Origin of the sequence: Vibrio sp. 1CM24A (genome assembly GCF_023161725.1) — a bacterium.
Lineage (GTDB): Bacteria > Pseudomonadota > Gammaproteobacteria > Enterobacterales > Vibrionaceae > Vibrio > Vibrio coralliirubri.
Genome location: NZ_JALNTS010000001.1, coordinates 749,730 through 807,400 on the forward strand (window position 1 = coordinate 749,730; position 57,671 = coordinate 807,400).

At 44.3% G+C, this 57,671-nt stretch carries 52 protein-coding genes and 1 riboswitch (1 of these 53 only partly in view); of the genes, 19 read left to right on the top strand and 33 right to left on the bottom strand.

The annotated features are described in order from the left end of the window. On the bottom strand, window positions 1-176 hold the beginning of the coding sequence (locus tag MSG38_RS03095; RefSeq protein WP_061038434.1) for a helix-turn-helix transcriptional regulator. The gene continues 637 nt to the left of window position 1, outside the view; only the first 176 of its 813 coding nucleotides appear in the window; it begins with the start codon at window positions 174-176; its stop codon lies beyond the left edge, outside the window. Window positions 177-349: 173 nt separating this feature from the next. Between MSG38_RS03095 and MSG38_RS03100 the strand changes: the two genes are divergently transcribed. Next, on the top strand, window positions 350-1,282 hold the full coding sequence (locus tag MSG38_RS03100; RefSeq protein WP_017071151.1) for a LysR family transcriptional regulator: 933 nt from the start codon (window positions 350-352) through the stop codon (window positions 1,280-1,282). Beyond that, window positions 1,282-1,665, top strand: coding sequence for a VOC family protein (locus MSG38_RS03105; protein WP_248400971.1), 384 nt, complete (start codon window positions 1,282-1,284; stop codon window positions 1,663-1,665). Before MSG38_RS03100 ends, MSG38_RS03105 begins: the two co-directional genes overlap by 1 nt. Window positions 1,666-1,794: 129 nt before the next feature. On the opposite strand, the gene MSG38_RS03110 is transcribed toward MSG38_RS03105, so the two are convergent. The 4 genes from MSG38_RS03110 to MSG38_RS03125 form a co-directional block, all read right to left on the bottom strand. Continuing rightward, window positions 1,795-3,330 carry a PepSY domain-containing protein gene (locus MSG38_RS03110; RefSeq protein WP_248400972.1) on the bottom strand — a complete coding sequence of 512 codons (1,536 nt, stop codon included), beginning with the start codon at window positions 3,328-3,330 and terminating at the stop codon, window positions 1,795-1,797. A gap of 111 nt (window positions 3,331-3,441) precedes the next feature. Beyond that, on the bottom strand, window positions 3,442-3,792 hold the full coding sequence (locus MSG38_RS03115; RefSeq protein WP_248400973.1) for a hypothetical protein: 351 nt from the start codon (window positions 3,790-3,792) through the stop codon (window positions 3,442-3,444). Window positions 3,793-4,091: 299 nt separating this feature from the next. Then, the gene (locus MSG38_RS03120) at window positions 4,092-4,487 is read right to left on the bottom strand and encodes a cytochrome b562 (protein WP_017059534.1); all 396 of its coding nucleotides are present in this window, start codon (window positions 4,485-4,487) and stop codon (window positions 4,092-4,094) included. 144 nt (window positions 4,488-4,631) lie between these two features. After that, window positions 4,632-5,378: a phosphatase gene (locus MSG38_RS03125; RefSeq protein ID WP_050653590.1), complete on the bottom strand. Its 747-nt coding sequence runs from the start codon at window positions 5,376-5,378 to the stop codon at window positions 4,632-4,634. Between the two features lie 319 nt (window positions 5,379-5,697). Here MSG38_RS03125 and MSG38_RS03130 point away from each other — a divergent pair, with 319 nt between their 5' ends. After that, a complete protein-coding gene (locus MSG38_RS03130) occupies window positions 5,698-8,709 on the top strand; it encodes an HD domain-containing phosphohydrolase (protein ID WP_086967731.1) in 3,012 nt (1,003 codons plus the stop codon). Between the two features lie 49 nt (window positions 8,710-8,758). Here the strand turns inward: MSG38_RS03130 and MSG38_RS03135 are convergent, their stop codons facing one another. Beyond that, complete coding sequence (locus tag MSG38_RS03135) at window positions 8,759-9,793, bottom strand: DMT family transporter (RefSeq protein WP_248400974.1); 1,035 nt, start codon at window positions 9,791-9,793, stop codon at window positions 8,759-8,761. A 91-nt stretch (window positions 9,794-9,884) separates the two neighbouring features. Between MSG38_RS03135 and MSG38_RS03140 the strand changes: the two genes are divergently transcribed. Beyond that, the gene (locus MSG38_RS03140) at window positions 9,885-10,832 is read left to right on the top strand and encodes a LysR substrate-binding domain-containing protein (protein WP_048612950.1); all 948 of its coding nucleotides are present in this window, start codon (window positions 9,885-9,887) and stop codon (window positions 10,830-10,832) included. A 36-nt stretch (window positions 10,833-10,868) separates the two neighbouring features. Beyond that, a complete protein-coding gene (locus MSG38_RS03145) occupies window positions 10,869-11,189 on the top strand; it encodes a heavy metal-binding domain-containing protein (protein ID WP_004730185.1) in 321 nt (106 codons plus the stop codon). Between the two features lie 106 nt (window positions 11,190-11,295). Here MSG38_RS03145 and MSG38_RS03150 read toward each other — a convergent pair whose 3' ends face one another. After that, window positions 11,296-12,552, bottom strand: a complete 1,257-nt coding sequence (locus tag MSG38_RS03150) for a peptidoglycan DD-metalloendopeptidase family protein (protein WP_050650760.1) — start codon at window positions 12,550-12,552, stop codon at window positions 11,296-11,298. A 161-nt stretch (window positions 12,553-12,713) separates the two neighbouring features. Next, on the bottom strand, window positions 12,714-13,553 hold the full coding sequence (locus tag MSG38_RS03155; RefSeq protein ID WP_050633120.1) for an alkyl sulfatase dimerization domain-containing protein: 840 nt from the start codon (window positions 13,551-13,553) through the stop codon (window positions 12,714-12,716). A gap of 276 nt (window positions 13,554-13,829) precedes the next feature. On the opposite strand from MSG38_RS03155, the gene MSG38_RS03160 reads away from it, so the two are divergent. Continuing rightward, complete coding sequence (locus tag MSG38_RS03160) at window positions 13,830-14,345, top strand: cytochrome b/b6 domain-containing protein (protein WP_082242629.1); 516 nt, start codon at window positions 13,830-13,832, stop codon at window positions 14,343-14,345. A gap of 77 nt (window positions 14,346-14,422) precedes the next feature. On the opposite strand, the gene MSG38_RS03165 is transcribed toward MSG38_RS03160, so the two are convergent. The 5 genes from MSG38_RS03165 to MSG38_RS03185 form a co-directional block, all read right to left on the bottom strand. Further along, complete coding sequence (locus MSG38_RS03165; RefSeq protein ID WP_050650758.1) at window positions 14,423-14,857, bottom strand: hypothetical protein; 435 nt, start codon at window positions 14,855-14,857, stop codon at window positions 14,423-14,425. A gap of 116 nt (window positions 14,858-14,973) precedes the next feature. Further along, entirely contained in the window at window positions 14,974-15,240 is a 267-nt protein-coding gene (locus MSG38_RS03170) for a hypothetical protein (RefSeq protein ID WP_017059525.1), read from the bottom strand. Window positions 15,241-15,475: 235 nt separating this feature from the next. Then, on the bottom strand, window positions 15,476-17,260 hold the full coding sequence (locus MSG38_RS03175) for an ABC transporter ATP-binding protein (RefSeq protein WP_248400975.1): 1,785 nt from the start codon (window positions 17,258-17,260) through the stop codon (window positions 15,476-15,478). After that, on the bottom strand, window positions 17,254-19,017 hold the full coding sequence (locus MSG38_RS03180) for an ABC transporter ATP-binding protein (protein WP_248400976.1): 1,764 nt from the start codon (window positions 19,015-19,017) through the stop codon (window positions 17,254-17,256). Before MSG38_RS03180 ends, MSG38_RS03175 begins: the two co-directional genes overlap by 7 nt. A 232-nt stretch (window positions 19,018-19,249) precedes the next feature. Then, window positions 19,250-19,768, bottom strand: a complete 519-nt coding sequence (locus MSG38_RS03185) for an NUDIX hydrolase (RefSeq protein WP_017059522.1) — start codon at window positions 19,766-19,768, stop codon at window positions 19,250-19,252. Between the two features lie 302 nt (window positions 19,769-20,070). On the opposite strand from MSG38_RS03185, the gene MSG38_RS03190 reads away from it, so the two are divergent. Continuing rightward, on the top strand, window positions 20,071-20,325 hold the full coding sequence (locus tag MSG38_RS03190) for a DUF333 domain-containing protein (protein ID WP_017079683.1): 255 nt from the start codon (window positions 20,071-20,073) through the stop codon (window positions 20,323-20,325). A 211-nt stretch (window positions 20,326-20,536) separates the two neighbouring features. Further along, entirely contained in the window at window positions 20,537-21,214 is a 678-nt protein-coding gene (locus MSG38_RS03195) for a hypothetical protein (RefSeq protein WP_248400977.1), read from the top strand. A gap of 4 nt (window positions 21,215-21,218) precedes the next feature. On the opposite strand, the gene MSG38_RS03200 is transcribed toward MSG38_RS03195, so the two are convergent. Continuing rightward, a complete protein-coding gene (locus MSG38_RS03200; RefSeq protein ID WP_248400978.1) occupies window positions 21,219-22,097 on the bottom strand; it encodes a YdcF family protein in 879 nt (292 codons plus the stop codon). 356 nt (window positions 22,098-22,453) lie between these two features. Here MSG38_RS03200 and MSG38_RS03205 point away from each other — a divergent pair, with 356 nt between their 5' ends. From MSG38_RS03205 to MSG38_RS03215, 3 genes are all read left to right on the top strand, one after another. Next, window positions 22,454-23,824, top strand: coding sequence for an L-serine ammonia-lyase (locus tag MSG38_RS03205; protein ID WP_048612939.1), 1,371 nt, complete (start codon window positions 22,454-22,456; stop codon window positions 23,822-23,824). Window positions 23,825-24,239: 415 nt separating this feature from the next. Then, on the top strand, window positions 24,240-25,718 hold the full coding sequence (locus tag MSG38_RS03210) for a peptide MFS transporter (RefSeq protein WP_048616933.1): 1,479 nt from the start codon (window positions 24,240-24,242) through the stop codon (window positions 25,716-25,718). Window positions 25,719-25,919: 201 nt separating this feature from the next. Then, entirely contained in the window at window positions 25,920-26,702 is a 783-nt protein-coding gene (locus tag MSG38_RS03215; protein ID WP_248400979.1) for a siderophore-interacting protein, read from the top strand. Between the two features lie 115 nt (window positions 26,703-26,817). Here MSG38_RS03215 and gntR read toward each other — a convergent pair whose 3' ends face one another. The 12 genes from gntR to MSG38_RS03275 form a co-directional block, all read right to left on the bottom strand. After that, window positions 26,818-27,819 (bottom strand): gluconate operon transcriptional repressor GntR, encoded by a 1,002-nt coding sequence (gene gntR / locus MSG38_RS03220; RefSeq protein WP_081322193.1) that lies wholly within the window; start codon window positions 27,817-27,819, stop codon window positions 26,818-26,820. 140 nt (window positions 27,820-27,959) lie between these two features. Continuing rightward, window positions 27,960-29,468, bottom strand: a complete 1,509-nt coding sequence (gene gndA, locus MSG38_RS03225) for an NADP-dependent phosphogluconate dehydrogenase (protein ID WP_248400980.1) — start codon at window positions 29,466-29,468, stop codon at window positions 27,960-27,962. A gap of 3 nt (window positions 29,469-29,471) precedes the next feature. After that, a complete protein-coding gene (locus MSG38_RS03230; RefSeq protein ID WP_050645656.1) occupies window positions 29,472-29,969 on the bottom strand; it encodes a gluconokinase in 498 nt (165 codons plus the stop codon). A 118-nt stretch (window positions 29,970-30,087) separates the two neighbouring features. Further along, the gene (locus tag MSG38_RS03235; protein WP_248400981.1) at window positions 30,088-31,410 is read right to left on the bottom strand and encodes a TRAP transporter large permease subunit; all 1,323 of its coding nucleotides are present in this window, start codon (window positions 31,408-31,410) and stop codon (window positions 30,088-30,090) included. Next, the gene (locus MSG38_RS03240; RefSeq protein WP_048612933.1) at window positions 31,403-31,960 is read right to left on the bottom strand and encodes a TRAP transporter small permease subunit; all 558 of its coding nucleotides are present in this window, start codon (window positions 31,958-31,960) and stop codon (window positions 31,403-31,405) included. Before MSG38_RS03240 ends, MSG38_RS03235 begins: the two co-directional genes overlap by 8 nt. A gap of 65 nt (window positions 31,961-32,025) precedes the next feature. Further along, on the bottom strand, window positions 32,026-33,042 hold the full coding sequence (locus MSG38_RS03245) for a TRAP transporter substrate-binding protein (protein WP_048608825.1): 1,017 nt from the start codon (window positions 33,040-33,042) through the stop codon (window positions 32,026-32,028). A 199-nt stretch (window positions 33,043-33,241) separates the two neighbouring features. Further along, window positions 33,242-34,144: a multidrug transporter gene (locus tag MSG38_RS03250; RefSeq protein WP_050644022.1), complete on the bottom strand. Its 903-nt coding sequence runs from the start codon at window positions 34,142-34,144 to the stop codon at window positions 33,242-33,244. Window positions 34,145-34,285: 141 nt separating this feature from the next. Further along, window positions 34,286-34,990 (bottom strand): phosphonate utilization transcriptional regulator PhnR, encoded by a 705-nt coding sequence (gene phnR, locus MSG38_RS03255; RefSeq protein ID WP_048609092.1) that lies wholly within the window; start codon window positions 34,988-34,990, stop codon window positions 34,286-34,288. A 67-nt stretch (window positions 34,991-35,057) separates the two neighbouring features. After that, window positions 35,058-36,782, bottom strand: coding sequence for a putative 2-aminoethylphosphonate ABC transporter permease subunit (locus MSG38_RS03260; RefSeq protein ID WP_248400982.1), 1,725 nt, complete (start codon window positions 36,780-36,782; stop codon window positions 35,058-35,060). 6 nt (window positions 36,783-36,788) lie between these two features. Beyond that, complete coding sequence (locus MSG38_RS03265) at window positions 36,789-37,898, bottom strand: putative 2-aminoethylphosphonate ABC transporter ATP-binding protein (RefSeq protein ID WP_048616948.1); 1,110 nt, start codon at window positions 37,896-37,898, stop codon at window positions 36,789-36,791. A 227-nt stretch (window positions 37,899-38,125) separates the two neighbouring features. Beyond that, window positions 38,126-39,547: an FAD-dependent oxidoreductase gene (locus MSG38_RS03270; RefSeq protein ID WP_248400983.1), complete on the bottom strand. Its 1,422-nt coding sequence runs from the start codon at window positions 39,545-39,547 to the stop codon at window positions 38,126-38,128. Between the two features lie 143 nt (window positions 39,548-39,690). Next, a complete protein-coding gene (locus tag MSG38_RS03275; protein WP_017079669.1) occupies window positions 39,691-40,701 on the bottom strand; it encodes a putative 2-aminoethylphosphonate ABC transporter substrate-binding protein in 1,011 nt (336 codons plus the stop codon). 400 nt (window positions 40,702-41,101) lie between these two features. Between MSG38_RS03275 and phnW the strand changes: the two genes are divergently transcribed. From phnW to MSG38_RS03295, 4 genes are all read left to right on the top strand, one after another. Further along, window positions 41,102-42,205 carry a 2-aminoethylphosphonate--pyruvate transaminase gene (gene phnW / locus MSG38_RS03280; protein ID WP_248400984.1) on the top strand — a complete coding sequence of 368 codons (1,104 nt, stop codon included), beginning with the start codon at window positions 41,102-41,104 and terminating at the stop codon, window positions 42,203-42,205. Next, window positions 42,205-43,626 carry an aspartate aminotransferase family protein gene (locus MSG38_RS03285; RefSeq protein ID WP_248400985.1) on the top strand — a complete coding sequence of 474 codons (1,422 nt, stop codon included), beginning with the start codon at window positions 42,205-42,207 and terminating at the stop codon, window positions 43,624-43,626. Before phnW ends, MSG38_RS03285 begins: the two co-directional genes overlap by 1 nt. 84 nt (window positions 43,627-43,710) lie before the next feature. Continuing rightward, the gene (gene phnX / locus MSG38_RS03290) at window positions 43,711-44,529 is read left to right on the top strand and encodes a phosphonoacetaldehyde hydrolase (protein ID WP_248400986.1); all 819 of its coding nucleotides are present in this window, start codon (window positions 43,711-43,713) and stop codon (window positions 44,527-44,529) included. Window positions 44,530-44,869: 340 nt separating this feature from the next. Continuing rightward, on the top strand, window positions 44,870-45,934 hold the full coding sequence (locus MSG38_RS03295; RefSeq protein ID WP_086967693.1) for an OmpA family protein: 1,065 nt from the start codon (window positions 44,870-44,872) through the stop codon (window positions 45,932-45,934). Window positions 45,935-46,087: 153 nt separating this feature from the next. Here MSG38_RS03295 and MSG38_RS03300 read toward each other — a convergent pair whose 3' ends face one another. Continuing rightward, a complete protein-coding gene (locus tag MSG38_RS03300; RefSeq protein ID WP_017068628.1) occupies window positions 46,088-46,486 on the bottom strand; it encodes an OsmC family protein in 399 nt (132 codons plus the stop codon). Between the two features lie 200 nt (window positions 46,487-46,686). On the opposite strand from MSG38_RS03300, the gene msrB reads away from it, so the two are divergent. Next, window positions 46,687-47,829, top strand: coding sequence for a peptide-methionine (R)-S-oxide reductase MsrB (gene msrB / locus MSG38_RS03305; protein ID WP_050649209.1), 1,143 nt, complete (start codon window positions 46,687-46,689; stop codon window positions 47,827-47,829). Window positions 47,830-47,927: 98 nt separating this feature from the next. Here the strand turns inward: msrB and MSG38_RS03310 are convergent, their stop codons facing one another. Both MSG38_RS03310 and MSG38_RS03315 read right to left on the bottom strand, forming a co-directional pair. Then, window positions 47,928-49,295 carry a TrkH family potassium uptake protein gene (locus MSG38_RS03310; protein ID WP_248400987.1) on the bottom strand — a complete coding sequence of 456 codons (1,368 nt, stop codon included), beginning with the start codon at window positions 49,293-49,295 and terminating at the stop codon, window positions 47,928-47,930. A 19-nt stretch (window positions 49,296-49,314) separates the two neighbouring features. After that, window positions 49,315-49,971 carry a TrkA family potassium uptake protein gene (locus MSG38_RS03315; protein WP_017065605.1) on the bottom strand — a complete coding sequence of 219 codons (657 nt, stop codon included), beginning with the start codon at window positions 49,969-49,971 and terminating at the stop codon, window positions 49,315-49,317. Between the two features lie 186 nt (window positions 49,972-50,157). Between MSG38_RS03315 and MSG38_RS03320 the strand changes: the two genes are divergently transcribed. The 3 genes from MSG38_RS03320 (at window position 50,158) to MSG38_RS03330 (ending at window position 54,391) form a co-directional block, all read left to right on the top strand. After that, complete coding sequence (locus tag MSG38_RS03320) at window positions 50,158-51,291, top strand: mechanosensitive ion channel family protein (protein ID WP_050644031.1); 1,134 nt, start codon at window positions 50,158-50,160, stop codon at window positions 51,289-51,291. A 124-nt stretch (window positions 51,292-51,415) separates the two neighbouring features. After that, window positions 51,416-52,951 carry a mannose-1-phosphate guanylyltransferase/mannose-6-phosphate isomerase gene (locus MSG38_RS03325; protein WP_248401085.1) on the top strand — a complete coding sequence of 512 codons (1,536 nt, stop codon included), beginning with the start codon at window positions 51,416-51,418 and terminating at the stop codon, window positions 52,949-52,951. Between the two features lie 15 nt (window positions 52,952-52,966). Next, window positions 52,967-54,391 (top strand): phosphomannomutase CpsG, encoded by a 1,425-nt coding sequence (locus MSG38_RS03330; RefSeq protein WP_248400988.1) that lies wholly within the window; start codon window positions 52,967-52,969, stop codon window positions 54,389-54,391. A 109-nt stretch (window positions 54,392-54,500) separates the two neighbouring features. Here MSG38_RS03330 and aroG read toward each other — a convergent pair whose 3' ends face one another. The 4 genes from aroG to MSG38_RS03350 all read right to left on the bottom strand — a co-directional run bounded on the left by aroG (window position 54,501) and on the right by MSG38_RS03350 (window position 57,219). Next, a complete protein-coding gene (gene aroG / locus MSG38_RS03335) occupies window positions 54,501-55,553 on the bottom strand; it encodes a 3-deoxy-7-phosphoheptulonate synthase AroG (protein WP_048608856.1) in 1,053 nt (350 codons plus the stop codon). A 312-nt stretch (window positions 55,554-55,865) separates the two neighbouring features. Next, entirely contained in the window at window positions 55,866-56,081 is a 216-nt protein-coding gene (locus tag MSG38_RS03340; RefSeq protein WP_004730103.1) for a DUF3820 family protein, read from the bottom strand. 12 nt (window positions 56,082-56,093) lie between these two features. Beyond that, the gene (locus tag MSG38_RS03345) at window positions 56,094-56,765 is read right to left on the bottom strand and encodes a DUF3313 domain-containing protein (protein ID WP_059018970.1); all 672 of its coding nucleotides are present in this window, start codon (window positions 56,763-56,765) and stop codon (window positions 56,094-56,096) included. Window positions 56,766-56,865: 100 nt separating this feature from the next. Next, on the bottom strand, window positions 56,866-57,219 hold the full coding sequence (locus tag MSG38_RS03350; protein ID WP_017061749.1) for a hypothetical protein: 354 nt from the start codon (window positions 57,217-57,219) through the stop codon (window positions 56,866-56,868). A 323-nt stretch (window positions 57,220-57,542) separates the two neighbouring features. Beyond that, window positions 57,543-57,632: riboswitch (cyclic di-GMP riboswitch) on the top strand. Window positions 57,633-57,671 lie beyond the last annotated feature (39 nt).

The following is a 57,671-nucleotide window of genomic DNA, read 5'->3' on the forward strand; positions in this document are numbered from 1 at the left end:
AGGCGACGAACAAAACTAGGCAATGTCTTTGCCCTTTCCCACTGGCTCACCATCACCTGATTAACACCGGAAAATGCTCGATGAGAATGGGAAAGTAACTCTGCAAATTCTTCTTGAGAAATTGAGGTTGCTTCGCGGAGCCTTTTTAACTCTTCTGAAAAATTCTCTTTATTCATCGGTCACTTACCTAGCTTTTTTATCAGTGTAGTTCACTTAAGCTCGTTAATAAATGAAGCCTTCAACATCGCCTTACCACGTCAGTTAATTAATGAAATTGATTCACAAATCAAAGTAAATCGCTCACAATTACCATTAAGTTCATCGTTGAAACTCGCTTAACTGGATACTTATGATTAACCCAAAACTCATCGCCCTGCTTCCGGATCTCGCCTCGTTCATTTTGGTGGTTAACGAAGGTAGTTTTACGGCTGCAGCAAAACAGTTAGGCGTGACACCGTCAGCCTTGAGTAAGCTCATCACTCGCTTGGAAAAAGCGCTATCGGTGAAACTGTTTGAGCGTACCACTCGTACCCTTATCATCACGCAAGCGGGTCAATTGGTTTACGACCAGAGCGTGGTGATGATCAACGCAGCTCAACAAGCAGTTGAACTGTCTACCTCCGACCATACCGAACCTGCAGGCTCGATAACGGTAGCGGCACCAGAAGCCTTCTTGAATTCGGTTTTGCAGCCCTTTATTGTGCCTTTCTTAAATCAGTATCCAGAAATCCAACTTAAATTGAGAGCGGCTGATGGCGACATCGATATTTTACGGCAAGGTATCGACATCGCATTCCGCCTGACAGATAAACCCGACGAAAGCTTAGTATTGAAAGAGTTAGGCAAAACAAATCTCGTGTTGTGTGCAAGCCCTGACTATTTAGATGCCAAAGGGATTCCTCACCACCCTACCGAACTGTCTGAACACGACTGTTTATACCTTGCAGAGACAGACAAAGACCACATTTGGGACTTCCTTAAAGATGATGAATTTCACACGGTACCTGTCAGTGGGCGTTACGCAGTTAACCACTCGCAGATGCGACTAAAAGGTGTAAAAGAAGGTCTCGGCGTCGGTATTTTCCATGACTTCGTGATTCAAGATGCGTTAGCTGAAGGGTCTGTAGTACAAGTGTTGGAAGATTGGACCATCAAGAGTAATTACCATGGTGCGATTGCGATGCAGTTTGCTCAAACCAAGTACATGCCCGCTCGACTGCGTGTGTTCATTGATTACGCCATGGAGCACTTAGGTGACAAGTTGGCAGGAGAAATAAACTGATGCTGAAAGGAATACACCACGCGGCCATAATCTGTTCAAACTACGACGCGTCGAAACACTTTTACACTGAGATTTTGAAACTCGAGATAATTGCCGAAAACTATCGAGAGGCTCGCCAGTCGTACAAACTTGATTTAGCGCTACCTAATGGTGCTCAGATAGAGCTATTCAGCTTCCCTAACGCACCAGAAAGACCTAGCTTTCCTGAAGCTCAAGGGCTAAGACACTTAGCCTTTTGTGTTGATGACGTTCAACAAGTCAAAAGCTATTTGGAAGGACAAGGAATCGAAGTCGAACCGATCCGAGTTGATGAGTTTACAGGTAAAACATTTACCTTTTTTGCCGATCCTGACGGGCTTCCGTTAGAGCTTTATGAAATCTAGAGCTTTATGAAATCTAGAGCTTTATCAAGTATAGAGCTGTATCAAGTCTAACGTCTTCTTAATAAACAGAGCATGTCATCTGATTAATGAAACTGACCTCCTCAAACAGAAGGTCAGTTTGTGTATCAATTAACTCAATGCTGTCTTGAATTTCTCGACACGCGAGAACAGTAACCAATCCAATAGCATGGCTGTCACGATCGTTGCACCCGCGAGTGGAAACAGTACTGAAATAACCACGACCGTCACTAAGCCTGCCTTCCAAAGCCCTGCATCACCAAACTTCGGTGGCGTGCCAAGCTTTCTTTGACCGGAAGGTCTGCGCATCCACCACATCACACCGCCAGTCACAGAAACAACAATGAACGCCAAGCAAAACAAGGCATTTAGAAGCTTGTTGATGATGCTGATGTCACCTTGATGCAATGAAATACCCACAGCTAACGTCTTGGCAATGAAGTTATAATCTTGCCATGTCACCTCAACCAGAATACGACCTGAGTATTGGTCGAGGTGCGTGGTACGATCCTGCGTTGGATCGATGATATCGCCGCCCATGGTATTGGCTGTGACCGTGTAAACACCCGTTTCTGAACGCGGGAAATTGACCTTGTATTGCGTAAAGCCAAGTGAGTATGCTTTTTCAATAACGTCATCAATGTCGAAGTTGCTTGCTGACAACACATGTTGAGAGTGATCTTCAGTCATCTTAGAGTGATCATGAGGTTCCGTCGCCTCTTCCACATGATGAATGTGTTCTGCTGGCTTATCTTGAGACAAAGGCAGTGGTGTTTGCTCCAAGTTCCAAGGAAGCTCTTCTTCTGAGCCATGGTTGAGGGAAGCATGCGTCTTATCAGACAATGGAATATCGTCCCACATTTGAGCAGGGAAAGTGCTCCATGCTTGAAAAAGCTTACCGCCCCAAAAACCTGTCCATGCCAATCCAGATAGAATAAACAACAACAGAATAAGCGATAACGTGCCTCCAATGTTCGCGTGCAGATCGCGCATGAGAACGCGTGGCCCGGATGAAATTCTCAACTTGAGAAAACCAGCGCGGCTTGCGTTGTCTCTCGGTAGCCATAAGTAAATACCACTGATGAGCAACAGAATAGACAAGCTTATTGCGACTTCAATTAGGTAATCACCCCAATCACCAATCAACAAAGTGCCGTGAATATCATTCGCCAGCTGGTACAGGGTATCGCTGCGCGGAATCTCTCCGACCACTTCGCCAGTGTACTGATTCACAGTGGCGAAAACAGATGTTCCGTTTTCAAGTGATACCGAAAAGCGGTTAGCGAGATCAGGCGCTTCGCTCGGAACAAACTGCGTAACCGAACCTTGTGGGTATTGAAGTTGTACTGCAACTAACTGTTGTGACACTTTAATCGGGTCGCCCGATGCAACAATCTCGATCGCATCGTGATGAAAAGCTAACTCGATTTCATCATCAAACAGCATCACCAAGCCTGTAATGCTCAACATTAACATAAACGGGATAACAAATAGCCCAGCATAGAAGTGCCAGCGCCATGTGAGGAAGTAGAGAGTTTTATTGCGGTCTTTGCTTTTTATATTGGTTTTCGAACCGGTTGTTGCACTGCTTTTAGACTGCGAAGTTGCTTGTGCTTTCGCAGGGGTTTGAGATTCATTTCTCAACATTATAGTTTCCTTTGACACACGCAAATGCACCTTCTGAAAAATCAGAAAGTAACTTGAGCATGTTTAACTTTACTTAATACTTTATTTTTTAATTATTTTAATGGGTTAGGTTTAAGCAATAACAAAGGGAGGGCCGCGTGGGGCTTGCCTCGTGTAGCGTTCGCTTAGAGCCAAAAAAGCGTAGCTGTCGGAGACAATAGAACTCAGTCGAGTTGTCAGTAGTGTAGTGGGAAGTTCATCTTGGTGAAACGTGGAAAAATGGCTAAACGGACACGGTTTTCCTTTATGAGTACTAGGTTCGCCTTCTTCGATTTGAACCAATTCAAAGCCATTGACCGTACATAACGACGCCCATACTCCCGCACTATTACCATGAGCATTGATAACAGGCATTAATGTCACTAGCGCCCAGCTTAATGCTGTTGCAAGTAACATGGAGAAGTTGAACGAGGTTCGGCGCATTATTCCAAATCTTTATAAATTTCCCTTATTATGAGGGACTTGGAATCTAGGTAAACGTAAAGATTAACAGCAAGTTAAAAAATTGAAGCTAACGCACACTCTTTTTCGTTAAATACTGGTTACAACACTAAAGCTAAGAAAGTATTACTCAACTCTTTACAGCAGGCTTTCAATAAAAGAGACAATAAAAACGCCGCCTTACACCTTCCTCGAAAGAGGGGAAAGTAAGGCGGCGTTTTAGAGATCGAATCTTGAGGTTTGCTCTTTGTTACCTATCTAGCAAACTCATGATTAACGAATTAACCGAAGATCTTGCTCCAGATGCTTGGGTTACGCTTCTCATGGTACTCTTCACGAAGGCCGTCAATAGTACGAAGTTCTTGCTGTGCCGACGCTAAATCACCTTGGTCTAGCTTCTGCTCAATGCTATCCAGTGATGCACTGATCTTTTTGAAGCCTTCCATGAAGTTGTCTTCTTTCTCGACTGGGTAAACACCCGTTTTCAGCTCTGCCACTAGCGTATCTAAACGAACGATAGGCTTTTGCATCTCTTCAATGCTTTGAGCTTCTGCCGCTTGTTTGAACGCAAGCTTCATTTCTTGCATGTTTTTCTTAAGGTCTACATTAGCAAATGCGTTGCCAGACAATACTGAAGCAGCGATTAAGCCAGATAAAAGGATTGAGCGAGTTTTCATTGTTTCTCCAAGTGAAGCGGTGTCTTTGAAGTTAGAGCCAACAGTAATGTGGCACTTCGACTTTATTATTTTCGGCTAGTGTATACAAAAATCTGTCAGGCACAAAAATTGATTGTGTCGAAATGCAAACCCGCCGACAATCTCTTAAACAAGATCTGAATATTCTGGGATTTCACTACGACCGCGCAAGGCTAAAAAGGCTAGGAACTGCTTTGGCGAATGGGTGATCACTTTACTCGAATCGACACCCACTTCATCTAACAATGCTGCGACTAAATCCAAGCCACCGACATCTAAACAGAAATGCGCATCGCTGCCTGTTGTAATAAATGCACCCTTCGCTTTCGCTATTCTTGCGATCTCATAGCAGCGGTCAACACTGCCAACTCGGCTATTTCCTTTAAGTGTGGTGTTGTTGATCTCAATCGCCACGTTGTTTTCAACCGCACATTGAATAACGGCTTCAAAATCGAAATCAAAATTAGGATTGCCTAAGTGACCAAGCGCATCAATTCGACCACCCTTAATCACATTAACGAGAGCCTCTGTGTGGGTAGCGACATCCGATGGGCGAAAAACGGGCTCATGGAAGCTTGCAATCACCCAATCCAGATTCTTATCAACGCTCGGATGAATATCAATTTCACCTTGCGTGTTCATGATGTTCGACTCAACACCACGGATGATGGCGACCTCTTCGATAAAACGAGGAAGTACACGTTGGTTACTGAAGAACCAATAGTGTGGAGCGCCCGGCATTGATTCTGAATGGTCGGTGGTACAAAACATGGCTAAACCATTTTGCTTTGCCGACTTGGCGTTTTCGATCAATGTGCTGTAAGCATGACCACTTGCGTATGTGTGGGTGTGAGTATCTACTTTGAGTTCCATGAATCAATGCCCTCTTCGCTCGGTCAAAATACGTTTTTAAGAAAGTAACCCTGAATCTCTTTCAGGAAAAGAATGCTTCAGAAAATGAGTGCCTAATGGCAACAATTCGACCAGTTTATCAGCTGAAAGTGACAATTAGCACCCAAACATAAAGGTTTATTACTGGTTCATTTACATGACAGGTAATACGTGGCTAACCGAACCAGCCAACGCTTGGTCTTATCTAAGTCGAACCGTACACACTCGGTAATTGCGCCAATTTTTTGCAACCTACCCAAGTTCGTCAATACTTAAACCAGTCTACAAACTGGAGTGTTAGATGAGAAGAAGACGATATCCGCTGAGTATCCACATCACTAGCCTTTTCCTAATTTTGACAACACTTGTCGGTGCGGTATTGATTTCGATAAGTTATCGGCACTCTCAAGAGTTGCTGTTAGGCACAGTGCGCGAGATCAGTAATGAGCATCGCGACAAACTGGAATCAGTATTTAAACAAGCCATTGCCCCGGTCATCACAACCTTAAATGTGATGGCGGTGAGCCCGTTTGTTGCTCATCAAACTTCCGCTGTCGAAAAAGACTCTTGGCTTGCTTCGGTCGATATCATCTTCAAGCAAAACACCAATTTGGTCGCTCTATTTTACGGTTCTGAAGATGGTGACTTTAGAATCTTTCGTCCATTAAGCACCAATAAACAGCGAGCCGAAAACAGCGCCCCCGCTAAAGCGACCATGATGGTCAGCAGCACCAATCTAGACGGTGAAAACTTTATTACCTACCTTGATGGCGCACATCAAGTGATCAGTACTCGACAAGCAGAGAGTAAGTTCAACCCCACCACTCGCCCTTGGTTTCGTAACGCAAAGCCTGACGGCTCAATACAACTCTCTGAGCCCTATCTATTCTATTTCCTGCAAACCAATGGCATTACACTCTCTAGGCGTTCTGCCGATGGCAAGCATGTGGTTGGTGCCGATTTTACGTTGAGTTCGCTCTCTTCTCAGATCAGTGAATTGGCTTATTCTCCGCAAACCCGACTCGCCCTGTTCGATCAACATTTTAACCTTCTCGGTCAGCATCAACTTGAGTTATCAAGACCCAAGTCTGATGACACAAGTAAAACTGAGCAAACGAACAAACAAACGACGGAGAAACTCTCTGGCAGTGAGCAAGACCAAAGCTTCTTTAATGTGCCCAAACGTGAACAGATGGAAGCATTGAAAGCATCCGTCATAGCACCACTTATCTCCGACGAGGAGAAATTAAACCTCAATCTAAAAAACGTTGAGTACAACTTAAACACTTGGGCACTAACGCTAACGCCGGTTCAACTGACTCAAAATGTCACCTTATACTTGGCAGAAGCGACGCCACACAATGAGCTGCTCGCTGATCTTATCTCGATGCGAGACAAGCAAGTTGCGGTCGCGATTGGGATGTTGTTCATCTGCTTCGCTATTGTATGGTTTGTCGCCAATCGCTTGTCTCAGCCACTCAATACGCTGATGCAACTCACCGACAACATCGCACGATTTGACTTCAGGCGTACTCATTATCCCAAAAGCATGATTCAAGAAGTGGCTAACCTCGCCCACTCAATTGAGCTAATGGAACACACGCTTCATGATCTGATTACCCTACTTCGAGACACGGCCGGGAATCAGGAGTTTTCGATCTTAGCCAAGAACATTGCTCATCAAAGCTATTTAATCACCAAAGCAGAAACCATTGTCCTCTTCACTCAATCAAAAGAGAAAGACGTGTTTGATACGGCGGCCAACCTTGCCATTCTGCCTTTTAAGGCCGACATCAATGACTTCATCAAACACACGCCTTGGTTGCTTTGTCAGCTTAAATCTGGAGAGACAATCCATTTAAACCGAGAAGACAATGTTCTCAACTATTACCAAGATTCGATCTTCAATTCAGACCTGTACCTATTTCCACTATTAAACCGAGAGAAGTTGTTGGTAGGTATTGTGGCAATTGGTTATGAAAGACCGATTACCAAGATGCAGGCCGATAAGCACGCCTTTTTACGAGAGCTGCTCAGCTTTGCGGAAATAGCGAAAGACAACATCGACCAAATGCAGCAACAGAAAGACATGCTTAATGCCTTTATCGAGCTGATTGCTTCGGCGATTGATACCAAGTCACCATACACGGGCGGGCATTGCCAGCGAGTGCCTGAGCTCACCAAATGGCTAACTCAAGCAACCATAGATGATGACCGCTATTACCCGCAATTCTCATTGGACAGTAAACAGTGGGAAGAGTTGATGCTCGCCGCTTGGCTTCATGACTGCGGCAAGGTGACCACGCCTGAATATGTGGTAGACAAGGCAACAAAACTGGAAACCATTTACGACCGAATCCACGAAGTGCGAATGCGTTTTGAGGTGTTGAAACAGCAAGCGGAAACCGATTACTGGAAAGCCATAGCGAACGGTGCGCTACAAGAAGAACAACTCAAAATACTCGAACAAAGCCTGTCTGAACTGGATGAGGAGTTTGCCTTTGTTGCTGAGTGTAACCTTGGTGGCGAATCTATGACGAAAGAGCAGCTAGAGCGCTTAGATCAAATAGCCAAACGCCAATGGAAACGCACACTGGATGATCAATTGGGTTTGTCTTGGTCTGAAAAAGAGAGGTTCAACACCTCAAAAGAGTCGGTTGAGAAAGAGAGAACGGAGCCAACAAGTCAGGAAGAGGGTTTACCTGTTATGGAGCCCCTACTTGCCGACAAACCCGAGCATAAAATACCTTGGGACAATGGATTTAACCCTGCCGATGTATGGCAAGAAGCGTTTGTACTTAAGCCCGGAGAAGTTAAATACAACCAAGGTGAACTGCACAATTTGAAAGTACGCCGTGGTACGTTAAACGATGAAGAACGTTTTATGATTAACGATCATATTATTCAAACCTTCACCATGCTCAATAAGCTGCCTTACCCGCCTTACCTTCAAAACATTCCGGATATCGCTAGCGGACACCACGAGCGTATCGACGGTAAGGGCTACCCAAGAGGCTTAAGCGAAGACCAGTTGCCACTGCCGTCCAGAGCAATGGCAATTGCTGATGTCTTTGAAGCGCTGACCTCTAGTGATCGCCCTTATAAGAAAGGTAAACTCTTAAGCGAATCACTCAACATCATGACCAACATGGCGACCAGCGGTCATATCGATCCCAAGTTGTATTTGCTGTTTTTGGAAAACAAAATCTACGACAAATACGCTGAGCGATTTCTAGAAATGAACCAACGCTGCGAGATTGATCCGCACGAACACATCGACCGAGTAAAAGAGTACATACGCTCATTGTTTTAAGTCTTAAGTTTTAAGCTAACCATTCAGAGGATAAGCCATAGATCAATGGTTAGCTTTTAGCTGCCGAGTCCAATACCGCAACGTCCACTACAGTCGCTACAGTCGCTACAGCCACTGTGGTGTGCGGTTTCTGGTTGGCTTTCGTCTTGCTGTGTCTTTTCGCTAGTAGCGTGTTAGTGATGCTCGCCACGACAATCAGGTTAATACCAATCATCTGCTGAGTAGAAAACACATCATCAAAGAACAAGCCCTGCCAAAGCGCGCTAAACAGCATGTTAGTAAAAATCAGTGGTGCCAACTGGGAACCGCTGTCTGCCAGCTTATACGCCTTAGAACGGAAGATTTGGGTATTTATAGTAAACAATGCAAGACCAAGTGCTCCGAGAGCAATCCAGCGTAAATCATCAAAAGACAGCAACGCCGACACGAAGCCTTTTTCAGCACTTTCAAGAACATCAGGCACCGCAGAAACAGAAGTAAACACCACCATTGGTATCACAATGATTGCCGCGACTAAAAAAGTCCACGCGTTAAGCTCTGCCGGAGTCAGGCTGGTTTTAGATGCTCGGTACAAACTCACTTGCGAGCCAGAATTAAATACCCCCGCGAGAAGCCCAAGCAGAAGCGCAGGTCTAAAGAACTCCGAACCCAACTCAAACTGCGACCAATCCCCTGCCATCATCACTACGCCAACAAAGGTGACAGCTAAACACACTATCGTCGTTATATGAATCTTGGTTCTAAATATTAATTTTTCTAACAATGGAATAAACAAAGGACCAGTACTGAACAACACCACACCTTCAACCAGCGTTAAGGTTTGTAGTGAAGTAAGGAAACACCACTGACACGCCACCATAAAGATCGCCCGCATCACCAACGGTTTCCACATTTCTCGTGTCGGCTTGCTGATTTTGTAAAAAGTCAGAAAAAGAAATAAGAACAGACTGGGTAACAAAAAACGCACGAAACTGAGTAACGAAATGGGCATCACTTCAGATAGATACTTGGCCATCAAGCCGCTTAAAGACAAACTGAACGTCGACAACAACATGAAAGTCGTCGCCTTGGTAATATCAGACATAATTATCACCTCCTATGACATCTATTTTAGAGGCGTGACGTAATGAAAAATAGCGAGTAATATTAACCATAACTGTAAGGAAAACTTACCAATGAAAAAACTCGTTCCGCTTAAATCCGTTTACGCTTTCATTGCTGTCGCTGAGACTGGCAGCATGACTGACGCCGCTCGGGTGTTGTACGTCAGTCACTCTGCTGTAAGCCAAGCGATAAAGTCGTTAGAACAACTGGTCAACAAGCCTCTGTTTCAACGAGTCGGTCGTCGTGTTGTTCTTAATGCCGCCGGTAAGCGATATTATCGAAAAGTCGCGCCCGCACTTGAGCAAGTGATAGAAGCGACCGAAGAGCTTGCCAGAACGCCTAACGACCACCGCATTACCCTCAACATGGTCAATTCGCTCGCGATGCACTGGTGGATCCCACGAGTTCCCGACTTCCAAGCCTTTGCTCCCTCACTTGATATCCGTATTTCGACGCTAACTGGCCCTTTCGATATTGAACAAGAAGGGGTCGATGTTGCGCTCGTACATGGCAAGCCCAACGAGTGGGAGCAATATTACAGCGAGAAACTGGGCGACGATGATCTGGTCTTGGTGTGCAGCCCTACTCTATTAAAAAACCAGACCGGATTGAGCGTCGAGCAACTCGTCAAACAAAACCCGACCATTGGCGTTTTTAACCCCAGGCGACAACACGACTGGCAAGTGTGGTGCGACAATTACCAAATCCCAATGCCCACATTCCATAGCAATCTGACATTCGATGTCTCCATTCAAGCGGTGCAAGCTGCAATTCGTTCGTTAGGCGTACTAGTAACGCATCGCTTGTTTGTGAAAGATGACATCAGCCATGGGATGCTTGTCGAACTGGGTAAACCGGTTGCTAACCCGCACCAAGATTTTTACTTTGTTTGCCCGAAAAACAAATTAAAACAAGAAAGTGTGCTAAAACTGAGAACATGGTTAAGACATGAATTCACACGCTCAGAGACAGCACTGAACGATGACATTCAAGAGCAAGACCAAACTATCAATCAATAAGCGAGTGACAGCTCAGCAAGCTTACAAGAGGCCATTATGATTATTACCACCACACAATCAGTCGAAGGCAAGCGCATTGTCGATTACAAAGGGGTTATTGCCGGAGAAGCCATTCTAGGGGTGAACGTTTTCAAAGATATGTTTTCAGGAATTCGTGACTTTGTGGGTGGTCGCTCTGGTACCTACGAGAAAGAACTGGAAAAAGCACGTAACTACGCCTTCAAAGAGTTAGAACAGAAAGCAATTGAAGCAGGTGCCAACGCAGTGGTTGGTGTCGATATTGATTACGAAGTACTTGGCACAGGCAATGGTATGCTGATGGTTTCAGCAAGCGGCACAGCGGTGGTGGTTGCTTAACTGAATCACTCGCTAAATCGTGTGATTACCAAGAAAAACGCCCCTTAGCTAAATCGCTAGCTAAGGGGCGTGATTATATTCGTTGGCCAACTTAGGCTGAATATCTCTAACTCGCACGATCTGCTGGCTCAGAAATCATGGCATCAAAAGAGGCAATTCGAGCCAAAAACTCTTTTCTATCTTTAAGCATAATTGAGCTTGCCATTGGTAAGTTAGCCTTCATCGCATCGACGGCGCGACCACGAACCAATACCTCAAAGTGCAAGTGCGGGCCAGTAATACGGCCAGTAGCACCCGATAGCGCAATTTTCTGACCTCGCTTAATTTGCTGACCTTTCTTAACTAAGAAGCGGCTCAAGTGAAGATAACGCGTCGTATATACGCTGTTGTGTTCAATCACCAAATATTTACCAGCATACGGGTGGTCACGAAGTGCCACCACACGACCATCACCAGTTGAGTAGATAGGTGAACCTACAGGTGTCGCAAAGTCGGTACCATTGTGCGGTGAGATTCGCCCAGTTACTGGGTGTCTTCGTGTCGGATTGAACGAAGAAGTGATTCTTCGGAATTTTCTGTCGACTGGGTATCGATCAAAGGCTTGCTCTAGACTATTTCCCTCTCTGTCATAAAAAAGACCATCTGGTGCTAGAAAAGCTGCGACTTCTCGGTTTCTTAATTGAATTGAGATACCTTGAATTTCTGTTTTGCCCGTTAAATGATCATCCGTGTACTGCTCTTTGACCAATACATTAAAGCTGTCACCTGCTCTCAGCTCACGAGCGAAGTTGACTTTTTCTTTTAGTGTGCGGGTGATATTGGCTATCTGGTTAGTAGTTAACCCCGCTTTGTAGGCTGACGTTGAAAAGCTACCGTGGACACTACCCGCATAGAGTTTTTCTTTCCATTCGCCTGGGATCTCGTGGAATTTATAGGTAAAGCTACCATCATCGTTTCGAGTAAAAGCAGCTTGCTCAACCAGACTCTCGTGATAAATCAGCTCCACAAGCTGTTTTGAGTCACTATCCAAAAGCAACTCTAGATGGTCACCAGGCTTTATTGTGTCGAGTTTCAAAGACTCCAGATCCGCTTCCATCACCTTTTGAACGGTTCCATAAGGCAGTTGCCATGACGAAAAGATGTTGCTTAGTGTATCGCCAACTTTCACAAAATAATGGACTTTAACCAAAGAGTTGGGAGTCGCTTGCGAGTCGATAGCTGCCTCATCATTCGGTTGAGAATCTTGATAAGGTGTTATTTTTATAGAGATTTCTGGTGCTGGTTCGGAGTGAAAAGAGAGCAAAGCAGCAAGGGAAAATGCGCTGATCGCAGTAACGATCAGACCAATACGGAGGAACTTCATAAAATACTTAGCGGTTATAACGAGGAACTTAGAAAGTGTTATAACATAACAATTAAATCAAAAAAATAAATGAAATGTAAGAAACCATAGCGCAATAGGTGTGAAAGTATGGTGAGCATGCAAAGCCCACCACCTTAGTTAACACGGATCTTTACCTAATATTACTCTTCACGAAGTGCTTCGAAGCGTTCTAAGCCGCGCAGCATCTCAAAGTCAGGTTCATCAGCTAATAGCTCTCGCATTGAACCACTGGCTTCGATAGAGCGCTCTAAGTCATCGATCGCTTGACCTTCAGCACCTAACCTTGCGTAAGCACAAGCACGTTGATACAAGGCGTGAGCGTTTTGATCGTCCACTTCCAACACGCGATTACATAAGCTCATCGCCCAGTGGTATTCCTGCATGTCCATTGCGGCATCAGCTTTGTAAGTTAGTGCTTCCAAATCACCCGGGCGGACTTTTAAGATCTCATCGTAGATTTCAATTTTTTGCTCGGCAGTTTGAACATTCTGAGCCCTCAACCACAAGTTGTGAATCTCATTGATGATTTCGATTTCTCGGTTGTTCTCTGAGATGATTCGAGTCTTGCGCTTAAGATCCCTTTCAAGAAGGTTAAACTTCTTCTCATAGTCTTGGGCAATGTCATTGAGTCGTCGATCTGCCATCTCTTTAGTGGTGTGTTTCAACTCTTTTAGCGATTGCCAACCCACCAGTGCAATTAGGGAGGCAACACCGGCAATAATGTAGAAGAAGTAGGTTACGGTTACATTGGCGTAATTCAGAGACTTGTCTGCCACAGTCAGTTCCCGGTCAGTCATCTGAATGGTCAAGCGTCTTTCAAGATCCTGCTGTTCCATTCGAAGCTGCTTCAACTCATCCAAGATATAGCGTTCCATCAGCGGTCTATCCAAATACTCTTGTTCCGAGTACTTAACCTCTTCGCTTGCAAAACTCATCGAGCTGAACACCGAGATAACTGCAATCAATAAGATTCGAAGCATTATACATTCCTTATATATTTATCTTTAGACTAACTGTATCTCGTAATAGGCATACAAGCTAGGAAGTCGACAAGTTTGCTATGTCCATATTGGAATTAACACTCTAAAACATCATTGATAATTATAAAACACCTGAAGCAACATCATTAATTTCTAAATTATAAAAATACCGCGTAATACTGTTCTATATAATTAATTCGCGATGCGAATATACCTATAATTGATTTATTGCATCGAGATGAATCTTATATTAATAACGATCAGAACGAGGTTAATTTGAATAATCCACGATACGATTTAGTAAGCCGTGTACTGCACTGGGTAATGGCTTCTGTAATCATCTATGCAACAATCGCAGGGTATGTGATGCACTATGTCACCAGTCATCCAGAGCTGTTTTCTTTTCTGTCAGTGCTCAACATGTCATTGGCGACCGTTGCGACACCATTGCTTGTGGTTCGTTATATCTGGAGCCACTTTCGCTCATCGCCAAGCATGCCAACCTCTGTGCCTGAAGGGCAAAAATGCGTTGCCAAGCTTGCACACTCTTTGATGTATCTTGTGATGTTTATGGTTTTCAGCACCGGCTACTTAATGCTAAAAGAACCGTACTCTTTATTTTGGTTAGTGAGTGTAAATAATCTAATTACCGACTCTGCAATCAACGGCTTCTTTTTCTATTTACATCGTGCCAGTTGTATTGCCCTAGCCTGTTTAGTTGTTCTTCATGTTTGTGCTGCACTTAAACACCACTTTGTCTCTAGGAACTATGTATTGAAGATGATGCTCTAGATTCAAAGAATTCAAGACAATTTGCACAAACAAAAAAGCCATAGCATGTTCGCTATGGCTTTCTTCTTTCAATTTGATTACTTGTTGTGAGTATCTATCATCACTTGCCAATATTCGCATTTGGCTAAGAACTCTTTTAAATAAAGTTCTGGGTTAGCAAGCTTCTCACCGCCTTTAACATCAGCGCCAGTCACACGCCAAAAGCCACGAGTCACGAGATTTCTGTGGTAGATAAAGTCGTTAAGTTCGTTTGTTTTTAAAGGAAGCTGTTCACCAAAGGTTTGTTCGTACAAGCTCAACGTAGCAACTTGCTCACTTGGTTTCTCTCTTAGAAAGGTATCCAAATCCAAACCTAATGACTGTTGCTGCTCTTTTGATAGGGCTTTAGCTAATTTAGAGATCACACTGAACAGAGCCAACTCAACTTTTTGAGACGCTAATAACGATGCACCTAAAAGCGCATGTTCGTTGGAAATGTGTTGTTCTGTTGATGAAACGGTTGCTGTTGTCACTGTGTTAACCTCAAATAATCATAACGGGTGTTACTGAACTGGATAGAGTCTTTTCACTAAGCTGAATCTTATTCTTGTCATTAAGAAGAATCTTGCAGCTAAGCAGAGCCTTTCAACTAAGCAGAATCTTTTAGCAGAACTCGGTCAGCATCAATAATGGTGAAGCCCGATGCATCTTCATTCTTTTCGACTTGCACTAAACCTTTAAAACCAATCTGCGACAGCTTCTTCGCAAGTTGATCTGGTGCTGTTTCAAAAACAACATTCATAAAAGGTAAAGACTCAGCATCAACAAAACCATGCTCGTTAAACAGTTCCATTGCTTGAGATAAATGGTCTGAGTCGGTTAATTCGATAATTTCTACAACTTCTTCCAACAACATTTTCGATTCCATATTCGCCAGAAAGTGACTGACACAAGCCGGTTCTTTTTGCTTGCATACATCCCGATGCCCGTAGACACCCCTTTAGTAGTAGGGAGATCATAACATATTAATAATCGTAAAATATGTTTTATTTTCCCTAAGCTACTGGGAATACTAGAAAAGAATAGAAATTGGTGAAACATAAGCAACACCAATTCATAGTATCGATAACGGTAAACCTGATTTGAGGTGATCAGGCAACCGTTACTTGAGAATCGCCCGTTTCTACAATCGATTCTTGTAACAAGCCAGCATAAATACCATTGTGTGCCACCAGCTGTTGATGATTACCTTGCTCAACAATTTCACCCTTTTCCAACACCAAAATCGTATCTGAGTGACGAACGGTACTCAAACGGTGTGCAATCGCAATCACGGTTTTTTCCTTGAAAAGGCGCTGCATTGCTTTTTGAATCAGGTCTTCAGTGATTGAATCTACCGAACTGGTCGCCTCATCAAGCATCATCAATTGCCCCCCCTGTGCAACCGCTCTAGCGAACGAGATAAGCTGCGTTTGCCCTACAGACAAGTTGGATCCGGTCTTTTCCAAGTGGAAGTCATAACCTTGTGGCAATTGTTCAATAAACTTATCGGCATAAACATAGCGCGCAGCCTGTTCAACCTCAGTTCTAGATAGATGCGTTTTGCCCAGCGCGATATTGAATTGGATGGTCTCTTCAAATAAATGCACGTCTTGCATCATCATTGAGAACAAATGAGCCGAGTCTTCACTTGAGATCTGCGAAAGCTCTATTCCATTCAACAAAATGCTGCCTTCATAGTCTTGGTAAGTTTTAGAGATCAGACGCAGAATCGTCGACTTACCCGACCCCGTCGAACCCACAAGCGCGATTTGATGCCCTTTCTCCAATACAAACGAGACATTCTTTAGGACGTAGGGAGAGTCATCTTTGTAACGGAAACTCACGTTCTTAAACTCTAGGCTCACAAACTGTTCAAGCTGCTTCTCAACCTTGTTAGATGACAACAGGTTGCGCCCTTCTTCTTCAGTCGGCTCAACAAACAGCTCTTCAATATGGTCAAACGCTGCAAATGAACTCTGAATCGAAGCGATCTGCGAAGTAAAGTCACGAATCGGAACAAACACTTTCTCTAAGGTGTTGATGAACGCAATCAGCACACCCAAGGTGAGCGCCCCTTCTAACACTTGCTCAGAGCCATACCAGATCATAATCGCGATGGTGATAGAGGTGATGCCGGAGATAAACGAGAACAAAATCGCATCGTATTTATTGATCTTCTTCTGCGCTCTTAAAAACTCATCGGTATAGCCTTGGTAGCGTTGCTCGACTTGCTCTTCCGCTCGGTACATCTGAACGGTTTTCATGCCAAATAAGACTTCTTGTAAAAAGCCAATACCGCGAGCAAGCGAAGAACGAGTCACCTTATAGAGAGCACGAAGTCGGTTTCTCACATACACCGTCAAATACATCACTGGTGGCATAATGATCAATACAATCATCGTTAACTGCCAATCAATGAAGAACATCATCACCAACAGAGCAATGGTATTGATGCTGTCTTTAACTAGCCCAACAACCGACTGAACAAACGTCTCGCCGATGGTTTCCAAGTCACTGGTTAATCGTGAGAGCGTTACGCCAATCGGTGTGTTATCAAAATAGCTGCGCGGCAGTTTGAGCACGCGAGCAAACAATACTGAGCGCATGTCAGTTATCGTGTATTGACCAGTTTTACGCAGGTTGTACGAATAGGTGGTATCCACCACATAACTCGCCACCAGCACGGCAACGAGATAGAAGACGTATTCGAGCAGACCATCCATATCCCCGTGACTCAGGTGAACATCGATCACTTGAATGATCAGCCAAGGGAACAACAAGCTCGTAATGACAGAGAGAGGAAGCATAGCGATGCCCAAAATCGCAGAGCCTTTGTATTTCTTAGCAAACTTAAAAAAGTGCTTGAGGTACTTGAGATCAACACCTTTTAACATGCTGCTGCCTCCGTTTCATTCTGTTGTAGTTGCCATGTATCGTAATAGTAATCACACGTTTTCAATAACGTGGCGTGATCGCCCTTCGCGATCACTTTACCTTCATTCAACACGATGACTTCATCCATATATTCAAGGGCATTAACGCGGTGTGAAACCACAAGAACCGATTGATTTTTTAAACGCTTAAACAAGCCTTCCAAGATCTTACGTTCTGTTTCATAGTCGACAGCCGATAGAACGTTATCCATGATGATCAGGTCGGTGGGTTGCAATAAAGCACGCGCAATACTTAAGCGCTGCTTCTGGCCGCCTGACAGCATGATCCCTTTCTCACCGACTAAGGTTTGATCACCGTGTTCAAAACGCGTCACATCACTGGCCAACTGACTGAGCTCTAGCACTTCATCAACCTGACTCTTTGCCAAATCCGTATCTAGGCTACCAAAGCGAATATTATCTTCGACGGTTGCTGAAAACAGGTAAGGGTCTTGAGTCACGGTTTTCACGTAACGGCGCAAGTCACTGCGTGAGAAGCTAGTGACATCTCTTTCACCAAGGAAAACAGAACCTTCTGGTACATCCAAGTGATGGTTCAAGCAGTTCACTAATGTCGTTTTACCCGCTCCGATCCCGCCTAACACACCCACTTTCTTACCTGCTGGGATATCAAAGCTGATGTCATCGAGAATCACGCGTTCTTCACCTGAATAGCTGAAACTGAGGTTGCGAACGGAAAACGTTTTTCCCTTCAGCGATTCAACATCTAATTCAGTCAGCTTATCTTCATCAAGCTCTGGGACTTTGGCATTAAGAATGGTTTGTGCACTTTGAATACCGACCATGCCTCGCTGATAAATGGTCGCGATTCTGCCAAGCTGCATCAATGGCATAGCGAGCAAAACCGAGTAAGTTAGGAAAGCAGTAATCTCACCAAGTGTGAGTTCCTGTCTCATTAACATGTAGCCACCAAGCCCAAGAATGATGATTTTCATCAGGTCATTGGCGTAGTCGAGTACCGGCATGAAGAAGACTTGAATACGTGTAATTTTAAGGCGGCATTCAAGCAATAACTGGTTAAGTTTTTCAGTTTCGGCTTTCACCCAAGGTGACATCTGTTGGCTCTTAATCAAGTCAATCCCAGACAGGTAACTCATTAGTTGAGCAGACAGGTTTTGTAGGCGCTTCATGTGTTCTAAATGCAGCGTTTTCATACGCTTGAAGCCCACACGGAAAATCACAAAAGCGATTGAGATAGGAATGATCGAATACAGTGTGAGTTCTGGTGATATACGCCACATGTAAAGAGGCGTCAACGACAACGCAAGCAACGCATTAAAGAACTGCAAGAAGCCGACACCAAACAGCAGTCGAATGCCACTCAGGTCATTGTTGATAATCGAGATCAGTCGGCCCGAAGCAAAGCGTTCGTGAAAGCTGCTCGGTAAGCGATTCAGCTTTTGTAAAAGAGTACTTTTTAGCGCAGCCTCTGTAATTCGCCCCGGATTAAGCGCATAAATACGAGACAAAATTCTCACCACCACCATGGCAACTGACATACCCACCACAGTCCAAACATAGGTTTGAAGCTGTTGGTGGCCAGTTGAAGAGGCATCATCAATCAAATCTATCGCCAATTGGATATAACGAGGGATCTCTACTTGTAACCAGTTGACGAGAAAGATGAACACAATCGCCAATAAGTACGAGGTGCGATTCATGCGCAGATAATGGGCAATAAACTGTCTTTTATTCATAGTATTCTTTGTTTAGGGCAGGCTCACAGCGAGATTTAACGATATAACCGGGCAGTTAAGCTAGATAGGTTCATCGCTGAGGTAAAGATACATCAAAAACACTTAGTTGACAATGTCAACCATATTCAATAATTAGTTTCGGGTATTAAATTTTAGCATTGCTAGAAACAACTTTGCCGCCAAAAGTGGCGGCAAATAAATAGCTTAGCAGGCCTGGGGCTGTTGATAACGGCTAAAGCATCTCTTTGGCAATCAAATGCAGCAAAAAGGTTTCACGTTCAATACTCATGCCCTTCTTAGGGCTCTCTGCCATCGTCTTTTCGTTATGAGCGATCGCTTCATGGATATTCATCCACACCGGTTTCATCCCGTTTTTCACTTCATAATCTTCGTAAGCCGTTTCACCAAGCTCACGATCAATCTTGCATGAGTAGCAGTAAGAAATCATGTGCATCATGTCTGCATCGTCTTTGTACCAAGGACGAAACTCTTCAAAAATGCCGAACGGTTTGATGCTATGGATATTCTTCGCGCCAGTCTCTTCTTCGAGTTCACGAACCATACCTGCGATCACATCTTCCCCTTCATCCAAACCACCACCAGGAATGGTGTAGTCGTGATAACGCTCTGTATACAGCATCAGAATGTCTTCACCATCTAACACAATGGCACGGGCAGCGTTGCGCTTATAGACCGTTTTATTGTCTAGATGGTCGATATCAGGGTGGATGGTTGTTTTTAGGTGTCTCATGATTCTGACTGCTCTACTGAATTTGGCGGCATCATATCATAATCATCAATAGATTCGAGGTTCACAACCGCCAACCAGGACTGATCGGACGGGGATATTCCAACGGTTACTTGAATCCACTTAGCTTGATCTAACACTCAAAAAGTCGTTAAACATGAAGAAATATCAACCTATTTCAATATCTTGACCAAATTAGGACAACCTTTTCTGAAATCTAAAATATACTCATTTCATAGAGCTTCTCATTTGGTTCTGTAGAACTTAACGCATTCGATTATAGAGTTATCACGTAGGAGATAGACATGAAGAAAATTGGTTTGATGGCTGTATGTGCCGTTGTATTAGGCGGTTGTGCAAACGACTATGCAGAATATAGCGAAGGCCAACGTGTTTCAGTCGCTAACCCAGCAGCGGTTTATTGTGTTCAACAGGACGGTGAATTAGACACAGTTACTGAAAACAATCAGCGTACAACTTACTGTGTATTCGATGACGGCGAGCGCATTGAACAGTGGGAGTACTACCGCAATAACCATGAGCAAGAAACTGAAAAGTAATCACTTCTATTACAAGTTTCCAATCTCAACGCTGTAAAACCCTCCCCCTAAAAATTCAATTATGTTACGTAAACTGCCTGCCATAAGGCAGCGGTTTACCGTACACACACACCAATTGAACACTGTTTTATTTCTGACATAGCTCTGACATTAGCCTAACCTAGGCCGATAGAATGCCCGCCTGTTACAAAATTTTACACATAGAATTATTATGAAAAGCCAATCAAAAACGAAAGAACAAACTCAAATGTCATTTGAACTGCCTGAGTTCACCCTTTCTCAGTCGACATCTCAAGTGATCTACAAACGCTGCCAAACCGCTCTCGTTGTTTTAGCGATTGGTATTGTCGCAAATCTTGCGCTTCGAATTGATTTTGTATTGTTGAATGGCAATGTTGGTGAGGTCTCGGTGACTGAGATGCTGCAACAATTACTGCTTATTATCGCGTCTGGGTCTTTTGCTTATCTAGCAAGAGAGAAGCGTGAAGTTAAGCATGCAGCTATGCTCATCAGTGCATTTTTCGGTGTGATGTTTATTCGTGAAATGGACTTTTGGTTCGACAAGATTGTACATGGCGCTTGGGTTGTCCCAGCCCTATTAGTTGCTGGTTGCGCAATTTTCTATGCGATTAAAAATGGTAAACGAACCATTGATCAGCTTGCGCTTATTCTTGCATCCCCACACATGAACTTGCTAGTAACAGGCGTAATGCTTCTGTTGGTGTTCTCTCGCCTATTTGGCATGGGCAGCTTCTGGCACAATGTTATGGGCGATGATTACGTTCGAGCGGTTAAAAACATCGCTGAAGAAGGCACTGAGCTTCTAGCTTACTGTCTGATTGCCTTTGCGAGCTTAAAGACCGTTATTGGCATCACGAGAAAGAAATAATCACCTATCGCCACCAGCGATGTGTGTGATCCGATTCCGGATCTAAATAACGATTCAATAAAGTCAGGTTAGTATCTAGTAGAGCTAGGTATTCCCTGACTTTTTTTATATCGGTACCCACTGAAGTCTGCTGGATACAGCGCTCCAATGCTGGGAGTAAACTCTCCACAATGTCAAAGTCAGATGAACGTCCAACGAGTTCCTTTACAGCTATCAGTGCTTCCAAAGACAGTCTTTCTGGCTCTTGTCTAACCAACACCAAATCTCGCTTAAATGCGCCCGCACAGACACCTTCAAGATAGACTCGGTAGGTCGTCAATACGTCCATCAACAGAAACAATTGCCCTTGAGCACTTTGATGTGGGTATGGCACCGCAACATGAGCATCCAACCTGCGATCTATTTGCAGCTCCACACCAAGCGCCGAGCATTTCTCGATGAGAACCTTAAGCAAACCTTGCTCGTCCATGAGCGATTGAATCTCGAATATACGTTGTAAGTGGTAGTCATTAGAAACGAATGTCACCTGCACACTCTGCCCGCGAGTAAACAGCCCGCTTTTAATCATCTCTGAGGCCAAGTTCTGTATGTTCTCGACAGTATTGGTCGAATGCTGCTCGAGTAAAATCGCCCCTAAAGAAAACGGATGTTCTCGCTGATTTTCAAGCTTCCTAAAATATTGGTGCATCGCATCGGCTTCAGACAGTGTTTGCCCTTTTGTTACCCCACCACAAAATGCTACCGCGGTTTGCTGGTTCGACTCTTCTACCAAAGGCTCCGCCAGATACTCAACCAAAGCATCAACTCGACTGATTCCTTCATCAGTCAATTTATTCTCATTAAGTCGCTTACCCAGCACAATAAGGAGGTGATTAATGCTCATTTTATGTTCAAGTCTCGTTTTGGGGATTAGATGGAGTGAATTATGTATACAATACTCGTTAACAAAAGTATTTTGAAATTCTTATATGTTGCTCGCAATAATGCTCACTATTGATAGCCACATCTTAGGTAATACAAGAATAGACGTGTCGCTTTACAGCAAACATAGCACGCTCTTGTATTTCATCGCTCTATGCTTGTTAGCACTAGTCGATAAAAGAGCCCTTTCAATCAATGAATACGCTCAATCGAATAACTGTTTCAACCAAAGAACAGGTTCACTCAAAGAAGTGAAACTAACTAAATACAAATTTTACACAGAGTTCGTCCATCGAACCGTCTTCACAGGAAGTTACTATGCTGTCTATTTTTGATATCTACAAAATTGGGGTTGGGCCGTCCAGCTCCCACACAAATGGACCAATGATCGCTGGGTTTAACTTTACCCAAAAAATTGATGCTCAGCTTAAGCAAGTGAAGCGTATTCAAATCGACTTATACGGCTCGTTATCATTGACGGGTATTGGTCACCACACAGACAGAGCGACCTTGTTAGGTTTGCTAGGTAACCGCCCCGACACCATTAAAATCACCAGTGCTAACCAAGCTATGCGCAAGGCGATTGAAGATAAATCTCTATTGGTTAGCGGTAACCATGAAATTCATTTCGATGTAGAAAGCGACCTTCTCTTCCACAAAACTAACCTTCCGTTGCATGAAAATGGCATGACTATCTCTGCCTTTGACGAAAGCGGCAGTCTTCTGGATATGGAAACCTACTACTCGATTGGTGGTGGCTTTATCGCAACCGCTGATGAGCTACAAAATGGCAAACAGGAAGCAGAAACACAAGTTGAGTTCCCTTTCTCTTCTGCTGATCAGTTGCTTGAACTATCCGAACAACAAGGACTGAGCCTTGGTGGCTTAATTCTGCGTAACGAAGTTTCATTCCAAGGTATGGATGTGATTGACCAGAAAGCCGACCAAATTTGGAAGGTGATGTCTCTGTGTATGCAGCGTGGCTTTGACACCGAAGGCATTCTTGATGGCGGTCTAGAAGTCACTCGTCGAGCACCTGCTCTGCTTAAAAAGCTGGAAGCAAATGCCTCAATTGAAAACGATCCAATGGAGATCATGGATTGGATTAACCTATTTGCCTTTGCCGTAAGTGAAGAAAACGCAGCGGGCGGTCAGGTTGTCACATCACCGACCAACGGTGCTGCCGGCGTTATTCCTGCGGTATTGATGTACTACCATCGTTTCATCAAGGAGCTAGACACCAAGCAGCTTAAAGACTTCTTGGCAGTGTCTGGCGCTATTGGCATCTTATACAAAACCAACGCTTCGATTTCTGGCGCAGAGGTAGGTTGTCAGGGTGAAGTCGGCGTTTCTTCATCAATGGCTGCTGCTGGCCTAACTGCCCTACGTGGTGGTAGCAACGAACAAATCTGTATTGCGGCTGAGATCGCGATGGAACACTCACTGGGCATGACATGTGACCCTATCGGTGGCCTTGTACAAGTACCATGTATTGAACGTAATGCTATGGGTGCAATGAAAGCAATTAACGCATCGCGCATGGCGTTGAAGCGTACCAGCAAGTGTCTTATCTCGTTAGACAAGGTTATCGAGACCATGTATCAAACAGGTAAAGACATGAACAAGAAGTACCGTGAAACTTCTCTAGGCGGCCTAGCCGTGATCCACATGGCACCACCGTGTGAATAACAGACAAGAACACGAGTGGAGAAAGCCTCTATAGAGACTGCATTCTTGTAAACTTAGTTTTCAATATCTCAACAAAGCCAGCCACCACGCTGGCTTTTTTATTGGCCAAAGCCCAACAGCCAATTAAAAGTGATACTCACTCAAAATTATTTACAGAATGATCACCTCTAACTTTCCCTTTATTAGTTCATTACTTAGCCACAAATGATGATGGCTAAATTTCACACTGCTATGCATCCACTAGCAAAATCTAACGTTGCAAATTTCATTCATGAGAAATATGAATGCACTCATAAGAAAAGATATATCGAGTAAAGTTCTGTTTGGGACAGATGTTTCAGTTTATGTATTACTAGTAATGATATTATAATCGGGTAATTACACTACATATTAATACAAATGTGAGAATAAAATAATGTGGAATAGATTAAACAAATCAATGATGTTCTGCCAAATGATGTTCGGGCTTTCGTTCTATGGCGTCATGGTGATCTTGACTCGTTTCTTCCTTGAAGATCTGAACTACAATGAAGCCGACACCATGATGGTTGTTGGTGCTTTCTCTGCAATCGGACCGCTATTTGCTATTGCAGGTGGCTTTATCGCCGACAAGTTTTTAGGCGCTTACCGATCTTTAACCATTGCCTTCCTAGGCTTCGCAAGTGGTTACGTTCTACTGGTACTTGGTGCAGCAGCAACCAATGTTCCGATGGCATTATGTGGTATTGCGTTAGCAAGTTATGCACGTGGTTTGATGTCCCCTTCTTACCCAAGTCTTTACAAACGCACGTTCAAAACTCAAGAAGATTTTGAGAACTGCTACCCAATCAACTACTCAGTAAACAATATTGGTGCTCTGTTAGGCCAATACCTGTTCCCAATGCTAGTGCTTGTTGTTGGTTTCCACGGTGGTTTCCTTCTTTCAGCGGTTCTAGCCGGCGCCGCACTTCTGATGATGATCTTTGTTCGTAAAGGCCTTGTTGAAGCAAGTGCTGAAATCGACCAAAAACCAGTAAGCACTAAAAACTGGGCAGCCTTCCTTGGTCTTTCTGCAGCAATGATCGGTTTGGTGTTCTTCATGTTCTCTAACATGGATATTGGCCAAAACATCGTATACGCAATTGGTGGTGCAGCGATTATCTACTTTGTCTCTTTGATGATGAAATCGAAGAAATCAGACATGCTAAAAATGGGCACTATCTTAATCATCACATTCCTGACGACATGTTTCTTCGTTTACTACGGTCAGATGATGACTTCGATGACAATGGTAGCGATCAACACAATGCGTGGCGATCTATTTGGCTTCATCCCTGTCGCACCTGAAGCTTCAATGGCAATGAACCCACTATGGTGTATGGTTGCTGGCCCTATCATCGCGGGTATCTTCTCTAACCTAGAAAAGAAAAACATTAACTTCTCAACTGCAACCAAAGTCGGTTTCTCTTTCATCCTTACGGCTATCGCTTTCGGTATCCTTACGATGGCAGTAACGACAGTGGGTGACGATGTTCTGATCCGCCCAGAAGTCTTCCTAGCGATTCACTTCTTCCTAGCATTCGGTGAAGTGATTGTAGGCTCAATGGTTGTAGCCTTCATCCTATCTGTTGCGCCTAAGCACATTGAGAACTTCTCAGTAAGTTTATTCTCTGTTGCTATCGCACTATCAGGCATTGTTGGCGCGGTATTCTCAACGTCTATTGCACTAGAAAAAGGTCAAGAGATCACACAAGAGATCGTGCAAACGGTTTACGGTGATTACTTCCAAATGCTGACTGTTCTTGCAGTCGTGATGGTAGGTATAGCAATGGCAGCATCGTTCATTATTCGTAAGATGCTAGAAGCTGCGAAAGCCGCTGACGAAACGATTGAACTAGAGCAAGCAAACAGCTAATTCTGTTCGCTGAGTCAAATCAATCCTAAGAGCCCTTTAGTTTTCTAAAGGGCTCTTTTTTTGTCGGTTCTGTTTCTTAATCGAATCTGTCGCATCAGTTATCATTCACATATGTAAATCAAAGTAAATGATAACTATTAGTATTGAGTGTTTTTGGGTTCAGGATTATGATGTGGAAATCAAAATCTAAGAGAGCCTTATATGAGCAAGCCTAGCCCTATCACATTAACCGTTACTCAAACCTCAACAATTACTCCAAACATGCAGCGCATAACGCTTAGCGGTGAGGGATTAAGTAAATACCCAACAGAATGTGCCGGCGGCTACATCAAGCTTTTATTCTCGCCACTCGGCACGACTGATTTAAGCCAACTAAACGAAGGTGAGCGCCCAACCATGCGCACTTACACCATTCGTCAGTACAACCCTGTAGAGCAGTGGATTGAAGTTGATTTTGTTCGCCACATCACTACAGATTTGCAATGTGGCTTTGCGGCTCGATGGGCAATGAACGCAAAAGTGGGTGACTCGGTTTCAGTGGCTGGCCCTGGTTTAATTCAGGGGCTTAACCTAGAGTCAGACTGGTTCTTCTTAGTTGCAGACATGACCTCCCTACCTGCGCTTTCTGCAAAAGTAAAAACGCTCCCAGAAACAGCAACGGGTCACGCTATCATTCAGATCAACTCAGCAGCAGATAAGCAAGTACTTGAAACCCCTCAAGGCATCAAAGTAACCTGGCTAATTGAAGATGAAACCTCAGAGTCACTTTCACAAACCGTGCGTAACACAGAGTGGTTAGAAGGTCAGGTTTCAGTATGGACTGCGTGTGAATTCGAAAGCATGCGCGAGCTAAGACAATACTTCCGCAACGAAAAAGAAGTTGAAAAAGAGAACATCTATATCAGCAGCTACTGGAAACGTGGCGTCACTGAAGATGGTCACAAAGTGTTGAAACAGCAAGATGCTCAAGATTTAGCGGGTTAAGTATTTTACTACCTAGAGCTTCTTACTAGATAAAGAGAAAACGCCCTTAACGAAATTCGTATCGCTAAGGGCGTTTTAGTTTGAATCCAATGAAGAGCAAGGCTGAAATGTAAAATTAGATGCTCTCACCCACTTCAATCTCGTAACCGAGATCCAGCTTCGCGACCCATTCCTTATTGCCTTGTAAACGCGCTACAACTTGCTGTGCAGCGACTTTACCAATCTGTTCCCTTGGTGTTACTACAGTCGCTAAACGAGGCGTCATTGCCACTGTGATGTCGTGCCCGTGGAAACCTGCAATTGCCATCTGCTCTGGTACTTGAATACCACGACGTACACATTCGTAAAAAGCACCAATGGCCAAATCATCGTTAGTACAGAAAATGCCATTCACTTCAGGGTGCTTCTCTAGTAACTCACCAATAAGTTTCGCACCAAGAGTAAACGAGGACGCGTCTTCCGTTTGCAGAGTCACGGGCGCTTTATCAGCTTCTTGCATCGCATGTTCGTAGCCCGCCATTTTTAAGCGAGTTCGCTCATCCATCCGAGCCGCTAAGTAAGCGATATTGGTGCGTCCTCTGTCGAGCATGGTTTTGGTCATGGCTCTTGCCGCTTCGAAGTTATCAAAGCCAACAGCTTGTTCAATTCTTGGCGATACCGAGTCCATAATCTCAATCACTGGGATTGAAGCGGTCTGCAGCATTTTTCGAGATCTATCGGTGTGAACATTCTCAGACAGAATAATCGCATCCACATTGTACGAGAGCAGCGAAGCGATGCTTTGTTCTTCCAGTTCAGCGCTATAACCATAGTGGGCAATCATGGTTTGGTAGCCCGCAGGCGCGGTAACTTGTTCAATACCACGGATAACTTCGGCGAAAACTTGGTTAGTTAACGAGGGAACAAGCACACCGATAGCGTTGCTTTTAGCGTTGGAAAGGATGTCTGGTGCTCGATTAGGGATATAACCAAGCTCGTCGACTGCTGCGTTGATCTTGTCTCGCAGTGCTTCAGACACTTGAGAAGAGTCTCTCAGACAGCGACTGACGGTCATTTTGGTGACACCAACTAGGTTGGCAACATCTTGTAATGTGGGACGTTTTTTCTTATTCGACATAGTATTTAATTGTTATAGTTATGAATTATGTTACTGGTAACAGTGTATCCAACTGACGTGGAATTTGAAGTCTAATTTAGTAAAATATTGATATAGCGTCATAAATACAAACGCCCTCAGTAGAGGGCGTTATTGATTATTTAAGCGTTAACTTTTACTTCTGTCCTTGGGGACTGACTCCAAGTGACATGGAATTTTTCGGCTTCCTCTCTATCCACTCGTGAATAGGTATGAGAACCAAAGTAATCACGTTGTGCTTGCAGTAAATTCGCAGGCAGCACCTCGCAACGCAATGAGTCAAAGTAGCTTAATGCAGAACTGATTCCTGGCATCGGCACACCATACAAAGCTGAATTCGCTACCGCGATACGCCAAGCTAGTTCGCGCTCTTCTACTTGTTTAATGAAAGCCTCATCAAACAACAAGTTCGCAAGTTCTCTATTTTGTTGGTAAGCCGACGTGATGCTTTGTAAGAAGGCCGCGCGAATAATACAACCCGCACGCCAGATCTTAGCTATTTGAGTGAAATCGAGATTCCACCCCTCTTTGTCTGACGCTGTTTTCAGTAAGTCAAAACCTTGCGCATAAACAGACAGTTTGGCGCAATACAGAGCATCATGAAGTTCTGAGATGACTTCAATTTTATCTAGCTGACTCGCATCGGTAATATTGCCCCTTAGCAGTTTGCTACCTTGAACACGCTGTGCTTTTTGACCACTCATCGCACGCGCATAGACCGCCTGTGCAATGGTTGGTGTTGGGCAACCTTCTTGTAAACTGTTTACTGCTGTCCACAAGCCAGTGCCTTTTTGACCAGCCATATCAAGCACAACATCAACGAATGGCTTACCCGTCACCACATCTTCTTGTTGAAGAATATCGGCGCTAATTTCCATCAAATAACTATTAAGGACGCCATTATTCCATTGGTCAAAGACTTTGCCGATCTCTTGAGCAGGCATTTCAAGTACATCACGCATGAACTGATACACTTCGCAAATAAGCTGCATGTCAGCGTACTCAATACCATTGTGCACCATTTTCACATAGTGCCCAGTGCCCGAAGGGCCAACATACGCAGCGCACGCTTCACCTGCTTCAAACTGAGCGACAGGCAAACCGTTCGCATCGACTTTCGCAGCAATCGCTTCCCACATCGGCTTCACATATTGCCAAGCTGATGGGTCACCACTAGCCATCAACGCAGGGCCAACACGAGCCCCTTCTTCACCACCAGAAACAGCTGTACTAAAGAAGCGTAGTTTGCCTTTGTAGTTCACTTCTCGGGCTTCAGTATCAGTCCATAAGCTATTGCCTGTATCGATAACAATATCATCGCGCTCTAAACCGGCTTCTAGCAAGTTACTTACCACAATATCAACCGGTTTTCCTGCCGGAACCGACAATGCAATCACTCGTGGTTTCGCTAACCCCTGAAGAATGTCTTCAAGATTAACACCACTAGTAAAGAGGCCTTTTCCTTCAAATGTCTTATTGAGCTGCTTTGCTTCAGAGCTAGCACGCTCAATGTTGTCTGTATTGAGGTCAAAGCCTGCGACATTAAAGCCGTTATCAAGTAGGTTGAGTGCCAGGCTTTTACCCATCACTCCTAAACCAACCATCGCAATGTCATTTTTTGTCTGAGTCATGGCTTAGCCTATCTGCTTAATTTGTTTGAGTGCATTTTCTACTACCTGTTCAACATCTTGTGAGATATCAACAAACAACGCCTCGCCTTCACTCGGTTCAACCAAGGTTGCGAATTGGCTTTTCAACATTTCTTGACCATTGAAGTAATGGTTCTCACGCGCTTTATGGCGGTTCCAAATAGTGTCGAAGCTACCTTGTAAGTACACGATAACTAAGCCTTCATTGTTCTTTCGTAGAATGTCGCGGTATTGTGGTTTCAATGCAGAGCAAGCAATCACAGCACTTGGTTGTTCAATGTATTGCTTGTTAAGTGTTTCTAGCCATCCTTGACGATCTTCGTCAGTCAGCGGAATACCTTGGCGCATTTTTTCTACATTGCTTTGCGGATGGAAGTCATCGCCATCAAAGAATTGAAGATCTAAAGCCTGTGCGATACGGCTACCAATCAGGCTTTTTCCGCATCCAGATACGCCCATCACGAGTATTTTTTTGCTTTTCATAAGGCAAGCCTTCCCTAAGCCCCAACCAAAACTGGGGCTGACAATCGAATCTAATAGTTAAACTTGTGTTACTGCTGATCGGTTCCTGAGCGTTAAATTCACTCTGGAACCTTCGTTGTTATTGCCACCAAAGCGCGAGCTGAGGGAAGATAATAACCAGTGCCAGAACCAATACTTGAAGTGCAATGAATGGCAGTAGTGAAGAGAAAATCTCACCTAAGCTGATGTCTTTCGGTGCTACCGATTTCAAGTAGAACGCCGCGGGACCAAATGGTGGTGACAAGAAAGACACCTGCATATTTAGACAGAACACAACACCAAACCAAACTGGGTCGAAACCAAGGCCAGTGATGATTGGAACGAAGATTGGCATTGTTAGAAGTGCCACACCTACCCAGTCAAGGAACATGCCTAAAACCAGCAAGATAGCCATCATGATTAGCAGTGTTACTGTTGCGTTGCCGCCACTGAGTGCAAGGATCGTTTCTTCAACAAAGTCGATGCCACCCATCAGGTTGTAGATACCAACCAGAGCACTTGCACCAATGCCGATCCACATGATCATGCCGCAAGTACGCATAGTTGCGATGGCACTCTCTTTCAGCATATTGAAGTTCAATTCACCGCGGATAAGCGCGCTGATCATGATGCCGATTACACCCAAAGCCGAAGCTTCCGTTACTGAAGCAATACCCGTATAGATACTACCGAGAACGGTTGCTACAGAAAGCAGAGGGAAGAACAGAGCCTTGAAGTAACTAGGTTGATTCGCTAAGTCTTCTTCTGTCTCATCATCACTTGGAAGAGGAGCAAGAGAAGGGTTCAGCTTACAACGAATCAATACGTAGCCAATGTAACAGCCCGCAAGGATAAACGCTGGTAAGAAAGAAGCCTTGAACAGGTCGCCAATCGACACACTCGCTGTCATACCATAGATGATCAATACGATACTTGGCGGAAGCATGGTGCCGAGCGCGCCACCCGCACAGGTTGTACCAATAGCAAGCTTACGGTCGTAACCTAAACGAAGCATTTGAGGCAGTGCAAGAATACCTAGTAGTACAGTCTCACCACCGATAACACCTGACATTGAAGCCAGTAACACAGCTACCAATAACGTTTGTACCGCAACGCCACCTCGAACCTTACGGCCGACAGATTTCATTGCATCAAACAAATCACGAGCAATGCCCGAACGGTCTAGTAAAGCGGCCATCAATACAAACATAGGTACTGCGAGGAACACATAACCAGAAGCAAAGCTGTAAGTACGGCTCGCAATCAAAGGTAAAGCATCAGGACCAAACCAACATAGAGTGAAGAAAATCGCGACAAAGCCAGTTACGAAGGCAAGCTGCATACCCGTCAGGAGCAAGCCAATCATCATAACCAACATGAGCAAACTGCCCCATGCGATACCAATAGAAGATAAATCAAACATCGTCATTCTTCCTTAGACCCATCAACTCTTGGATTAGGTGCAATACAAACTGGACAACAAGAACACACAAAACGACAAAGATCAGGCCTTTCAACAGCGCAGGATAAGGCGCGTTTAACACTGAGCCTGATGTTTCAAGGCGGAATTCGCCCCATGGTGCAAACCACGCTTCTTCTGCAGTGAAATAAGCCGCGTAAGCAAGCATGCCAGCAAAAGCCAAACCAACAATGTGGTGAACAAGATTAAGGTATTTACGTGTTTGGTTAGAGACTGAATCGTAGATAAGAACCACACGTACGTGCTTATTCGCGGCAAAAGCGTAGATACCACCAATAATGAATAAAGAACCACCGATGAAAGAAGCTGTTTCATGTACCCATGTGGTCGGGGCATCAAATGCATAACGCATCACAACTTCGTAAAATGAAATCAATACAGTAAAGATAAACAGCCAGCTAACGAGATTACTGAACTTTATAATAAGACGATCAAGTACGTTTCTTGGCTGTTCGTCGTTTTCAGCTGGGGCGTGGGGGATTTTGTCTGTCATTGGCCAAATTTCCTAGGAGAATACGGGAGAGCAATGCCCTCCCCCGTCAGTAAGCTAAGTTTAAGTTACAGCAAGCCGTTTTCTTCTAAGAACACAGTCACTGAGTTATAAACTTTCTGCGCGTTATCAGAACGCTCTGCGAAGACTTTCCACTGACCTTTAGCGATTTCACGGAACTTCTTACGCTCTTCTTGAGACCAGTCATGGATAGTAATTTCTGGGTTCGCTTGTGCTTCTTTAACTGCAGCTTGATCAGCCATTTTCAGTTGAGTTGTCATGTCGTAAGAGAAGTCACGCACTGATGTTTGTAGAATCGTTTGTAGATCAGCTGGCATCTTGTCCCATTTTTTCTGAGATACAGAGATGTCGATAAGCGGCAATGAGTGGAAACCCGGTTGAACTGGATGCGTTGCAATATCGTTCATGCCCGCTTTTTGGTTGGTAGAGAATACCGTGTAGTCCGCAGCATCAATTACCCCCTTGCTTAAGCCGGTAAATACTTCAGAACCTGGCAGGTTTACCGGAGTCGCACCCGCAGCTGCAAACACTTGTTGTACTAAACCTTCAGGCGCACGAAGCTTAAGACCTTTAAGATCTGCTACACCGTCAATTGGCTTTTTAGAAATGAAAGACTCAACACCCGTTGTAGAAGCACCAACGAACTGAACACCGTAAGGCTTGTACAGTTCAGTCATTAGCTCGTTACCGCCACCGTAGTTCATGTACTGAAGCAGTTGTGTTGTATCAGACCACGCACCAACCATGTTACCGATAAGACCGAAGGCTGGATCTTTACCAGAGAAATAACCTGTTGCTGTGATGTGGCCATCTAGGATGCCCATTTTGATCGCGCCAAGCGTTTCTGTGTGTTTAACCACAGCGCCAACAGGCAATAGATCGATATCAATACGTCCGTTAGACATCGTCTCTACTCGCTCAGCCCACTTTTGCTGAACCTTGAAGTTCAAATCGCCAGATGGATCTGAAGATTGAATCTTAAGTTTAAAGTCTGCAGCCATTGCTGAAGTAGCAAATAGACCAGTGAGGGAAGCAGCAATCAGCGTTTTAGTCAGAGCTTTCATTTGGGTATCCTTATGAGTTTCACAGAGTCCGGTTTGTAATTATATGTTACCGGTAACGTTGAGGGAGATGTTACCGGTAACTTTACAACCTTGTCTATGAGAAGGATCACATCTTTAACATTAGTAAAACGTTTGCTATCAATAAGGATAATGTGACTAAAAAGTCACATTATGAGCAGTAAGAGAGATTTAAAATCTTTTAAGTCAATGAGATAACTAAGCCAGCAATAATTAGAGATACGCCTACACCGCGAGTCGCGTGCCACTTTTCCTTTAAAAAGTAGATCCCCATCACTACGCCGAAAATGATACTCACTTGCCTAAGTGCAACAACCAAGCTGACGTTCTCTGTCATAGTCATCGCAAACAACACTAAGCCATAGGTCGAAGCCATCATAATGCCAGCAAGTGTTGCTCTTTTACGTAGTAACCAAGCGTTATGAAATTCTATTCTTTGATTCGACACAAGCAACCACAGGCTCAGTGGAAGCACAATTGCCCAGAACTGGATACCTAGGTAGAAAATCGCGGTGTGTTTATTGGTAATGCTAGGCGTGCTTAAAGGCTCTAATAATAGGAGCGCCTCTTTATCAATAATCGAATAACCCGTGGTACCGATGGCCGCGATTAACGCCCACAGTACGCCAAGGTTCAGGTAGGCCTTGAGCCTTAATTCAGAAAACTGCTTAAGCGGGACAAACAGACAACCCAGTGTGATCAATGCAAAACCAAGCCATTGATTGATTGATAACTCATACCCTATTAACACCGTACCCAAGCCAACCATCAACACGGGCAGTGCTCGTGCCATTGGGTAAATCACCCCAATATCGGCCTGCTTGTAGGCTATGCCTAAGCCGATTAAATAGATGATTTGGCAAATGCCACTTAAAAGAAGTAGCTGCCAGAATAGGAGCGTGATGTTTGCAAAGCCGACACTGTAGACGTACCAGATCAAATAGGGAGTCAAAATCGCGGCAGCGGCAAAGCCAGAAGCAAGGAAAAAAGACGACCCCGATCCTTGATTAGATTTACCTAGAACATTCCACCCCGCATGAAGCAGAGCCGAAATTATCACGATGACGATGGCAGAAAATTCCATTTCATTCCTAACTTATTAACTGACTTATAAAAGCCGTCGCTGAAAACGGGTGATAAAAAAGGCCTCTTGGTAAGAGACCTTTGATCGATTCAATTGGGCAAGCCCAAAGAGTTACAGATATGTACGCGTTCTAACGCATGACTAGCGCTCTAGCTGCGCGATTGACTCAATACTGATCGCATCATGACGCCAATACTCAATATCGCAATCAATCAGATCGCCGTTTTGGTTGTAGTTCACACGCTCTACGACCATTGCAGGAGAGCCAGAAGTCGCACGCAGGGCTTGCGCTGTCTCGCCAAGTAAAGACGTTGTGCTCACTCGGTAACGGATCTTCTGATACACCACACCAAAGTGTTCGCGGTAGATGTCCGTCAACGATTTAGACAAGTCATAATCAAGCAAGTTAGGGAACAACTCTGGTCGAATGTAGTTGGTTACATACACAACGGGCCTGTCTTCAAGATAACGAACTCTGTCTACTCGATAAACGTCCGAAAAAGGTTGTAACTCAAGAAGCCGAGTCGCCTCCTTGGTTGCTAACATGCCTTTCGCCGCCACCAACTCTGTTTTCGGCTTACGGTTCTGCGACAGAGCCATATTAGTGAAGTTCAGCGTTTGTGTTGGATCGTAACGAAGCGGCTCAGGAGAGATAAACCAACCACGTCGGTCTTCTCGATAAATGCGCCCTTCCGCTTCAAGTGAAGACAAGGCTTCGCGTAAGGTAACTCGAGTCGTATCAAACGATTCAGCCAGCTTACGTTCCGCAGGCAGCTTCTGTCGTGGTGTTAACATCCCCGACTCTATCTGCTCTACGATGACATCTTTGATTTTTACGTACTGCACTTAATTTCCTTTCATTCTTGTTCTTGTCGTCAGCCACTCCTTGGCCAACTGCAACATAAATGGTTCGCTAGCGTTTACGCCAAGCTTGGGTGCGTTTCTCAAATAACTTGTTGATTAACATATGAATCAACTTCGCACTCGCTGCAGATATCATGATCATCACCGCCATGGCTGCTGCTGCACCGGTTTGGCCTGCGTCGTCCATATTCAGTACTGATACTGACGCTGGAATCGTATTGGTAGAATACAAGAATACTACCGCAGATGTCGTGGTAAGTGCATTAATAAACAGGTATGTCGCAATATCTAAAATCGCCGGCAGACAAACGGGTACCGTCACCTTAAAGAACAACTTGTATTGCGGTAAGTTTACCGAAGCCGCTGTTGCTTCAATTTCAGAAGGCAGCTGTTTCAATGCCGTTAACGCAGTCATGTGCCCTACCGTGTAGTAGTGAACCACGGTATTGATCACCAAGAACGCCATCGTGCCATACAAGAAGTTGAGTGGATTACTCAAATCATTGAAGTAGAAGATATACCCTAAACCCAGCACCATACCCGGAACGGCCATCGGAACAACGCTGAGCATTTGCATCGCTTGTCGAACAGGACCGAAGGCGCGACCTTTCTCAATGCAGTATGCCCCTAGGAAAATCAGAACAGTACCAATTATCGCAGTCCAAGCACCAAGCGTTAACGAGTTGAAGAATGGCGCCCAACCATAAGTACTCATTTCTGCGAAGTTGTAGTTGTTTAGCGTTAGCGCTTTGTTCCAAGGCCAGAAGGTGACCATAGATCCATATATCGCCATGCCCAACACGATAACCACAGCAGCAGAGATAATGGTGCAATAAAGGAAACATAAGCCATCACGTAGCGTGCTAGGTTCAGGTTGGTACGCGACAGAACGAGTATCAAACAAGCTCTTTTGTTTCTTTTGAACCCAGCGGTCAACGGTAAACGCAAGCAACGCAGGCAATAGCAGCAAGATACTGGTTACCGCACCCATAGAGAAGTTCTGTTGACCAACCACCTGCTTAAAGATGTCAGTCGATAACACGTTGTAGCTACCACCAATCACCTTCGGCACACCAAAGTCACAAACCACCAGCGTAAACACAACGATCAATGTGCTGATCAAGCCGTATTTTGCCGCAGGTAACGTCACCATGAAAAAGGTTTTTAACGATGAAGTATTGAGTGCACGTGCTGCCTCATAAAGACGAGCGTCAGAGGTTCTTAAGGAGGTGGTCAGAATCATCAAGGCGTGTGGGAACGTCCAGAATATCAAGCCCAGTGAGATACCAATCAAGCCATAAACAGAGTTGCCACCCAAGACTTCTTTCGCGATACCTTGGTTACCAAATAAGAAGATAAGACTGATTGCAGGAAGCAGTGACGGAGCAAGAATAGGCGCAGAACCCAGTACTTGAAAAAGCCCCTTAAAAGGCATGCATGAACGAGTTAGCGCATAGGCATAACCAAACGCCAAGACACCCACGACAACGGTCACTAGCAATCCAAGCGTGAAGGTATTGCCTACCGACTGCCATAAGCTTTGAGACGCAAAATACGTTGCGAAATTCTCTAAGCCTACAAATTCGCCATCTGCGTTCTGAACACTCTTTTTCAACATCGCCCACAGTGGCATCAGGATAAACAACGTCATGATCACAGACAAAAAGGCCAACAGCCCAAATAGAATTGCGTTGTCTTTGCTTAACCGAGCCAGAAAAGGTTGTACTCGTCGTTGAATTAGCAGCTTAGATTGCATCATTTGAGTCGATTCCATGATTAATTACGCCGCCTCGTCTTTCATCACTTGCAGGCTTTTCGATGGGTAAGCTCTAAGGCCTTCTTGATCAAACGCCACGTAACGAATATCACTGCGACGCAGCTTCAATCGGTTGAACTCTTTGACGGGTACATCAACGATGATCTCTTTCGCCGTTGAGTCATGTTGCAATTGACACTCAACACGATAAAACGCCCCTAAGAATTCGCTTGATACGATTCTCACTGGCAAGGATTCACTAAAACGATCAACAAACTGGATTTGCTCTGGACGAACGGCAATATCGAAAACATCACCCAGATTTGGCGTGAGATTATCTAAGCCAGGTAACGGCAGCATTGACTCCGCAATGCGCATCTTGCCTTGAGCTGCAACAGAAGCTTGAATGAAATTCATACTGCCGACAAACTCAGCCACAAAACGACTGACAGGTTTTTGGTAGATCTCTTGTGGAGCACCCACTTGCTCGATAACACCGTGATTCATCACCACAATGCGGTCTGCCATCGTTAGGGCCTCATCTTGGTCGTGCGTCACCATAATAGTGGTGATACCCAATTTGCGTTGCAGTTGGCAGATCTCATCACGTAGGTGTGTTCTTACCTTCGCATCCAACGCAGAAAGCGGTTCATCGAGTAGCAACAAGCCTGGAGACAACGCTAATGCGCGAGCCAGAGCAACACGCTGCTGTTGTCCACCAGATAGCTGATTTGGGAATTTCTGACCAGACGTTGGTAAGCCGATGGTTTCTAACCAAGACTCAACCGTCTCAAGGGCTTCTTTGGTCGACATGCCTTGGTTTTTCAGACCAATTGCGATGTTCTCTTCTACAGTGAGATTGGGAAACAAAGCGTAAGACTGGAACACGATGCCAAAGTCGCGCTTTTCTGGTGGCAAGAAGGTCGTGTCCTTACCGTTCTGCTCAATAGAACCTGAAGTTGGTAAGTCTAGGCCTGCAATCGCACGTAATAAGGTGGTTTTTCCACAGCCAGATGGGCCAAGGAAACAGACGAACTCGCCTTTATCTATCGATAGGGAGATGTCTTTTAACGCTGTAAATTGGCCAAATTGCTTTACAACGTTTTCAATATTCAAATAAGTTTGGTTGCTCATACTACAGCACTCTCTATATGGTATATACCAAATTTAAACTGAGAATATTGCAGTTGAGTGACAAATTTATAGTAGCTAAATGACAGTTATATTGCAGATATAATAAGCGTTAAAGATTGCTATTTGTTCAACATTAAAAGTTAGTTCAACGTTAAAAGCCCTCAGTGACTTGCCCATAAATCACTGAGAGCCTAAATGTAAACTTCTAATTTAAACGCCGGATTAATCTATGATTCAACCTTGTCGGCTTTGCCCGCCGCACCTGCGAGTTTGGATAACTGTTTATCTAGCCACAATGGCGTATTACCCGAATCTTCCGCGTTCTCTTTTCTTCGTACCGCATCACGCACCATCATCGCACCTACCCAACGAAATGGCTCTGGCGGGAAGTGTCCTAACGGGCCTTTAGTTAAACCGCTTCGTGTCCAAGCATTGTCGATATCGAGTACCATTGCTGACAAAATTTTTCCGCCCATACGGGTTTGAGCAACGCCATTGCCTGAATAACCAAGCCCATAATAGATGTTGCTTTGGCCTTTTAGATTACCGAAAAATGGCAATCCGGTGACCGAACGATCTGAGCCGCCAGACCAATTGTAATCGAATTCACTTTGTTCCAATTTTGGGAACAGTTTTTGGAAGGATTGATTGAGAATCGGCAGGTAGTTGGTCGTTTGGTTAAACATGCTTTCAACTTGATTGGCAAACGAGAACTTATTACCGCCTTTGCCCAACATGAGTCGTCCGTCCTGGGTATCTCGGTAGTAGTGGACAAAGATACGCGAATCTACCACCGCCGCCCCTTTCTCTGGGCCAAATTGCTTGAGCTTTTCAGGAATAGGTTTGGTCACTACCATATCTGAAGAGACAACCACAATGCTGCGTTTGAACTCTTTAAAGTTATCGAGCATCCACGCATTGAGTGCCAAGATCACTTTATCCGCAAATACTGACCCGCCTTTGGTTTGAATTCGAGCGGGAGAGCCATAGTCGAGTGATGTCATTTCTGTGTTTTCGTGAATTTCGACACCCAGTTCGAGCGCGACTCGGCGCAAACCTCTAGCCAATAACGCTGGCTGCACACTACCCGCAGCTTCTGAGTAGTAACCCTCAATGTGGCGATCAGATCCTGCTTTATCAGCCAAAGAATTGTCGCACTTCTTCCAGCTATTGATACCCTGCTTAACCAGCTCATTAACAACAGGCTCCATTCCACCCTTTTGAGCTTCATTGGTCGCCGTGTAGTAAGTTCCGCTACGATATAGATGCGCGTCAATCTTGTGTTCGTTACAGAAGGCTTCGATCTCGTATATAACCTTTTCCGATTCCTTAACCAACCATTTCGCTTGTTCTTTTCCATAGAGCTTTTTCAGCGTCGGATACTTAGTTGACCACGTCAACATGCAACCGCCGTTCGCACCAGAAGCACCGCTACCACATAGGCCTTTTTCAATCACGACAACATGTTTTTCGGGTTGCTGTTGTTTGATTAAAATCGCCGTCCATAAACCCGTATAGCCACCGCCAACAATGGCGATATCACAGTTGACGTCTTTTTGGAGCGGCTTAGCCGAATCTAGCCCCGTATTGATGTTGCCAAACTCTTGTTCCAACGCTTGCTTGAACCAATATGAGTAGTGCTTTGTCATTTGTTGTACCTTACTTAAAACCTAAAGGCGTAAAACTAAAAAGGAAGACCGAAGCCTTCCTTTACTGATTTCTAACTTCTAATGAACTAAATAGCTAAATAGTTAAATAGTTAAATAGTTAAGTAACTGAATAGGCCGTCAGATTAAGATTTTGGCTCTGATTTAGCGTCAAACTTCTCAGACCATGTTTTAAGAACGTCGGCACGTTCGCTGCCCATGCGAGCGAAGTCCATTTTTGCCATGTTCTTTTCTACATTAGGGAAGTTCTCTGCTTTGCCTGTCACATCTTTGTGACCAACAACTGGGTACATTTCGATGTAAAGCTCATTTGCCGCTTTAGAAATAGACCAATCGATAACACGTTGTGCTGCATCAGAAGGCTTAACAAGGCCTACCGCTTCAGATTCCCAGCCGATGCCTTCAGGCGTAATCACTGAAAGTGGAGCGCCTTGAGTTTTCAGCTTAGCGCCACGGCTCGCCATAGAAATACCGATAGCGACTTCGCCCATGCCCGCTTGAACACATGGCTTAGAGCCTGAGTGCGTGTAGTGAGCAATGTTTTGATCTAGCTTCTGCATGTAGTTCCAACCTTGGTCTTCACCCATGTTTTGTAGCCAAGCCGAAACCTGCATGTAGCCTGTACCAGAAGACGCTGGGTTTGGCATAGCAATGTGGCCCTTGTAGATAGGCTTCGTTAGGTCATCCCAAGACTTAGGTGCCGGTAGGTTCAATTGCTTAGCCACCACTTCGTTAAAGCAAACTGCATTGAAGAATGCGTCATTGCCATACCAAGCTTGAGTAGACTGTGGGTCGTTAAGGTTAGCGCGTAATGCTTCTACACCTTGAGGCGTATAAGGTTTCAGGATGCCCTCTTCTTTAAGCAATGCCATTGAAGAACCCGCAAGACCCCAAACTACCTCTGCGCGAGGATTGTTTTTCTCAGCCAATAATTTTGCCGTCATGATCCCTGTTGAATCACGCACCCACTTGATGTTGATGTCTGGGTTTTCACTTTCGAAAGCATTTTTGTATTTAGCTAAAATGTCAGTTTCAAAAGCAGTGTAAACCGTCACTTCCTGTGCTGCATAAGCGTTACCAGCTAGTAGAGTTACTAAAGCTGCAAGTGATCCTTTCATAAAACGGTTTTTCATCATTTTCTCCAGTCAGGCTCAACTCTAAAGTGAGAAGTTGCCAAAATTAAAAGTTATCGAGGTTTAAAGCTGCCTAGGTTTAGAAGCAACCAAGGTTTAACGTTTCTTAAATTAGAAGCCTCATCAAGAGGCGCCTATATCCATAAATTCATTTAGGTTGTTAGTACACGCCTTTACATTGGTATGTACCAGATGACGAGTATTAACCTAATCGACTTTTATGACGGTTAAATGAACAAAAAATGGCAATTTAAAGATCGGAAAATTTCTCAACACAAGTGACAAATTTGAATATGAAGCTTTTGTGAAAATAACGTTTGGGCTATTTACGACCGTTTAAATTGGTTGTTAAAGTAACCGCAAATACTGGTATAGTCCAAAATACAAATCACGAGAATTGAACATGAGAAACGAATACCTACTACTGACACCGGGTCCTCTATCTACTTCTGAAACCGTTCGCCAAGCGATGCTAAAAGATTGGTGTACTTGGGATGATGAATACAACAAAGACGTTGTTGAAGTGATTCGTAGCAAGCTAGTGACTTTGGCGACTAAGCAAACGGGTTATACGAGCGTACTAATGCAAGGTAGCGGCACCGCTTCAGTTGAAGCAACAATCGGTAGCGTTATCTCAAAAAGCGGCAAGCTTCTTGTTGTTGACAACGGTGCGTATGGTGCTCGTATTGCTCAAATCTCAGAATACTTAAACATTCCATGCCATGTCGTTTCCCCAGGTGAAACATCACAGCCTGACTTGAACGAAATGGAGACGGCATTGGCTATGGATTCAGACATTACTCACGTTGCGATTGTGCACTGTGAAACCACTACGGGTATGTTGAATCCAATCGAAGACATCGCCAAATTGGCAAAGCAGCACAACAAAACCGTCATTCTAGATGCAATGTCGAGTTTTGGTGGCATCCCTATGGATATAGCTGACTTAGGTATCGATTACATGATCAGCTCGGCAAACAAGTGTATTCAAGGTGTACCTGGATTCGGATTTGTTATTGCGAAGCAATCGGAACTGGAAAAATGCAAAGGCCAAGCTCGTTCATTAAGCCTTGACCTGTTTGACCAATGGCACTGCATGGAAAGCAACCATGGTAAATGGCGCTTCACCTCTCCAACTCATACAGTGCGTGCTTTCTACCAAGCTCTACTTGAATTGGAGCAAGAAGGTGGTATCGAAGCTCGTCATAATCGCTACCAAACCAACCAAACCACCTTGGTTGCAGGTATGCGCTCTCTTGGCTTTGAGCCACTGCTTAATGATGATCTTCATTCACCTATCATTACTTCTTTCTATTCTCCAACTCATAGCGATTACCAATTCAAGGAATTCTATGACCGCTTGAAAGAACAAGGTTTTGTTATTTACCCGGGCAAAGTTTCAAACGCAGACTGCTTCCGAATCGGTAACATCGGTGAAGTGTATCCGTCAGACATTGAAGCTCTCATTGGCGCAGTGAAAAACGCTATGTACTGGGGCATCAAATAATGACGACGACCAATCAAGAGCCGATTCTAAAGGCGACACACTTTCGAAGCGAAGGTGATGTGAACACCACGCCAGCACGCGAAAAATGGAACGAATCGCTAAACGATGATGCGACTCAAGCGATGTTAAAACGTGACTCTGACGTGTTTCTTCATCAAGCCATGTCAACGCCTTGCCTAGACACACTTGAAGCCGCCGAAGGCATCTACATTCAAGATGCGACGGGCAAAAAGTACATGGACTTTCACGGTAACAATGTTCATCAACTAGGCTATGGTCATCCCCACATCATCAATAAAGTGACTAAGCAAATGGCGTCATTGCCGTTTTCCCCGCGTCGCTTTACCAATGAAACTGCAGTTCAGTGTGCTGAGAAACTCACACAGATCTGCGGTAGTGATTTGAATCGCGTGTTGTTTGCTCCCGGTGGCACATCAGTGATCGGCATGGCGCTAAAACTTGCTAGACATGTCACCAACAATTTCAAAGTAGTGTCATTGTGGGACTCATTCCATGGCGCGTCACTCGATGCAATTTCAGTAGGTGGCGAAGCTTGTTTCCGCGAAGGCATGGGGCCATTAATGGCTGGCGTAGAACGCATTCCACCAGCGGTTTCCTATCGTGGCGCTTTTCCGCTTCGCGGGCAAAGCGCAGGCGGTGAAAGTGAGGCTACATGTGATGTGCACTACGCCGATTACCTTGAGTATGTGATTGAAAAAGAAGGTGGCATTGGTGCCTTCATTGCCGAAGCAGTGCGTAACACAGACGTTCAAGTACCAAGCAAAGCTTACTGGAAGCGCATCCGTGAGATCTGCGATAAGCATAACGTCATGTTGATCATCGACGACATTCCAAACGGTATGGGTCGCAGTGGCGAATGGTTCACTCACCAAGCTTTTGATATAGAACCTGATATTCTTTGTATCGGTAAAGGTTTTGGCGGCGGCTTAGTACCAATCGCAGCCATGATCACTAAAGACAAATACAACACGGCAGCGCAAGTTTCTCTTGGGCACTACACCCATGAAAAAAGCCCAATTGGTTGCGCGGCAGCACTCGCCACCATGGAAGTGATTGAGCAAGAAAACCTACTTGAAAAAGTACAAGCGGACAGCGCATTCGTGCGTGAACAACTGCTTCAAATGAAAGAGAAGTACCCAGTCATTGGTGACGTTCGCGGCATCGGCCTGCTCTGGGGGGTGGAATTGGTCACCGATCATATCACCAAAACCCGAGCTTTCGATGAAGCGGAAGCAGTACTTTACCAATGTCTAAACGATGGCCTGAGTTTCAAGGTGTCACAAGGTAATGTGATTCAGTTGAGCCCACCATTGATCATCAGTCGAAGCGAACTAGAAGTCGCTCTGTCTGTATTTGAAAAAGCGATAGCAAAAGTCTGCAAAGACTTTGAGTACCTTTAAACCATCATCTAACCAATAACTTAAAACAATCATTCATCTCCCAGAACAACTTGAGCTGGGAGAGAACAGAAATAGGACACGACTATGAACACAACATCACCTATCCAAGCGGTTATCTTTGATTGGGCTGGCACTATCGTTGATTTTGGATCATTTGCTCCAACCAGTATTTTCGTTGAAGCATTCAGACAAGGTTTCGACTTTGATATCGACTTAGCAGAAGCGCGTGAACCTATGGGGATCGGCAAATGGGACCACATCCAAGCAGTGGGTCGAATTCCAGCTGTTGACGCTCGTTGGAAGGCTCAGTTCGGACGCTCGATGACAAGTGAAGACGTTGACGCGATCTACGCGGCATTCATGCCTCTTCAAAAAGCGAAAGTAGCCGATCACGCAGCACCTATTTTGAATGCGATAGAAGTGGTCAATAACCTTAAAGAGAAGAACGTGAAGATCGGCTCTTGTTCAGGTTACCCACGTGAAGTGATGGATGTTTTAATTCCTGCCGCTGCAGATTACGGTTACCGACCAGATAACGTGGTAGCGACCGATGACTTACCTCAAGGTGGTCGCCCTGCTCCATTTATGGCACTGAAAAACGTAATCGACCTAGGTGTAACTAGCGTTGCTGAGTGTGTAAAAGTAGACGACGCAGCACCGGGGATCGATGAAGGTCACAACGCAGGCATGTGGACAGTTGGACTTGTATTATCGGGGAACGAAGCAGGGTTAACGTATCAAGAATATTTAGATGCAGACGAGACAACACTTGCGGCTGCACGTGAAAAAGCAAGCGTTAAGCTAAACAAATCAAACCCACACTACCTAATCGATACCATTGCAGACCTACCTGGTGTCATTGCAGACATTGAAAAACGTTTGTTAGCCGGAGAGCGCCCATAACTCCTGTAACTTCCGCAAATCAGGGCCTATAGCCCAATAATCCGCACATATAAAAAGAAACCTCGTATCACCTAAAAATGATACGAGGTTTCTTCGTTTCCAATATTTGAGACAACAATTAATTGACAAAAACCTCTGTAAATAGCACCTTAAATATATAATTTTTAACAATTTCATTGACCATAATAAGCAACTACACTAACAATGTAATAACAGTTCCAAGATAGGTTCGACCTGAATCTACGCCTTGAACGACTTACTGCTGCAGTGTCCCAATCAGTAAGTCGTCGCTTTAAAGGCTCATTCAGATAACAATAAGAGTTAATCCAAGGATAAGATTATGAAAAGACTGTCAAAAATCATGTGTGCAGTAATAGCTGCTTCAGGTTTCGCTGCTGCTCCTTCAATTGCCGCAACGACATACGTAGGCGCAAAAGTTGGCATGGGGTGGCTAGATAGCGCTTGTGTCGACAACGTTGATTGTGAAGATGATTCAGTTGCTGGCGGTATTTACGGTGGTTACAACTTTACCGATAACATTGCTCTAGAATTGAATGCAGATTATTTAGGTGATTATGACACCAGCTTTAACAACAACGGAGCGACTCAAAGATACAGCGATTCTATCGTAGCCATTTCTTTGAGCCCAATGTATCGACTAGCGATTAAACAACAATTTGATATCTTCTTCAAAGCAGGTCCTGCTTACATCATGCACGATGATGAAGACGATGTTGTACTGGCTCTAGGTATCGGTGCTGAGAAACAGTTTGCCGACGACTGGGCAGTGAGAGTGGAATACCAATACTTCGATGATTTTGACGATAAGATTATCCAAGACCTTAACTCTAACCTTGTTACCATTGGTCTAAGCTACAATTTCGGTACAGGTAACACGACAGCTTCAGCCGCAACAGTAGCTACTGCGGCAGCGGTAACACAAGCTCCAGCTGAACCAATTGCAGAACCTGAAGCCGTTGTGGTTGAAGAAGAGACTGTTGTAATTAAAGCGCAAACTGAAAGCTTCTCTCAAGGCATGTTTGAGACAAACAGCACTGAACTGTCTACTGAGGGTGAAACTGCTCTAATGCCACTAGTAGAAGTGCTGCAAACTTACCCTCAATCGTCAGTCAATGTCGTTGGTCACACCGATTCAACAGGTGCAGCTGAGTACAACATGATGATCTCTAAGAAACGTGCAGCAGCTGTTGCCGCATACATTGAAGAGCAAGGTATTGAAGCAGACCGTATTACGGCTACAGGTGAAGGTGAAGAAAACCCAGTAGCAACAAACGATACCGCTGAAGGTCGTGCGCAAAACCGTCGTGTTGACGCAACAATCCCAAGCTTCGAATACCAAGAAGAAGCGCAAATGGAAGAAGTTATTGTAGAAACGGCTGAATAATAGCACTCTACTCTAGCGAGAATAATTAAGGGCGGAACACTGTAAAGTGCTTCGCCCTTTTCTTTGTCTGGCTCTACTCATACGCCGTAAGCCGTAAGCCGTAAGCCGTAAGCCGTAAAAAATAGCCTATCGCCAAGGTATACAATCAGAAGGCTAAACGATTTCCCAGCTGTGGGTCATCTCTACGCCAGCACCTAGCATCAGACATACTGAACAGTATTTCTCTAATGAATCCGCACAGACTTTAGCAACAAGCTCAGGATCAAGGTTGTCACCCGATACTTCAAAATGAATATTAATCACGGTAAAGATTTTTGGTGCGGTTTCACGACGTGTTGTTTCAAGTTTTGCATTACAGCCTGTGATGTTCTGGCCTGCAGATTTCAAACCATCAACCACATCAACAGAGCTACAACCACCAGCCGCCATTAACACCATTTCCATCGGGCTTGGCGCAGTAGCACCACCACTTCCGTCCATAACGACAGAGTGACCTGATTGAGATTGACCTAGGAATTTAAAGCCTTCGACCCATTTAACTTCTGCTTGCATGCTGTTCCTTAGATGTACGAAAACGTCATCATTATCTATTATTTTACATCAATGCCTACACCCTACTACTGGCGGCATTTATGAGCAAGATTTTCTCAATGACATATTTTTTTCATGAATGATGCAATTTTTTCCATCTAAAACCTGTCTCTATTCGTACATTCAAAATCGAATGAGAAGAACGTCAAGATGAGGTATCTATGAATAAATTATCTAAAATATTGGTATCACTCGTGGTTGCGCTACCACTGATTTCGCTGTTTGTAAGCCAGACTGGCACTGCCAATACAATGGATAAAACAGCTAATTCAGGTAAAAGTGAAATCGCGACACTGGCTGGTGGTTGTTTTTGGTGTACAGAATCCGACCTAGAAAAACTGACAGGCGTCACCGACGTTATTTCTGGGTACTCTGGTGGTGAACTAGAAAACCCAACCTACAAACAAGTATCCTCAGGCAAGTCTGGTCACATCGAAGTGATCAACGTGACTTACAACCCTGATGTTGTTAGCTATGAACAGGTTCTTGACCAATTCTTCAGACACATCGACCCAACCGATGACAAAGGCTCTTTTGTAGACCGAGGCCGTCATTATCGACCAGCTATTTTCTATCATAACCAAGCACAAAAAGATGTTGCTCAGAACTTCATGATGGAGATCGACAAAGCTAATATCTTTGGTGAACCACTAAAAACAGAACTGATTGAATTTGAAAAATTCTGGCCAGCGGAAGACTATCATCAAGACTATTACAAGAAGAGTAAAGTTCGTTATAACTACTACCGCTATGCTTCTGGCCGCGATCAGTACCTAGATAAAATCTTCGGTGACGATAGAAAAGAGAATCCACAAACTATCCGTCAGATCATCGACAGCAAAAATGCGACAGCTAATGCTAAGACCTACGTCAAGCCGTCTGATGCAGAGATCAAAGCGATGCTAACCTCACTGCAGTACGATGTAACACAAGACGATGCAACAGAGCGCCCGTTTGACAACAAGTACTGGGATAACAAGCAAGAAGGTATTTACGTTGATATCGTAACTGGGGAACCACTGTTCTCTTCAAAAGACAAATACAAATCAGGTACAGGTTGGCCGAGCTTTACACAGCCAATCAGCGAGGCTTATGTAGTCACAACTACTGACTACAAACTGCTTTACCCAAGAACAGAGGTTCGCAGCAAGTTTGGCGATTCTCACCTGGGACATGTATTTAAAGATGGTCCAAAACCAACAGGGTTACGTTACTGCATGAACTCAGCCGCAATGCGCTTTATCCCAGCGGATAAATTAGCAGAAGAAGGCTATGAGGAATACGTTGAGATGTTTGAGGGCTAAGCATTCAGCAATTAACGATCAGCCTATGACAACAAAGCCAGCATATCGCTGGCTTTGTTATTATTTACAGAGCTTTATTTATTAGCCTGTTCATCTTATTAACCCGTTAACACCGTGTCTTCTGGGTATTTCAACAAGGAAGGTTCTGGGCGAGCTAACATATAAGCCAAGGTCAAAGGACCGATACGTCCAATCACCATAACAACAATCATGATGTATTTACCTGTCTCAGTCAGGTTCGCGGTTAAGCCAGCCGTTAAGCCAACCGTTGCAAAGGCTGAAATCACCTCAAACATGACTCGATCAAACGCTGCCTTTTCAGTAAGCATTAACAAAAACATCGCGGTGGTTAATAACGCCCCACTTACCACAATAATGGCCAATGACTTTGTTACCGCTTGCCAAGTTACGGTTCGCTTAAACATCACTACATGCTTTTTCTGACGGAGGAAGGTCCACGTTGCGACAAAGGCTACTGCAAAGGTCGAAACCTTAATACCCCCACCCGTTGAGGTAGAACCGGCACCAATCAACATCAGTACAATCATCACCAATAATGCAGGTTGCGTGTACTGAGACAAATCCACACTATTAAAGCCAGCAGTACGAGCACTTGCCGACTGAAAAAATGCGGCTAGCCACTGTCCTTGAGTCGATAACCCTTCCATGGTTGCTGAGTTATTTCTTTCCAACAGCCAGAACAATACCGTACCTACCAACAATAGAGTCGGAGTGGCGGTTAGCATAATCTTGGTGTGTAAATGAAGATGTCCAAAACCTTTACGCCAGTTACTCGATAGGTCGCCGACGACTGTGAAGCCTAGCCCGCCGAAAATAAACAAGCCAGCTAAGGTGAAGATCACCAATGGATCATCCACAAAACTCATCATACTGTCTGAAAACAGTGCAAAACCTGCGTTATTGAATGCTGATATCGCATGAAAAAGTGCATAAAAGCTACCCGTTGACCATCCCATCTCAGGCACCCAGCGGAAACAGAGCAATACAAAACCGATAAATTCAGCCACTAATGCAAAGATGATGATCTTCTTAACTAATTTGCGAAGGTTAATCTTACGATCTTGGCCAAGCGCTTCTTTCGCTAGTGCTTGTTGTTTAAGGCTTAACCGAACACCGAACATGTAAAGTAGTACCGCAGATAGAGTCATCTGCCCTAACCCACCGACTTGCATCAAGAACATCAGTAAGATTTTGCCCGACAAGGTGAAATGCTCACCGGTATCGACAACACCTAAGCCTGTCACACTGATCGCCGAGGTTGCTGTAAACAGTGCATCCGTAAAGCTTAGGCCTGTCACGGAGAATACAGGCATCGTCAACAATATTGCAGAGGGGATAAGCACGCCTAAGAAACTCGTAAGGATAATCTTAGGTTCAGAGCCTTTACGTGGCTTTTTATCACTCTTAAGCGTGTAGAAAGTACCTTTTCGTTTTAACGAATTCATACTGTTACCTTATTGCCAATTACCAATTGCGTAGCTTTCTAGATAAGGTCTCTTTCGGCCCTGCGATGATCACCACATCCCCAATTTCTAAACTCACATCCAGTTCTGGTGCTTTAGTTAGGTTCGGTCCTCGTTTGAAGCCAAGTACCTCAACACCATTTTCTTTACACAGCTTAAGGTCGCCAAGTTTCTTACCCAACAAATTAGAACCAATAACAATCTCCGTCATCGCTAAACCGCTGCCAAGATCGATAAACTCAAGAACGCGTCTATCCAACATTTTACGCGCAACACGAATGCCCATATCTCGTTCAGGCATGATGATATGGTCGGCACCAATCTTAGAGAGAATCTTGCCGTGAAACTTATCGTTCGCCTTTACCCAAACAGCTTTTGCGCCTGACTCTTTTACCACCAGCGTAGTGAGAATACTGGAGTTAACATCAGAGCCAATCGACACCATCACCATGTCGTAATCGTCGAGTCTTAACTCTTTAACTGTCTCCTCACTTGTACAGTTCGCAACAATCGCTTGTGAAACAAAAGCCGCCGCTTCTTTCACTCGCTCTTCATCAATATCGACGGCGAGTACCTGTGCGCCTGAACTTTGTAGCTCTTTGCAAACAGATAAACCAAATCGCCCTAAACCGATAACTGCATATTGTTTGTCGCTCATTTGAAATCCTGTTTAGAAATTTTAATTACACGGGATAGCCAAACCTACATTAGTTTCTATCTCAAAAAAAGTTAGTTCTGCAAGAATAAGGTTATACTATTGTCATAATCGCTTGATTTATAAAGGTAGAGAACAACTCGAGTTTCTGCTAATTTCCAATTCATAATTTCTGCGGCAGCACACACAATGAATGAATTCATAACCCAAGTACAAACCTACATTAACCAGAGCCATAGTGATTGGGCAAACAGCGTCCTATTCATCACTATTGCGAGTTTTCTCGCTTGGGTAGCTTGGCGAATTATCCATAATCGCTTAGAAATTCTGGTTCAGAAAACCCCATTCCACTGGGACGATCTACTGCTAGAAGCACTGAAAACCCCAGTCAGCACATTACTTTGGTGTTGGCCTGCTACAGTATCTGTCGGGCTAATCCTTCAAGACCAGTTTGGCAATGAAATCAACTGGTTAAAAACGCTTAAACACATATTGATTATCTGTACCTTCGTTTGGTTTACCTTACGAATGATCACTAACACTGAAGCGTATGTCTTAGAGCAAAAAACCAGAGACGAAACCACAGTACAAGCTATAGCGAAAGTCGCTCGCTTGTTCTTTATGGTGATGGGCGGTCTAACCATCATGCAGGCGTTTGGACTCAGCCTTTCCGGCTTACTTACCTTTGGTGGTGTGGGTGGTTTGATCGTCGGTTTAGCGGCTAAAGACTTACTGTCGAACTTCTTCGGTGGCATGATGATTTACTTCGATCGCCCTTTTAAAGTCGGCGATTGGATACGCTCTCCCGATCGTCAAATCGAAGGTACCGTCGAACGCATTGGTTGGCGCATGACCATCATTCGCACCTTTGATAAGCGTCCTTTGTACGTGCCGAACTCTGTGTTCAGTAACATTGTGGTCGAGAACCCATCAAGAATGTTGAACCGCAGAATCAATGAGACTTTTGGGCTGCGTTACCAAGATGCAAACAAACTGGCTCTGATTGTGGATGACGTAAAAGCCATGCTTGAAACTCACCCAGATATCGATGCCAAACAGACGCTGATCGTTAACTTTGATAAGTTTGGGCCGTCAACACTTAACTTCTTTATCTACACCTTCACAAAAACAGTCAACTGGGTGAGATACCACGAAGTTAAACAAGATGTCCTGTTGCAAGTGTTAGCGATTATTCATAAGCACAATGCAGATATCGCCTTCCCAACACAAACACTCAAAATCGATCCTCAGGGCTTTGGTGAAACTCACGCTCTTGGTGAGGCTCAAAGTATGATCACTTCCGCCCCGGAAGGTCATCAATAACCAAGCCTATATTGATTGTCGAGAAGTAAGCTGGTTAATAATAAGTAAACTGGTTATCGATAAATAAACAGCGTGAAGCGTGGTAACATGGCGCCAGTATTCAAATGCACCTAATTACCACGCTATGATTTTACCTGTCATTCTAGCCGGCGGCTCCGGAAGTCGCCTCTGGCCACTGTCTCGCGAACTTTACCCTAAGCAATTTCTCAATATTGCCGGCGACCAGTCAATGCTTCAGCAAACGCTTCTACGCCTGCAAGGTCTTGAAGAGTACTTGATGGATAGTAAATGCGATGCCCCATTCATTATCTGTAATGAAGAGCATCGCTTTATTGCCGCTGAACAAGCTCGATCAGCTAACATTCAACATAGTGGTATTCTGCTAGAGCCAGTCGGTAGAAATACAGCCCCAGCTATTGCGCTTGCCGCCCTAAAGACTTTAAGTAAACCAGCGCTTAATGAACAAAGCACATCCGACCCTATCTTGTTAGTGCTGGCTGCTGATCATCACATCGCGAAAACCTCTGAATTCCAACAAGCGATTAGTCGTGGTGTTGATTATGCAAAACAAGGCAAACTGGTGACATTCGGCATAACACCTGACGCCCCAGAGACTGGTTATGGCTATATCAAGCAGGGAGAGCCTCTTTCCTACAGTGTTCAAACTGATACTAATGGGACAGAGCAGCCAATCAATCATGCCTACGCCATAGAGTGTTTTGTAGAAAAGCCAGACACAGCGACAGCAGAAGAGTACATCCGCTCAGAACAATACTTATGGAACAGTGGCATGTTCATGTTTAAGGCATCACGCTATGTTGAAGAACTCGCCGAACACCACCCTGAGATATTAGCGGCTTGTAAACTCGCTCTTGCAAAGCAAAATACCGACCTCGACTTTATCCGTATAGACGCTGAAGCATTCAAAAGCAGTCCGAGTGATTCAATCGATTACGCCGTGATGGAAAAGACCTCACACGCCGCAGTGATCCCGATGGATGTCGGTTGGAACGACATTGGTTCTTGGTCTGCGATTTGGGATGTAAGCGAAAAAGATGAGCACAATAACGTCATTGAAGGTGATGTGTTAACCGTCGACTCTCAGCACAACTACATCCATGCTGAAAACAAGTTGGTTGCGACGGTAGGCGTCGATAACCTGATTATTGTCGAAACCAAAGACGCTATATTGGTTGCGAACAAAAACAAGGTTCAAGGTGTTAAATCGATTGTCAGTCAACTAAATCAAGCGGGTCGCACAGAACATGTGCATCATCGTGAGGTGTTTAGACCTTGGGGTAAATACGATGTAATCGATCTAGGCAAACGCGACAAAGTTAAACGTATCACCGTAAAACCCGGTCACAAGTTGTCGTTACAAATGCACCACCATAGAGCGGAACATTGGGTAGTCGTGGCGGGTACTGCGAAAGTGACCAACGATGAGAAAACCTATCTGGTTGAAGAAGATCAATCCACTTACATCCCTTTAGGCCATATTCACAGCCTAGAGAACCCAGGGGATCTCCCACTCGAGATGATTGAAGTACAAACAGGCCGTCATTTAAGTGAAGACGACATCATTCGATATCAAGACAGTTATGGGCGAGACGTGCGCAAGCAACAAGTCCACTCATCAAAGCACAACCAAACCAAATAAAGCAGCGACAAATCGATGAAACCAACATTAGACCTGAGCTGCTTTAAGAACAACGATATCCGCGGCGTCATTGGTAAACAAATCAATGAGCCACTCGCCTACCTGCTCGGTAAGGCATTTGGCGAATACGTCCTGTCCGCTACGCCTGAAACCCCATTCGATGGCTTGGCGCAGGTAGTGATTGGTCGAGATAACCGCGAAACCTCCCTGTCATTACAAGAAGCCATGACCAAAGGCTTAATCGAGTCAGGGATTACTGTGATTGACCTGGGTATGACTGGCACTGAAGAGGTCTACTTTGCGACTCGTTACCTAAAAGCGATTGGCGGAATACAAATTACAGCTAGCCACAACCCAATCAATTACAACGGCATGAAATTGGTCGGTGTAGACGCTAGCCCTATCAGTAAAAACAGTGGTTTAGATGAAATCAAACGACGCATTGAAGAACTTAATCAAGAGCTGAACTGCAATTTACCGTTCGTTCATGCACAACCAAGTAATTCTCGTAGAACGACCAGTATTCTTGCTCCGTACGTCGAGCACCTACTCTCGTACATAACCCCATCAAAGCTGTCACCGATGAAGATTGCGGTTAATGCTGGGAACGGCGTTGCAGGACATATCATTGATGCTTTAGAGAAAAAATTTAACGAACTCGGTGTCCCTATCACCTTCATCAAGGTTCATCATACCCCTGATGGAAACTTCCCAAATGGTATTCCAAACCCTTTAATTAGAGAGAACCAAGCAGCCACTCGAGATGCCGTTTTAGAGCATTCTGCCAACCTTGGAATTGCTTGGGATGGAGACTTCGACCGATGCTTTTTCTTTGATGAGCAAGGCAATTACATCGAGGGTTATTACATTGTCGGGTTGCTTGCTGAAGCATTCTTGGTCAAACAGCCTAACGCGACTGTATTACACGATATGCGCATGACATGGAACACGATTGAAGTCGCTAACACGCATGGTGGAAAAGCGATTGGAATTAAGGCGGGGCACGCACTTATTAAAGAGAAGATGCGTGAAACAAATGCCGTCTATGGTGGCGAAATGAGTGCGCACCATTATTTTCGTGATTTTGGATATTGCGATTCAGGCATGATTCCTTGGCTATTGGTTATCGAACTAATGTCGAAAACTCAACAATCGCTTCACCAATTGACGAGTACCAGTATAGATAGATTCCCCTCTTCCGGGGAGATCAATCGAAGAGTATCAGACCCAGAGCAGGTCATGGGTTGCGTGTTATCGCACTACCGAGATAATGCCGTTGAGATAGATCACACAGACGGGATCAGCATCAATATGGGCACATGGCGCTTCAACTTAAGAAAGTCCAATACCGAGCCATTAATACGCCTTAACGTTGAAACCAAACAAGATAGAGCTTTGCTATCACTTAAAGTCGACGAGCTACTGTCTTTTCTCATTTAAGAATACAGACACTTCCAGTTTTCAACTAAGATCCACAAAAAAGCCCTTATTAGCTGTTGCTAATAAGGGCTTTGAATTTTCAGTAGCTTAATCGCTGACTGTAATTAGTCTATTTGTTACGGCGAGCTTCAACAGCGTCTGCCAGTTGGCGAAGTACTGTTTCAGTATCTTCCCAACCAATACATGCATCAGTCACAGATTGACCGTAAGTTGCAGCTTTGCCGTCAACCAAGTCTTGGCGACCTTCAACAAGGTGAGATTCAATCATCACACCAAAGATAGCTTTGTCGCCACCAGAAATTTGTGCGCTTACGTCGTCAGATACGTTGATTTGACGCTTAAACTGCTTAGAGCTGTTTGCGTGGCTGAAATCGATCATCACTTTTTGTGGAAGACCAGAAGCTGCTAGCTCTTCTTTAATCTTACCAACGTGTTCTGCGCTGTAGTTTGGCTCTTTACCACCACGTAGGATGATATGACAATCAGGGTTACCTGCTGTTTCAACGATAGCTGAGTGGCCGTACTTAGTTACCGATAAGAAGTGGTGAGAAGCGCTAGCAGAGCGAATAGCATCTGTTGCGATCTTGATGTTGCCATCAGTACCATTCTTAAATCCAACTGGGCAAGATAGGCCAGAAGCCAGTTCGCGGTGAACTTGAGATTCTGTAGTACGTGCGCCGATTGCACCCCAACTGATTAGATCAGCAACGTATTGAGGCGTGATCATATCTAGGAATTCGCTTGCCGTTGGCATTCCCATGTCAGTTAGGTCAAGCAGTAGCTTACGACCTAGACGAAGTCCATCATTTAGCTTGAACGTATCGTTCATGTACGGGTCATTAATTAAACCTTTCCAACCAACGGTTGTACGTGGCTTTTCAAAGTAAACACGCATTACGATTTCAAGGTTATCACCAAGTTCGTCGCGCAACACTTTCAAACGCTTACCGTACTCAAGAGCAGCTTCTGTGTCATGAATAGAACATGGACCCACAATAACAAGCAAGCGGTCATCGCTCTCTTCTAAAATATTGTGGATCGCTTTGCGGCTTTCAAAGGTTGTAGAAGAAGCAACTTCGGTCGCTGGAAACTTTTCTAAAACAGCAACAGGGGGTAATAACTCTTTTACTTTGTTAATTCTTACATCATCAGTCTGGAACATTGCTTACTTCTTCCTTTTTCTATCCTTGAGCTGAATGTACGTTGTCTCACGTCACTTTCTATCAGCACTAATCTTCTTGTTCCCTGTAACTTAACTAGTAAAAACTCTAGTTTCAATCACTAATTAAAAATAAACGCAATTTTTTTTGTGTTTTATATTTAAAACACCCTGTATACCATTATTTACACGCTATCGATTGCGTATTTTATAGGAAAGCAAGAACAGCCATTATTCAAGTTTCATCATGCATGTAAAATTGTGTCGAACTTAAAAACAAAAAAGCTCACGCATTCAGCGTGAGCTTTTATTTAATTACATTCTTTTCAATGGCTTGACGACACTATCAAGCCCTTCAATTTTCAGAGCAAGGCACAGTTTTAATAAATCGCCTAGTTCACCAGACGGGAATCCCTTTTTATCGAACCACAGCAAATATTCTTCAGGTAGGTCAATCAGTGTACGACCCGCGTACTTTCCAAATGGCATCTGCATTCGAGCCAACTTAATCAGGTTTTCTTTCTCTAGCATTATTCGCTCTTTCTATGCGTCATCTATGTTGTGTAGAGTATCACCTAAACGCTCGACCCAATAGTTGATCGCGTCTTTGGCATCATCCAGCGAATCAATTATGGTTGAAAAGTCTTTATTACCCGCTTCACGATCGATGGCTGCAAACAATGGTGTACCCTCTTGAGCATCACTGACCAATAACTCTACACTCGCACTCCCAACATTGGTGTGCTCACCAGTCGTGACCTTAGATATGGTTGACATCGCAAGACCAAACGGCAGAACGCTGCTCGTTACAGCTAAGATCGGATTTGGCGTTTCAACGTTACTCAGAGCGATACTCAAGCGCAGCGTTTTTCCTGTAGGTTCATCGACAATCGTTTTATGAGGCGATATTTTTTCTTCCAAGCGTTCAACCATATGCTCAGTGAGTTCCTGAATCTCTTCCTGATCCAACGAACCTTCTTCTGCTAAAACAAAAATTTGGTCGATCACTACAGAGTCGTAATCATCTAACTTGGACTTCAAACGCTGTGTGTCACGCAGCCCAACCCTTGCCCAAACCAAGTCGACGCCTCCGACAGGCCCAGCCTGAAAATCTTCGTAGCTGGTAAATTTAGTAGCTGTTCTAATTGGGCCGCCTGCACAACCAAACAAGAAAATGCTGGTTGCAACAAGCAAAAGGACTTTTAAAGAGTTCATAACGCACTTAGCTAAAATTAAGGAATCTAACTAAGTATGCCATACCCTATGTGAAAAGGTTGTAGAAAAAGGGGGTTAAAAATCAGAGCTAACTCTAAAATTAATCATGTTGAACAGTGTGTGCGTACTCTACAATTACCTGATTTCCTTCAATATAAGCATTTTGGATCTCACCATCAACACTCATTCTACTTTTCAGGTAAACCACTTTAGGCCCAGACTCATTGCCCTCTTTTAGCGAAGGGAATACATTCCTTGGTTCCAAATGAAGTAAACGACAAAAGTGACTAATGAAAGACATGGTTAATGGCGTCTCCCCTCTTAGCACTCTTGAGAAATCAAGCTGGTTCATGCCTAGCTTTTTTGAAAACTCCATCTGCGTAATTCGCATTCTCGATTTTTGTGACATCCACGTTTGATACAACGCGTCTCTGTCTAGTTCTGTGAATTCCATACCGACTCCTTTATATAATTCATACCAATCAATTGTCCGGTTTTTCATACATGGCGTGTCAGGGTTCGGTTAGTGGAAACCAAAGGTTTGGTTTTGATATGCGCACAATTGTCGTACAGAGCAAAGCGAAACAACCCAAATTCATTCACTAAAACGATTAGAGCAAAAGCTTTCTTTATTTATATCAATAATTTATACGTTAACGAACTAAACATATAGCAAGTTAATTTGTATTAAGAATTAAAAGTTCGAGATTGGCATTCCACATTTCAATCGATTGATTCGCATTTATAAAACTGGTTGGCTACATTTCGGTTGCTCAAACGCACTTCTGGCAAACTATTTGAAAGAATAGGACGCAAAGCCACCGGTCTGTCGACAAATATTCTGTCTATGATAGCGGGGCCGCCACTTAATAGGATTTAAGTGTAAATGCATGCCGGAGTGTTCTC

Excerpts from the sequence above, each read along its gene's own strand:
- MSG38_RS03325 (WP_248401085.1), top strand. The coding sequence starts at position 51,416 with ATGATTTTACCTGTCATTCTAGCCGGCGGCTCCGGAAGTCGCCTCTGG.
- msrB (WP_050649209.1), top strand. The coding sequence starts at position 46,687 with ATGAATAAATTATCTAAAATATTGGTATCACTCGTGGTTGCGCTACCA.
- MSG38_RS03100 (WP_017071151.1), top strand. The coding sequence starts at position 350 with ATGATTAACCCAAAACTCATCGCCCTGCTTCCGGATCTCGCCTCGTTC.
- aroG (WP_048608856.1), bottom strand. The coding sequence starts at position 55,553 with ATGTTCCAGACTGATGATGTAAGAATTAACAAAGTAAAAGAGTTATTA.
- MSG38_RS03120 (WP_017059534.1), bottom strand. The coding sequence starts at position 4,487 with ATGAAAACTCGCTCAATCCTTTTATCTGGCTTAATCGCTGCTTCAGTA.
- MSG38_RS03170 (WP_017059525.1), bottom strand. The coding sequence starts at position 15,240 with ATGTTGTTGGAAGAAGTTGTAGAAATTATCGAATTAACCGACTCAGAC.
- MSG38_RS03275 (WP_017079669.1), bottom strand. The coding sequence starts at position 40,701 with ATGATGAAAAACCGTTTTATGAAAGGATCACTTGCAGCTTTAGTAACT.
- MSG38_RS03150 (WP_050650760.1), bottom strand. The coding sequence starts at position 12,552 with ATGAAGTTCCTCCGTATTGGTCTGATCGTTACTGCGATCAGCGCATTT.
- MSG38_RS03125 (WP_050653590.1), bottom strand. The coding sequence starts at position 5,378 with ATGGAACTCAAAGTAGATACTCACACCCACACATACGCAAGTGGTCAT.
- MSG38_RS03315 (WP_017065605.1), bottom strand. The coding sequence starts at position 49,971 with ATGAGCGACAAACAATATGCAGTTATCGGTTTAGGGCGATTTGGTTTA.
- MSG38_RS03260 (WP_248400982.1), bottom strand. The coding sequence starts at position 36,782 with ATGGAATCGACTCAAATGATGCAATCTAAGCTGCTAATTCAACGACGA.
- MSG38_RS03135 (WP_248400974.1), bottom strand. The coding sequence starts at position 9,793 with ATGTCTGATATTACCAAGGCGACGACTTTCATGTTGTTGTCGACGTTC.
- MSG38_RS03300 (WP_017068628.1), bottom strand. The coding sequence starts at position 46,486 with ATGCAAGCAGAAGTTAAATGGGTCGAAGGCTTTAAATTCCTAGGTCAA.
- MSG38_RS03235 (WP_248400981.1), bottom strand. The coding sequence starts at position 31,410 with ATGTTTGATTTATCTTCTATTGGTATCGCATGGGGCAGTTTGCTCATG.
- MSG38_RS03265 (WP_048616948.1), bottom strand. The coding sequence starts at position 37,898 with ATGAGCAACCAAACTTATTTGAATATTGAAAACGTTGTAAAGCAATTT.
- MSG38_RS03115 (WP_248400973.1), bottom strand. The coding sequence starts at position 3,792 with ATGCGCCGAACCTCGTTCAACTTCTCCATGTTACTTGCAACAGCATTA.
- MSG38_RS03105 (WP_248400971.1), top strand. The coding sequence starts at position 1,282 with ATGCTGAAAGGAATACACCACGCGGCCATAATCTGTTCAAACTACGAC.
- MSG38_RS03155 (WP_050633120.1), bottom strand. The coding sequence starts at position 13,553 with ATGCTTCGAATCTTATTGATTGCAGTTATCTCGGTGTTCAGCTCGATG.
- MSG38_RS03285 (WP_248400985.1), top strand. The coding sequence starts at position 42,205 with ATGACGACGACCAATCAAGAGCCGATTCTAAAGGCGACACACTTTCGA.
- gntR (WP_081322193.1), bottom strand. The coding sequence starts at position 27,819 with ATGTCGAATAAGAAAAAACGTCCCACATTACAAGATGTTGCCAACCTA.
- MSG38_RS03345 (WP_059018970.1), bottom strand. The coding sequence starts at position 56,765 with ATGAACTCTTTAAAAGTCCTTTTGCTTGTTGCAACCAGCATTTTCTTG.
- MSG38_RS03110 (WP_248400972.1), bottom strand. The coding sequence starts at position 3,330 with ATGTTGAGAAATGAATCTCAAACCCCTGCGAAAGCACAAGCAACTTCG.
- MSG38_RS03250 (WP_050644022.1), bottom strand. The coding sequence starts at position 34,144 with ATGGAATTTTCTGCCATCGTCATCGTGATAATTTCGGCTCTGCTTCAT.
- MSG38_RS03130 (WP_086967731.1), top strand. The coding sequence starts at position 5,698 with ATGAGAAGAAGACGATATCCGCTGAGTATCCACATCACTAGCCTTTTC.
- MSG38_RS03210 (WP_048616933.1), top strand. The coding sequence starts at position 24,240 with ATGTGGAATAGATTAAACAAATCAATGATGTTCTGCCAAATGATGTTC.
- MSG38_RS03190 (WP_017079683.1), top strand. The coding sequence starts at position 20,071 with ATGAAGAAAATTGGTTTGATGGCTGTATGTGCCGTTGTATTAGGCGGT.
- phnX (WP_248400986.1), top strand. The coding sequence starts at position 43,711 with ATGAACACAACATCACCTATCCAAGCGGTTATCTTTGATTGGGCTGGC.
- MSG38_RS03175 (WP_248400975.1), bottom strand. The coding sequence starts at position 17,260 with ATGTTAAAAGGTGTTGATCTCAAGTACCTCAAGCACTTTTTTAAGTTT.
- MSG38_RS03145 (WP_004730185.1), top strand. The coding sequence starts at position 10,869 with ATGATTATTACCACCACACAATCAGTCGAAGGCAAGCGCATTGTCGAT.
- MSG38_RS03340 (WP_004730103.1), bottom strand. The coding sequence starts at position 56,081 with ATGCTAGAGAAAGAAAACCTGATTAAGTTGGCTCGAATGCAGATGCCA.
- phnW (WP_248400984.1), top strand. The coding sequence starts at position 41,102 with ATGAGAAACGAATACCTACTACTGACACCGGGTCCTCTATCTACTTCT.
- MSG38_RS03295 (WP_086967693.1), top strand. The coding sequence starts at position 44,870 with ATGAAAAGACTGTCAAAAATCATGTGTGCAGTAATAGCTGCTTCAGGT.
- MSG38_RS03185 (WP_017059522.1), bottom strand. The coding sequence starts at position 19,768 with ATGAGACACCTAAAAACAACCATCCACCCTGATATCGACCATCTAGAC.
- MSG38_RS03200 (WP_248400978.1), bottom strand. The coding sequence starts at position 22,097 with ATGAGCATTAATCACCTCCTTATTGTGCTGGGTAAGCGACTTAATGAG.
- MSG38_RS03205 (WP_048612939.1), top strand. The coding sequence starts at position 22,454 with ATGCTGTCTATTTTTGATATCTACAAAATTGGGGTTGGGCCGTCCAGC.
- MSG38_RS03140 (WP_048612950.1), top strand. The coding sequence starts at position 9,885 with ATGAAAAAACTCGTTCCGCTTAAATCCGTTTACGCTTTCATTGCTGTC.
- MSG38_RS03270 (WP_248400983.1), bottom strand. The coding sequence starts at position 39,547 with ATGACAAAGCACTACTCATATTGGTTCAAGCAAGCGTTGGAACAAGAG.
- MSG38_RS03230 (WP_050645656.1), bottom strand. The coding sequence starts at position 29,969 with ATGAAAAGCAAAAAAATACTCGTGATGGGCGTATCTGGATGCGGAAAA.
- MSG38_RS03195 (WP_248400977.1), top strand. The coding sequence starts at position 20,537 with ATGAAAAGCCAATCAAAAACGAAAGAACAAACTCAAATGTCATTTGAA.
- gndA (WP_248400980.1), bottom strand. The coding sequence starts at position 29,468 with ATGACTCAGACAAAAAATGACATTGCGATGGTTGGTTTAGGAGTGATG.
- MSG38_RS03350 (WP_017061749.1), bottom strand. The coding sequence starts at position 57,219 with ATGGAATTCACAGAACTAGACAGAGACGCGTTGTATCAAACGTGGATG.
- MSG38_RS03310 (WP_248400987.1), bottom strand. The coding sequence starts at position 49,295 with ATGAATTCGTTAAAACGAAAAGGTACTTTCTACACGCTTAAGAGTGAT.
- MSG38_RS03245 (WP_048608825.1), bottom strand. The coding sequence starts at position 33,042 with ATGAAAGCTCTGACTAAAACGCTGATTGCTGCTTCCCTCACTGGTCTA.
- MSG38_RS03180 (WP_248400976.1), bottom strand. The coding sequence starts at position 19,017 with ATGAATAAAAGACAGTTTATTGCCCATTATCTGCGCATGAATCGCACC.
- MSG38_RS03215 (WP_248400979.1), top strand. The coding sequence starts at position 25,920 with ATGAGCAAGCCTAGCCCTATCACATTAACCGTTACTCAAACCTCAACA.
- MSG38_RS03240 (WP_048612933.1), bottom strand. The coding sequence starts at position 31,960 with ATGACAGACAAAATCCCCCACGCCCCAGCTGAAAACGACGAACAGCCA.
- MSG38_RS03330 (WP_248400988.1), top strand. The coding sequence starts at position 52,967 with ATGAAACCAACATTAGACCTGAGCTGCTTTAAGAACAACGATATCCGC.
- MSG38_RS03320 (WP_050644031.1), top strand. The coding sequence starts at position 50,158 with ATGAATGAATTCATAACCCAAGTACAAACCTACATTAACCAGAGCCAT.